This is a genomic window from Streptomyces sp. NRRL S-37, from assembly GCF_000721605.1.
Lineage (GTDB): Bacteria > Actinomycetota > Actinomycetes > Streptomycetales > Streptomycetaceae > Streptomyces.
Window position 1 is genome coordinate 55,183 of record NZ_JOIZ01000011.1, and the last position, 55,662, is coordinate 110,844.

53 protein-coding genes and 2 pseudogenes (2 of these 55 cut by a window edge) are annotated in these 55,662 nt (G+C 73.5%); 29 read left to right on the top strand and 26 right to left on the bottom strand.

All coding sequences use genetic code 11. From position 1 onward, the window contains the following. Positions 1–258: the final stretch of a ClpP family protease gene (locus IH50_RS0117750; RefSeq protein WP_030862622.1), read on the top strand. 345 nt of this gene lie to the left of the window's left edge; only the last 258 of its 603 coding nucleotides appear in the window; its start codon lies off the left edge, out of view; the stop codon is at positions 256–258. Between the two features lie 15 nt (positions 259–273). Here IH50_RS0117750 and IH50_RS0117755 read toward each other — a convergent pair whose 3' ends face one another. Next, the gene (locus IH50_RS0117755; RefSeq protein WP_030862625.1) at positions 274–666 is read right to left on the bottom strand and encodes a helix-turn-helix domain-containing protein; all 393 of its coding nucleotides are present in this window, start codon (positions 664–666) and stop codon (positions 274–276) included. 259 nt (positions 667–925) lie between these two features. On the opposite strand from IH50_RS0117755, the gene IH50_RS0117760 reads away from it, so the two are divergent. Next, positions 926–1,813, top strand: coding sequence for an RNA polymerase sigma factor SigF (locus IH50_RS0117760; RefSeq protein ID WP_030862628.1), 888 nt, complete (start codon positions 926–928; stop codon positions 1,811–1,813). A 24-nt stretch (positions 1,814–1,837) separates the two neighbouring features. Here the strand turns inward: IH50_RS0117760 and IH50_RS0117765 are convergent, their stop codons facing one another. After that, positions 1,838–2,293 carry an ATP-binding protein gene (locus IH50_RS0117765; protein ID WP_030862631.1) on the bottom strand — a complete coding sequence of 152 codons (456 nt, stop codon included), beginning with the start codon at positions 2,291–2,293 and terminating at the stop codon, positions 1,838–1,840. A gap of 147 nt (positions 2,294–2,440) precedes the next feature. On the opposite strand from IH50_RS0117765, the gene IH50_RS0117770 reads away from it, so the two are divergent. The 3 genes from IH50_RS0117770 to IH50_RS0117780 are packed head-to-tail and all read left to right on the top strand — an operon-like array spanning position 2,441 to position 4,768. Beyond that, positions 2,441–3,025, top strand: coding sequence for a PRC-barrel domain-containing protein (locus IH50_RS0117770; protein ID WP_030862633.1), 585 nt, complete (start codon positions 2,441–2,443; stop codon positions 3,023–3,025). Further along, a complete protein-coding gene (locus IH50_RS0117775) occupies positions 3,022–3,453 on the top strand; it encodes a PRC-barrel domain-containing protein (protein WP_030862636.1) in 432 nt (143 codons plus the stop codon). Before IH50_RS0117770 ends, IH50_RS0117775 begins: the two co-directional genes overlap by 4 nt. Before the next feature lie 46 nt (positions 3,454–3,499). Further along, on the top strand, positions 3,500–4,768 hold the full coding sequence (locus IH50_RS0117780; RefSeq protein WP_030862639.1) for a streptophobe family protein: 1,269 nt from the start codon (positions 3,500–3,502) through the stop codon (positions 4,766–4,768). A 412-nt stretch (positions 4,769–5,180) separates the two neighbouring features. Here IH50_RS0117780 and IH50_RS0117790 read toward each other — a convergent pair whose 3' ends face one another. From IH50_RS0117790 to mgrA, 3 genes are all read right to left on the bottom strand, one after another. Continuing rightward, complete coding sequence (locus IH50_RS0117790; protein WP_030862643.1) at positions 5,181–7,502, bottom strand: FHA domain-containing protein; 2,322 nt, start codon at positions 7,500–7,502, stop codon at positions 5,181–5,183. A gap of 66 nt (positions 7,503–7,568) precedes the next feature. Continuing rightward, the gene (locus IH50_RS0117795; protein WP_030862646.1) at positions 7,569–7,979 is read right to left on the bottom strand and encodes a hypothetical protein; all 411 of its coding nucleotides are present in this window, start codon (positions 7,977–7,979) and stop codon (positions 7,569–7,571) included. A gap of 457 nt (positions 7,980–8,436) precedes the next feature. Continuing rightward, positions 8,437–9,429: an L-glyceraldehyde 3-phosphate reductase gene (gene mgrA, locus IH50_RS0117800; protein ID WP_030862648.1), complete on the bottom strand. Its 993-nt coding sequence runs from the start codon at positions 9,427–9,429 to the stop codon at positions 8,437–8,439. Positions 9,430–9,556: 127 nt separating this feature from the next. Here mgrA and IH50_RS0117805 point away from each other — a divergent pair, with 127 nt between their 5' ends. Then, entirely contained in the window at positions 9,557–10,441 is an 885-nt protein-coding gene (locus IH50_RS0117805) for a LysR substrate-binding domain-containing protein (RefSeq protein ID WP_030862651.1), read from the top strand. A gap of 27 nt (positions 10,442–10,468) precedes the next feature. Then, the gene (locus IH50_RS0117810) at positions 10,469–10,984 is read left to right on the top strand and encodes a mycothiol transferase (protein WP_030862653.1); all 516 of its coding nucleotides are present in this window, start codon (positions 10,469–10,471) and stop codon (positions 10,982–10,984) included. Here the strand turns inward: IH50_RS0117810 and IH50_RS0117815 are convergent. From IH50_RS0117815 to IH50_RS0117830, 4 genes are all read right to left on the bottom strand, one after another. Then, positions 10,966–12,036: an adenosine deaminase gene (locus IH50_RS0117815; RefSeq protein ID WP_030862656.1), complete on the bottom strand. Its 1,071-nt coding sequence runs from the start codon at positions 12,034–12,036 to the stop codon at positions 10,966–10,968. The genes IH50_RS0117810 and IH50_RS0117815 overlap by 19 nt on opposite strands. A gap of 41 nt (positions 12,037–12,077) precedes the next feature. Continuing rightward, a complete protein-coding gene (locus IH50_RS0117820) occupies positions 12,078–12,473 on the bottom strand; it encodes a VOC family protein (protein ID WP_030862658.1) in 396 nt (131 codons plus the stop codon). Between the two features lie 105 nt (positions 12,474–12,578). Next, the gene (locus IH50_RS0117825; protein WP_030862660.1) at positions 12,579–13,943 is read right to left on the bottom strand and encodes a PI-PLC domain-containing protein; all 1,365 of its coding nucleotides are present in this window, start codon (positions 13,941–13,943) and stop codon (positions 12,579–12,581) included. Positions 13,944–14,048: 105 nt separating this feature from the next. Continuing rightward, positions 14,049–14,939: a glycoside hydrolase family 19 protein gene (locus tag IH50_RS0117830; protein WP_030862663.1), complete on the bottom strand. Its 891-nt coding sequence runs from the start codon at positions 14,937–14,939 to the stop codon at positions 14,049–14,051. A gap of 329 nt (positions 14,940–15,268) precedes the next feature. On the opposite strand from IH50_RS0117830, the gene IH50_RS0117835 reads away from it, so the two are divergent. Further along, positions 15,269–15,709, top strand: coding sequence for an SPW repeat protein (locus IH50_RS0117835; RefSeq protein WP_030862666.1), 441 nt, complete (start codon positions 15,269–15,271; stop codon positions 15,707–15,709). An 88-nt stretch (positions 15,710–15,797) separates the two neighbouring features. Here the strand turns inward: IH50_RS0117835 and IH50_RS42615 are convergent. After that, positions 15,798–15,935: pseudogene (locus IH50_RS42615) on the bottom strand (GNAT family N-acetyltransferase); the annotation flags it as partial. A gap of 82 nt (positions 15,936–16,017) precedes the next feature. On the opposite strand from IH50_RS42615, the gene IH50_RS0117840 reads away from it, so the two are divergent. From IH50_RS0117840 to IH50_RS0117855, 4 genes are all read left to right on the top strand, one after another. After that, on the top strand, positions 16,018–16,503 hold the full coding sequence (locus tag IH50_RS0117840) for a nucleoside deaminase (RefSeq protein ID WP_030862669.1): 486 nt from the start codon (positions 16,018–16,020) through the stop codon (positions 16,501–16,503). A gap of 244 nt (positions 16,504–16,747) precedes the next feature. After that, on the top strand, positions 16,748–18,349 hold the full coding sequence (locus tag IH50_RS0117845; protein WP_030862671.1) for an alpha/beta hydrolase: 1,602 nt from the start codon (positions 16,748–16,750) through the stop codon (positions 18,347–18,349). Positions 18,350–18,579: 230 nt separating this feature from the next. Then, positions 18,580–19,674, top strand: coding sequence for a chemotaxis protein (locus IH50_RS0117850; RefSeq protein WP_030862674.1), 1,095 nt, complete (start codon positions 18,580–18,582; stop codon positions 19,672–19,674). A 295-nt stretch (positions 19,675–19,969) separates the two neighbouring features. After that, complete coding sequence (locus tag IH50_RS0117855) at positions 19,970–21,370, top strand: PP2C family protein-serine/threonine phosphatase (RefSeq protein ID WP_030862676.1); 1,401 nt, start codon at positions 19,970–19,972, stop codon at positions 21,368–21,370. Positions 21,371–21,385: 15 nt separating this feature from the next. On the opposite strand, the gene IH50_RS0117860 is transcribed toward IH50_RS0117855, so the two are convergent. Next, positions 21,386–22,876, bottom strand: coding sequence for a hypothetical protein (locus IH50_RS0117860; RefSeq protein WP_030862679.1), 1,491 nt, complete (start codon positions 22,874–22,876; stop codon positions 21,386–21,388). A gap of 234 nt (positions 22,877–23,110) precedes the next feature. Here IH50_RS0117860 and IH50_RS0117865 point away from each other — a divergent pair, with 234 nt between their 5' ends. Then, positions 23,111–24,223, top strand: a complete 1,113-nt coding sequence (locus tag IH50_RS0117865; RefSeq protein ID WP_030862682.1) for an aminoglycoside phosphotransferase family protein — start codon at positions 23,111–23,113, stop codon at positions 24,221–24,223. Positions 24,224–24,483: 260 nt separating this feature from the next. Continuing rightward, the gene (locus tag IH50_RS0117870; RefSeq protein ID WP_030862684.1) at positions 24,484–26,394 is read left to right on the top strand and encodes an N-acetylmuramoyl-L-alanine amidase; all 1,911 of its coding nucleotides are present in this window, start codon (positions 24,484–24,486) and stop codon (positions 26,392–26,394) included. A 55-nt stretch (positions 26,395–26,449) separates the two neighbouring features. Here the strand turns inward: IH50_RS0117870 and IH50_RS0117875 are convergent, their stop codons facing one another. Together IH50_RS0117875 and IH50_RS0117880 are read right to left on the bottom strand one after the other, a co-directional pair. After that, positions 26,450–26,947: a hypothetical protein gene (locus IH50_RS0117875; RefSeq protein ID WP_030862686.1), complete on the bottom strand. Its 498-nt coding sequence runs from the start codon at positions 26,945–26,947 to the stop codon at positions 26,450–26,452. A gap of 184 nt (positions 26,948–27,131) precedes the next feature. Next, a complete protein-coding gene (locus IH50_RS0117880) occupies positions 27,132–27,374 on the bottom strand; it encodes a DUF397 domain-containing protein (RefSeq protein ID WP_030862688.1) in 243 nt (80 codons plus the stop codon). Between the two features lie 450 nt (positions 27,375–27,824). On the opposite strand from IH50_RS0117880, the gene IH50_RS0117885 reads away from it, so the two are divergent. Together IH50_RS0117885 and paaK are read left to right on the top strand one after the other, a co-directional pair. Continuing rightward, positions 27,825–29,387: a sulfatase gene (locus IH50_RS0117885; protein ID WP_037872522.1), complete on the top strand. Its 1,563-nt coding sequence runs from the start codon at positions 27,825–27,827 to the stop codon at positions 29,385–29,387. A gap of 136 nt (positions 29,388–29,523) precedes the next feature. Then, on the top strand, positions 29,524–30,825 hold the full coding sequence (gene paaK, locus IH50_RS0117890) for a phenylacetate--CoA ligase PaaK (protein ID WP_030862693.1): 1,302 nt from the start codon (positions 29,524–29,526) through the stop codon (positions 30,823–30,825). A 13-nt stretch (positions 30,826–30,838) separates the two neighbouring features. On the opposite strand, the gene IH50_RS0117895 is transcribed toward paaK, so the two are convergent. From IH50_RS0117895 to IH50_RS0117910, 4 genes are all read right to left on the bottom strand, one after another. Continuing rightward, positions 30,839–31,417, bottom strand: a complete 579-nt coding sequence (locus IH50_RS0117895) for a TetR/AcrR family transcriptional regulator (RefSeq protein WP_030862695.1) — start codon at positions 31,415–31,417, stop codon at positions 30,839–30,841. A 78-nt stretch (positions 31,418–31,495) separates the two neighbouring features. Next, the gene (locus IH50_RS0117900; protein WP_030862696.1) at positions 31,496–33,064 is read right to left on the bottom strand and encodes a phytoene desaturase family protein; all 1,569 of its coding nucleotides are present in this window, start codon (positions 33,062–33,064) and stop codon (positions 31,496–31,498) included. A 94-nt stretch (positions 33,065–33,158) separates the two neighbouring features. Further along, positions 33,159–35,414 (bottom strand): serine/threonine-protein kinase, encoded by a 2,256-nt coding sequence (locus IH50_RS0117905; protein WP_030862697.1) that lies wholly within the window; start codon positions 35,412–35,414, stop codon positions 33,159–33,161. Between the two features lie 119 nt (positions 35,415–35,533). Next, entirely contained in the window at positions 35,534–35,905 is a 372-nt protein-coding gene (locus IH50_RS0117910) for a hypothetical protein (RefSeq protein WP_030862700.1), read from the bottom strand. A 145-nt stretch (positions 35,906–36,050) separates the two neighbouring features. On the opposite strand from IH50_RS0117910, the gene IH50_RS0117915 reads away from it, so the two are divergent. The 6 genes from IH50_RS0117915 (at position 36,051) to IH50_RS0117940 (ending at position 40,821) form a co-directional block, all read left to right on the top strand. Then, on the top strand, positions 36,051–36,428 hold the full coding sequence (locus IH50_RS0117915) for a DUF6479 family protein (protein WP_030862703.1): 378 nt from the start codon (positions 36,051–36,053) through the stop codon (positions 36,426–36,428). A gap of 67 nt (positions 36,429–36,495) precedes the next feature. Further along, complete coding sequence (locus IH50_RS0117920) at positions 36,496–36,846, top strand: hypothetical protein (RefSeq protein ID WP_030862704.1); 351 nt, start codon at positions 36,496–36,498, stop codon at positions 36,844–36,846. 204 nt (positions 36,847–37,050) lie between these two features. After that, entirely contained in the window at positions 37,051–37,557 is a 507-nt protein-coding gene (locus tag IH50_RS0117925) for a SigE family RNA polymerase sigma factor (RefSeq protein ID WP_030862707.1), read from the top strand. A gap of 11 nt (positions 37,558–37,568) precedes the next feature. Beyond that, entirely contained in the window at positions 37,569–38,117 is a 549-nt protein-coding gene (locus IH50_RS42050) for a hypothetical protein (protein ID WP_063759496.1), read from the top strand. 125 nt (positions 38,118–38,242) lie between these two features. Further along, the gene (locus IH50_RS0117935; RefSeq protein WP_030862713.1) at positions 38,243–39,550 is read left to right on the top strand and encodes a bifunctional glycosyltransferase family 2/GtrA family protein; all 1,308 of its coding nucleotides are present in this window, start codon (positions 38,243–38,245) and stop codon (positions 39,548–39,550) included. Then, on the top strand, positions 39,547–40,821 hold the full coding sequence (locus IH50_RS0117940; protein WP_030862715.1) for a membrane protein: 1,275 nt from the start codon (positions 39,547–39,549) through the stop codon (positions 40,819–40,821). Before IH50_RS0117935 ends, IH50_RS0117940 begins: the two co-directional genes overlap by 4 nt. A 49-nt stretch (positions 40,822–40,870) precedes the next feature. Here the strand turns inward: IH50_RS0117940 and IH50_RS39850 are convergent. After that, positions 40,871–41,062 (bottom strand): annotated as a pseudogene (locus IH50_RS39850) (helix-turn-helix domain-containing protein); the annotation flags it as partial. Positions 41,063–41,158: 96 nt separating this feature from the next. On the opposite strand from IH50_RS39850, the gene IH50_RS0117945 reads away from it, so the two are divergent. Continuing rightward, positions 41,159–42,217 carry a CapA family protein gene (locus IH50_RS0117945; RefSeq protein ID WP_051767361.1) on the top strand — a complete coding sequence of 353 codons (1,059 nt, stop codon included), beginning with the start codon at positions 41,159–41,161 and terminating at the stop codon, positions 42,215–42,217. Between the two features lie 233 nt (positions 42,218–42,450). On the opposite strand, the gene IH50_RS0117950 is transcribed toward IH50_RS0117945, so the two are convergent. Next, positions 42,451–43,470, bottom strand: coding sequence for a CNNM domain-containing protein (locus IH50_RS0117950; protein ID WP_030862721.1), 1,020 nt, complete (start codon positions 43,468–43,470; stop codon positions 42,451–42,453). Further along, positions 43,467–44,804, bottom strand: coding sequence for a hemolysin family protein (locus tag IH50_RS0117955; protein WP_030862724.1), 1,338 nt, complete (start codon positions 44,802–44,804; stop codon positions 43,467–43,469). Before IH50_RS0117955 ends, IH50_RS0117950 begins: the two co-directional genes overlap by 4 nt. Positions 44,805–45,338: 534 nt before the next feature. Here IH50_RS0117955 and IH50_RS0117965 point away from each other — a divergent pair. Further along, complete coding sequence (locus IH50_RS0117965) at positions 45,339–45,794, top strand: tellurite resistance TerB family protein (protein WP_030862728.1); 456 nt, start codon at positions 45,339–45,341, stop codon at positions 45,792–45,794. A 37-nt stretch (positions 45,795–45,831) separates the two neighbouring features. Here the strand turns inward: IH50_RS0117965 and IH50_RS0117970 are convergent, their stop codons facing one another. Both IH50_RS0117970 and IH50_RS0117975 read right to left on the bottom strand, forming a co-directional pair. Further along, on the bottom strand, positions 45,832–46,764 hold the full coding sequence (locus IH50_RS0117970; RefSeq protein ID WP_030862731.1) for a M56 family metallopeptidase: 933 nt from the start codon (positions 46,762–46,764) through the stop codon (positions 45,832–45,834). Between the two features lie 7 nt (positions 46,765–46,771). Beyond that, positions 46,772–47,161: a BlaI/MecI/CopY family transcriptional regulator gene (locus IH50_RS0117975; protein ID WP_030862734.1), complete on the bottom strand. Its 390-nt coding sequence runs from the start codon at positions 47,159–47,161 to the stop codon at positions 46,772–46,774. Between the two features lie 145 nt (positions 47,162–47,306). Here IH50_RS0117975 and IH50_RS37775 point away from each other — a divergent pair, with 145 nt between their 5' ends. Then, entirely contained in the window at positions 47,307–47,567 is a 261-nt protein-coding gene (locus IH50_RS37775; RefSeq protein ID WP_037872516.1) for a twin-arginine translocase TatA/TatE family subunit, read from the top strand. A 127-nt stretch (positions 47,568–47,694) separates the two neighbouring features. Continuing rightward, on the top strand, positions 47,695–48,150 hold the full coding sequence (locus IH50_RS0117985) for a Crp/Fnr family transcriptional regulator (RefSeq protein WP_030862751.1): 456 nt from the start codon (positions 47,695–47,697) through the stop codon (positions 48,148–48,150). Positions 48,151–48,491: 341 nt separating this feature from the next. Here IH50_RS0117985 and IH50_RS0117990 read toward each other — a convergent pair whose 3' ends face one another. From IH50_RS0117990 to IH50_RS0118000, 3 genes are all read right to left on the bottom strand, one after another. Then, positions 48,492–49,190: a response regulator gene (locus tag IH50_RS0117990; protein ID WP_030862754.1), complete on the bottom strand. Its 699-nt coding sequence runs from the start codon at positions 49,188–49,190 to the stop codon at positions 48,492–48,494. Positions 49,191–49,358: 168 nt separating this feature from the next. Further along, entirely contained in the window at positions 49,359–50,219 is an 861-nt protein-coding gene (locus tag IH50_RS0117995) for an SGNH/GDSL hydrolase family protein (protein WP_030862757.1), read from the bottom strand. Between the two features lie 242 nt (positions 50,220–50,461). Further along, positions 50,462–50,959, bottom strand: coding sequence for a MarR family winged helix-turn-helix transcriptional regulator (locus tag IH50_RS0118000; RefSeq protein ID WP_051767356.1), 498 nt, complete (start codon positions 50,957–50,959; stop codon positions 50,462–50,464). A gap of 75 nt (positions 50,960–51,034) precedes the next feature. Here IH50_RS0118000 and IH50_RS0118005 point away from each other — a divergent pair, with 75 nt between their 5' ends. The 3 genes from IH50_RS0118005 (at position 51,035) to IH50_RS0118015 (ending at position 55,306) form a co-directional block, all read left to right on the top strand. Then, positions 51,035–53,161, top strand: a complete 2,127-nt coding sequence (locus IH50_RS0118005; protein ID WP_030862763.1) for an MMPL family transporter — start codon at positions 51,035–51,037, stop codon at positions 53,159–53,161. 152 nt (positions 53,162–53,313) lie between these two features. Beyond that, positions 53,314–54,891, top strand: coding sequence for an SDR family oxidoreductase (locus tag IH50_RS0118010; protein ID WP_234328189.1), 1,578 nt, complete (start codon positions 53,314–53,316; stop codon positions 54,889–54,891). A 100-nt stretch (positions 54,892–54,991) separates the two neighbouring features. Continuing rightward, positions 54,992–55,306 carry a hypothetical protein gene (locus tag IH50_RS0118015; RefSeq protein WP_420709069.1) on the top strand — a complete coding sequence of 105 codons (315 nt, stop codon included), beginning with the start codon at positions 54,992–54,994 and terminating at the stop codon, positions 55,304–55,306. Between the two features lie 60 nt (positions 55,307–55,366). Here the strand turns inward: IH50_RS0118015 and IH50_RS0118020 are convergent, their stop codons facing one another. After that, positions 55,367–55,662 carry the 3' portion of a hypothetical protein gene (locus IH50_RS0118020; protein WP_037872517.1) on the bottom strand. The gene runs 142 nt beyond the window's last position, so only the last 296 of its 438 coding nucleotides appear in the window; its start codon lies off the right edge, out of view — the gene reads right to left on this strand; the stop codon is at positions 55,367–55,369.

The following is a 55,662-nucleotide window of genomic DNA, read 5'->3' on the forward strand; positions in this document are numbered from 1 at the left end:
GTGCTGGAGCACGCGCGGGTGCTGCTGGGGCAGCCGGCCTCGGGCGGGACGCGCGGCACGGCGTCCGACCTGGCGCTGCGGGCCAAGGAGATGGTGCGGATCCGTTCCCAGGTGGAGGAGGTGCTGTCCCGGCACACGCACCACGACGTGGCGACCTTGCGGGCCGACATGGACCGCGACAAGGTGTTCACCGCTGAGGAGGCCGTGGCGTACGGCCTGGCCGACGAGGTGCTGGCCCGGCGCCTCGTGAGGGTGTGAGGCGCCGGGCGCGGGTCAGGCGGCCAGGCAGAGTCCGTTGTGCGCGGAGCCGGACGTCGCCCGCGTCGTCGTGGCGGCGGCCCGCCGGCCGGTGACGCGGACCAGTTCCCCGTGGGCCCGGGTCAGCAGGTCGCCGAGGCCGAGGCCGAGTGCCTGGGCGGCGGCCGCGAGGACCTCCGAGGAGGCCTCCTTGCGGCCCCGCTCCACCTCCGAGAGGTAGGGCATGGAGATCCGGGCCGCGTCGGCGACGTCCTTCAGCGTCCGTTCCTGGGCGAGCCGCTCGCTGCGGAGCACGTCCCCGACGAGGTCGCGCAGCAGCGGTTCCCTGGGCGCGAGGGCCGCCGGGTCCGGCGGCGGTCCGGGGCGCAGGGGAATGACGCGGGCACGGTCCGGCGCGGGGCCGGTCATCTCTTGACTGGTCACCTCCTCAGCCTAGGAATTCCGGCCCCGAGGGGAAGGGAGCGGCGTTCCGCCCTGAGTGAAGGCGCCCGGGGACGCGGCCCGGGGCGCCGTACGGGCCGCGCCCCCGTACCATCGGACGTACGAGTGGCGACCGGTGCGCACCGCGGTTCCGATTCTCCCGGAACTCGGTGGGCATGGGTCCGCGCGGCCTGGGTACCCGCAGGTCTCAGGCACATGTCAGCCGTGACGTCCGTGGGGAGAGGCAATGAGGACCGCCGTGATCCGGTCGCAGGCGCGGGTAGCCGAGCAGCACACCGAAGCCGTGACGGGTGACGGGGGTCCGCGGGACGTGGTGGATCCGCGTGCCGTCGCCCCGCGTGACGCCAGGGAGCTGTCCCGCCAGTTCTTCCGTCGTCTGGCGGAGCTGGAGGAGGGCACGCACGAGTACCAGTACGCGCGCAACACCCTCATCGAGATGAACATGTCCCTGGTCCGGTTCGCGGCCGGGCGGTTCCGCGGCCGCGGCGACGACATGGACGACATCGTGCAGACCGGCATGATCGGTCTGATCAAGGCCATCGACCGGTTCGAGCTGTCCCGCGAGGTCGAGTTCACGTCCTTCGCGCTGCCGTACATCGTCGGTGAGATCAAGCGGTTCTTCCGTGACACCACGTGGGCCGTGCACGTGCCGCGCCGGCTCCAGGAGCTGCGGGTCGAGCTGGCGAAGGCCCGCGAGGAGCTCGCCAGCCGGCTGGACCGGGAGCCCACGGTCGCCGAGCTGGCCACGCTGATGAACATCACCGAGCAGCAGGTCGTCGAGGGGCAGATCGCCGCGAACGGGTACAACTCGTCGTCGCTGGACGCCGCCCTCACCGGGGACGGCCCGGAGAACGGCGAGGCCGTGCTGGCCGACTTCATCGGCGTCGAGGAGGAAGGGCTGCGCCTCGTCGAGGACTTCCACTCGCTCGCTCCGCTGATGGCCGAGCTCAGCGAACGCGACCGGGAGATCCTCCACATGCGGTTCGTGGAGGAGGCCACCCAGGCGGAGATCGGTGAGCGTCTCGGCTGCTCGCAGATGCACGTGTCCCGCCTGATCAAGCGGATCATCGCCCGGCTGCGCGAGGGCATGCTGGGCGAGCTCGGCTGCGCCTGACCGGTCAGGCGGCGGCGTCGCCGGTCAGGCGGCGCCGAGATCCAGTACCGCGCGTACCCGTTTGCCGACCGGCACGCGTTCGACGGTGACGTCCCGCGCCAGCGCGCGGACGATCTCCAGACCGTGCCGGCCGACGCGCTCGGGGTTGCGCGGGAAGACCCGGGGCAGGCTGGCGCTGCTGTCGTAGACGGCCACCGTGAGCACGGTGTCGGTGCCCTCCAGCTCCAGGATGTACGGGCCGTTGCTGTGCCGGTCCGCGTTGGTGACCAGTTCGCTCACCACCAGCAGCACCGCGCCGTCGGCCCGTTCGCCGATCGTGGCGCACCATTCGGTCCGCAACTGCTGGAGGAAGTGCGCGGCGAACCTCCGCGCCTCGGCGATGCACCCCGGCTCGCCGGTGAAGTGCGCCGTCCGCCGCAGCGGTTCCACGGGCACGTCGAAACCAGTCGGTATCACTGCCCCGTCCAGGTGGTAGGTCATGCTCGTTTCTCTCCGCGAAGCCGGTCCGGCCGGACGAATCTGCACCAGTCCTGGTACCCCGGCTCGCGCGGTGCAGTCCACCTGATCGGTGTTCGCCTCCGCGGGGCGGGGAACCCGGGTTCCGCCGGGTGCGGCGGAAGGGGCGCCATGAACGGACTGACGGCGGTACGGAGCCTGACGACGCTGCCCGTGGTGACCCTGGGCGGCGATGCCGTGGCGCATGTCAAGGACACGGTCTTCGACCCGGCGGCCGGGCGGATCGCGAGTTTCACCCTCACCGGCCGGACCCTGATGTCGGGCCCGCTGTCGCGGGACCTGCCCTGGCCGGCGGTGCACTGCCTGGGCCGTCACGCGGTGATGGTCCGCGACGAGGGGGCGCTGTGCGATCTGCCCCTGTCGGTGGCGCGCCGTGACGCCCTGCGCGGGCGGCTGCTCGGGGCGCAGGTGCTGACCGACGACGGCGATCTGGTGGGCACGGTGCTCGACGTGCTGGTCGAGGGCGGTACCAGCGGCCGGCTCGTCGCGTTCCGGCTCGCCGCGCACCGGGAGCTGGTGCACGGCTCCCGGCACCGCCGGCACCAGGTGTACGTGCCGCGGGGCGAGGCCCTGAGCGTCTCCGGCCGGACGCTGGTGATCCCGGCGCACGCGACGGCGTACGTCACCGACGACCTGCCGGCCTTCGTCGCCCGGGCCGGCGCCCGGCACGGCCGCGGGAGGGGCGTGGTCCGATGATGCTGTTCTCGCGGGTGCGCGGGCTGCCCGTCCTGACGCCGGGCGACGCGGACCGGGTCGGGGTGGTCCGCGCGCTGACGGTCGACGCGGCGTCCGGGGAGGTCACCCATGTCCGGATACAGCGCGGGCGGCTGCGCAGGGAGGCCGTGGTGGCCTGGGCCGCCCTGGGCGCGGCCGGCCCGGACATGCTGATCGCGCGCCCGTCCGGCCGGCCGGACGAGGTCCCGCCCCACCGTGACCTGGTGGGGAGCAGGGTGCTCACCGAGTGCGGGGAGGAACGCGGCACCGTGCTCGACGCGGCGTTCGATCCGGCCACCGCCCGTATCGAGGCGGTCCTGACGACCCTCGGCGAGCTGCCGGCCGACCGTCTGCTGGGCCTCGGCGACCACGCCCTGGTGATCCGGACGGGCCACGGGCATCCCGGTTAGGGTCTCCCGGCGGGCGGGGCGGGCCGGGTCTGCTTAGCGTGCAGAGGTGAGCTCACGCATCCCTTCCGGCCGTCCGGCCGCCCGCCACGGCTGGGCGCAGGCCCTCGTCACGGTGCTCGGGGCGATGGCCGCCATGGGCGCGGTGGCCGCGCTGGGACTGTGGGCGGCCGGTGCCACGGACCTGCCGGGCGGCTCCTTCCCCCAGGTGGTCGCGGCGACCGTGGTCACAGCCGTCGGCGGGGCGGTGGAGCTCTCCGGGGACGCCGGCGAGCTGGCCGGCGCGGAGGGCGGTCTGACGGTCGTCCCGCTGTCCGTCACCCTCACCGGGGCGCTGGTCGTCGGCCGGTGCTTCCTGCGCCCGCTGCGGCACCGGGCGGTCGCCGGGGCGCCCGGGCTGGCCGGGTGGGCGGCGCGGATCGCCGTGCTGTGGCTGCTCGCGGTCCTCGGTCTCGCGCTCGCCGCGCGGCACACGTACGAACTCTCCCTCGGGGACGGTCCGCTCGGTGACCTGGGCGAGCTGTTCGGGATCAGACCGGTGGTGGGGTTCTCCACCGACGTGCCGCCGACCGTCCTCATCGGCCTGCTCTGGCTGGCGGGGGTGCTGCTGGTGGCGCTGATGGTGTCCCGCGGCGCCCCGCTGCCGGCCGGGCTGCTGCGCCTGCAGACGTCGGTGCGTCCGGCGGCGTACGCGATGGTGCTGCTGTTACTGGCCGCCGTCGGCATCGGCCTCGTCGTCGCGCTGGTCGTCGCCGCCACCCGGGGCCGTCCGGCCGAGACGTTCGCCGTGATCCTGCTGGGGCTGCCCAACGTGGTCTGGCCGGCGCTGACGATCGGGTTCGGTGCCACCTGGGACGGCAGGGTGGAGGGGCCCTTCGGGCTGCCCATGCCGCACGTGCTCGACGAGGTGCTGCGCACACCGGACGTCTCCACCCTGAACCTGGGCACGCTCACCGAACACGACGGCGGGAAGTGGTGGTGGCTGCTGGTGGTGACGGCGGTGCTGCTCCTGGCCGCCGCGTTCCTGACGGCGGCCCGCTCCCCGGCCGGGGTGCCGGCCTGGCGGCACGCCGTGCGCATGGCGGTGGCGCTGGCGCTGACCGTGCTGATGATCTGCCTCATGGCCCGGATCTCCGCGCGGTTCGGCCTGTCCGTACTCGGCATCGGCGGTCTGGGCGAGGGCTTCTCCGGTCAGGTGCTGCTGAGACCACGGCTGCGGAGCACCCTGGGCCTGGCCCTGCTGTGGGGCCTGGTCGCGGGTTTCGCGGGGGCGCTGGCGGCACGAGGGGCACGCCGGAGGAACAGGGCCGGCCGCTGACCGGGTACGCACCCGTCGCCCGCGGCCGGGGCGTGGAGCCGTACGGCCTCCCCGTCGACGATCCCGGCGCACGGGCCTCGGGTGCGCGCGGAGGGTCTCCCGCCGGGACCACCGGCCGGACCGGCCACGGCGGCCCGGTAGCGGACCGGGGCCTGCTCGGCCCGCGTCGGCGGCGGGCCGGCGGTGCGGGCCGTGGGAGCGCCGGCGACGGGGCCCCGGGACACGAGGACCGGGCGGCGGCCGCCGATCCACGCCGGCCGGCCGTCGGAGCACCGCACGTGCCCCCGGCCGCCGCGCCGCTCCGGCGGCCGAACCTGCGGCAGCGGGCCGAGGGACACGGCGGGCCGGCCGGGGCCGGTGGTCTCCCAAGCGGACAGGCCCGTGCGCGGGACGGAGCCGTCGTCGCGGGCGCCTACCCCCGCATCACGGCCGGTTCGTGACGCCGCAGCAGACGGGAGACCAGCAGGCCGAGGGCGAGCGACAGGGCGAGCAGCATGCCGACGGCGAGCAGCCACCCGTCCGCCGTGTGCGCGAAGAGCGGATCACTGCTCAGGTCGCCGGGCGAGAGCGAGGGCAGCCCGATGGTGGCGGCCATCGCGGCGAACCCCCAGCGGGCGGGGATCAGCCAGGCCAGCTGCTCCAGCACGAGCACGCCGTCGAGCGGCAGCAGGGCGCCGCAGAAGACGACCTGGACGATGGCGAGCAGCACCAGCAGCGGCATCGTCACCTCCTCCTTGCGGACCACCGCGGAGATCAGCAGGCCGAGCATCATCGCGGTGAAGGCGAGCAGCGCGACGGCGACCGTGATCTCGACAAGGGGCGGCATCAGCACGCCTTCACCGCCGGGTGCGTTCAGGTCCACGCCGAGCAGTGCGACGAGGGTCAGCACCACGGCCTGGAGCACGGTGACCGTGCCGAGCACGACCACCTTGGACATCAGGTACGCCGATCTGGAGAGGCCCACCGCCCGCTCCCGCTGGTAGATCACCCGCTCCTTGACGAGTTCGCGCACCGCGTTGGCCGCGCCGGTGAGGACCGCGCCGACGCACAGGATGAGCAGGGTGTTCATGGCGGACCTGCGCGTCAGCTCACTGCCCGCGAGGGCCCGCGCCATGGCGCCCATCACGAACGGCAGCGCGATCATGACGGCGAGGAAGGTGCGGTCCGCGGCGAGCGCGGCGGTGTAGCGGCGGACCAGGGTGCGGAGCTGGGCACCCCAGCCGCGCGGCCGGGGCGGGGGCCCCATGACGACCGGCTCCTCGCGGGGCCGCTCGGGCTGGGCGGCGGCCTCGACGACGTACCGCCGGTGGAAGGGCGAGTCGCGGTACTGTCCCGCCCAGTCCCGGTCCCGCTGCTGTTCGAACGCCTCGAAGGCCTCCGGCCAGTGCTCGAAGCCGAAGAAGGCGAGGGCGTCACCGGGGGGACCGTAGTAGGCGGTCCTGCCGCCGGGGGCGAGGACGAGGAGGCGGTCGCAGACGTCCAGGCTGAGCACGCTGTGGGTGACGACGACGACGGTCCGGCCGTCGTCGGCGAGGCCGCGCAGCATGCGCATCACCGAGCGGTCCATGCCGGGGTCGAGGCCGGAGGTCGGCTCGTCGAGGAAGAGCAGCGACGGCTTGGTCAGCAGTTCCAGTGCGACGCTGACCCGTTTGCGCTGTCCGCCGGAGAGGCTGTGCACATGCTGGCGGGCCCGCTCCCCGAGGCCGAGTTCGCGGATCACCTCGCCGACCCGGGCCCGTCGTTCGGCCTGGGCGGTGTCCTGCGGGAAGCGCAGTTCGGCGGCGTAGGACAGGGCGGCGTGGACGGTCAGCTGGGTGTGCAGGATGTCGTCCTGCGGGACGAGGCCGATGCGCTGGCGCAGCTCGGGGTAGTCGTGGTAGAGGTCGCGGCCGTCGTAGAGGACGGTGCCGTGGTCGGCGGGGCGCTGGCCGGTGAGCGCGTTCATCAGGGTGGACTTGCCGGCGCCGCTCGGGCCGACGACCGCGAGCAGGCACTTCTCCCCCACCGGGAAGGAGACGTGGTCGAGGAGGCGCTTGGCGCCCCGGTCGACGGCGACGGTGAGGTCCTGGACGTCGAGGGAGACCTCGCCGGTGTCGACGTACTCCTGGAGTTCGTCGCCGATCAGGCAGAAGTCGGAGTGGCCGATGCCGACGATGTCGCCGGGGCAGATGTCGGCCCGGTCGACCGGCACGCCGTTGAGGTAGGTGCCGGTGTGGCTGCCGAGGTCGACGATCTCGTACGAGCCGTCGGCGTGGACGTGCAGTTCGGCGTGGCGCCGGGAGACGATCAGGTCGTCGACGACCAGGTCGTTGCCGGGGTCCCGGCCGATGCGGACGGTGCGGGTGGGCAGCGGCCGTACGGCGGCCGGCTGCCGGAAGGTGTGGGTGAGGGCGGGATGGGAGACCGCCTGCGGCCGGTCGCGCGCGGGGGCGGCGAGGACGGCGCGGGGGCCGTCGTCGGGACTGCCGAAGTGGATGACGTAGCCGGGGCCGACCTCCCGGGTACGGATGCGCTGGCCGTTGGCATAGGTGCCGTTGGTGCTGTGCTCGTCCTCGACGGTCCAGTGGCCGCCCTCGGGGTGGAGCACCGCATGGTGCCAGGAGACCCGGGCGTCGTCGAGGACGATGTCACTCGACGGGTCGCGTCCCACGTGGTAGTCGCGGACCGGACTCATCACGGTGGAGCCCGTCTCGGTCTCCAGGACGAGCTCCGGGGCGACCAGTCGCTCCGCCATGTCTGGATTCTACCCATTGGTCCGTTCGAGTGCCTGGCGTCACCGGCCGGAATGCGGCCGCGCGCCTCAGGCGACGGGGACGCCGAGCACCCGGGCGGCGCGTTGCATGCGCAGGGCATCCACGGACTCGGCCAGCAGTTCGTACTCGGTGGTGTCGTCGCCGGTGGCGAGGCGCACCATCCGCCCGGCGGCGAGCGTCTCGGCCACCTCCTCCTGCCGGACGACGTCGCCGCACCAGGCGCGCAGCACGGCGGGGACGTCGGGCACACCGTCGGCGACGGGGACGAGCGCCCCCTGCGGTAAGTGCTCGGCGTCGGGCCGCGGGTCGAGGCGCTCGGCGATCCAGAGGGCACGGTCGCGCAGCCACCACAGGGCGAGGGCGAGGGTGGGCGCCCGGTAGGTGCCGAGCGGTACGCCGATGCGCCGGCCGTCGCAGACCCCGTACGCGGTGACATGGCACAGGAATTCGTCGTGCACGTTCCCTCCCCCGCTGCGTCGCTCGCCCGCCGGGCCGGGCCGGCTGCCCGCCTCGTGGCTCGCATGCTGTGCGTGAGGGCGCCGTCGCGCGGTGTGAAGCGCTCTCGCTAGTCGAGTATGTTCACCGCTGAAACACTGTCACCACATGTTTCCGGCCAGTCTCCTGGCATATTCACGGCCATTGTTGGCCGAAACGGTGCGGGTGTGGCCGGCGGGGTGCGTGTGACCTCGGGGATGACCGACCGGGATCCGCCGTCCGGCCGGCGGGCACGCCCTCCCCGGTAAATCCACCGCGACCGCGGCCGCCCACCGCCATGAGGCCGTCGCCCACGAGGCGGTCACCACGGCGGCCGCGGCGACGCACGGGCGGTCCCCCCGGCTTCGCCTTCCGGCCGGTGGGGGCGTCGACGGCCACGGGCCGGACGGCCGCACGGCGCCCGACCCGTACCCGGTGCCCCTACTGCTTCACGACCGCGTCGATGCGGGCCAGCTCCTCCTCGCCGAAGTCGAGGTTCCGGGTGGCCGCGACGCTGTCCTCGAGCTGTCGCGGGCTGCTCGCGCCGACCAGGGCCGAGGTGAGGCGGCCACCGCGCAGCACCCAGGACAGCGCCATCTGCGCCAGGGTCTGGCCGCGCGAGGCGGCGATCTCGTTGAGCGCGCGCAGCCGGTCCACCAGTTCCCCGGTGACGGCGTCGGTGTTCAGGAAGGGGCTGTCGCTCGCGGCCCGGGAGTCCTCGGGGATGCCGTCGAGGTAGCGGGCGGTCAGCAGGCCCTGCTCCAGCGGGGAGTAGGCGATGGAACCGACCTGGAGCTCGTCCAGCGTGTCCATCAGCCCCTCGTCCTCCGGACGGCGGTCGAGCATCGAGTAGCGGGGCTGGTTGATCAGCAGCGGCGTGCCCAGCTCACCGAGGATGCGGGCGGCCTCGCGGGTCTGCTCGGCCGAGTAGTTGGACACACCGACGTACAGCGCCTTGCCCTGCTGGACCGCCGAGTGCAGCGCGCCCATCGTCTCCTCGAGCGGAGTCTCGGGGTCGAAGCGGTGCGAGTAGAAGATGTCGACGTAGTCCAGGCCCATCCGGTTCAGGCTCTGGTCCAGCGAGGACAGCAGGTACTTGCGCGAGCCCCATTCGCCGTACGGGCCGGGCCACATCAGGTAGCCGGCCTTGGTGGAGATCACCAGTTCGTCGCGGTGGGCCGCGAAGTCCGACGTCAGCGCCTCGCCGAGGGCGGACTCGGCCGCGCCGGGCGGGGGCCCGTAGTTGTTGGCGAGGTCGAAGTGGGTGATGCCCAGGTCGAAGGCGCGGCGCAGGATGGCGCGCTGGGTCTCGGCCGGACGGTCGGGGCCGAAGTTGTGCCACAGGCCGAGCGAGAGCGCGGGGAGCTTCAGGCCGCTGCGTCCGGTGCGCCGGTAGGGCATGTCCGCGTAGCGGTCGGGGTGTGCGGTGTACAACGCGACTCCAGAGAGGTTGGCACGCATGAGGGCGGTTCCGTCGAACCGCCCGTCCACTCTGCCGTGACCTGCGGGCAGTGGTCCAACAGGAGAATCCGATGGGATTCAGCGGATACGCTTCTCAATCATGGAACTGCGTCACCTCCAGCACTTCGTCGCCGTGGCCGAGGACCAGCACTTCACCCGCGCGGCGGAGCGGCTGATGGTCTCCCAGTCGGGCCTGTCCGCGTCCATCCGCGCGCTGGAGCGCGAGCTGCAGACCCCGCTCTTCGTACGGACGACCCGCAGGGTGACGCTCACCGAGGCGGGCCGGGCCCTGCTGGCGGAGGCCGAGCGGATCCTGGCGCAGGTGCGGGCGGCGCACGAGGCGGTGGCCGCGGTACAGGGCGTCCTGCGCGGCACCCTCGCACTCGGCACCGAGCAGTGCATCGCCGGGGTGAACGTGGCGGAGCTGCTCGCCACGTTCCGGCGGCTCCACCCGGACGTGGAGATCCGGCTGCGGCAGTGGGGGTCGGCCGCGCTGGCGGAGGAGGTCGCGGCGGGGCGGCTGGACCTGGCCTTCGCCTACCGGACGGAGGCGGACCCGGAGCAGCTGCGGTCGGTGCCGCTGACCAGTGAGCCGATGACCGTGCTCTGCCACCCGGACCACCGGCTCGCACGGGCGGGGGCACCGCTGACCCCGCACGACCTGGCCGACGAGGTCTTCGTCGACTTCCACCCGGACTGGGGTCCGCGCCGCGCCACCGACACCGCCTTCGCCGCCGCGGGCGTACGGCGCACGGTGGCGCTGGAGGTGAACGACGTGCACAGCCTGCTCGACCTGGTCGACGAGAACCTGGGCGTCGCCGTCGTGCCGCGGCACTTCCGGCACAAGCGGGAGGCCCTCACCGCGCTCCCGCTGAAGGACACCGGGGAGGCGGTGTACGAGACGGTCGCCCTGGTGCCGTCACCGCGGGCGACGAGCCCGGCGGCGCGGGCACTGATGGCCCTGCTGGACGACGGGGGCGCGTGAGGGGCGCGGATGCGCGAGGGTGGAGGCATGCATGCCAAGGACATCCTCATCGACGGCTTCGGCCGTATCCGGGAAGAGGTCCACGCCGCCGTCGGGGGCCTCGGCCCCGACGCGCTCAACGCCCGGCCCGGCCCCGACGCGAACTCCGTCGCCTGGCTGGTCTGGCACCTCACCCGGGTCCAGGACGACCACGTCGCCGACGCCTTCGGACTCGACCAGGTGTGGCTCTCCCAGGGCTGGGAGAAACGCCTGGACCTCGGCCTGCCCCGCCGCGACACGGGGTACGGCCACGCCTCGGCTCAGGTGGCCGAGGTGCGGGTCGACGACGGTGGTCTGCTGACCGGCTACCACGACGCGGTGCACGAGCAGACCCTCGGCGCGCTGCGCGCGCTGGCCGCCAAGGACCTGGAGCGCGTCGTCGACGAGCGCTGGGATCCTCCGGTGACCCTGGGCGTACGGCTGGTCAGCGTCCTGTCCGACGATCTGCAGCACGTCGGACAGGCCGCGTACGTACGGGGGCTGGTTCAGAGCACCGCGTCGTAGCCGGGCAGGACGACGTCCCGGATGAGCGCGTTGCGTTCGTCGTACGGGAGGAACGCGCTCTTCACGGCGTTCACCGTGACCGTGCGCAGGTCCTCGGCCGTCCAGCCGGCCTGCTCGACCAGCAGGGACATCTCCCGCGTCATGGTGGTGCCCGAGACCAGACGGTTGTCGGTGTTGAGGGTGACGCGGAAGCCGAGGTCCTTCAGCGCGGTGACCGGGTGTTCGGCGATCGAGGTCGCGGCGCCGGTCTGGAGGTTGGAGGTGGGGCACATCTCCAGCGCGATCCGGCGGTCGCGGACCCAGCCGGCGAGGCGGCCGAGCTTGCCGTCCACGATGTCGTCCGTGATCCGCACACCGTGCCCGATGCGCTGGGCGCCGCACACCTGGAGCGCCTGGTGGATGCTGGGCAGGCCGTGGGCCTCACCGGCATGGATGGTGAAGGGGACGTTCTCGCGGCGCAGGTGCGCGAAGGCGTCGAGGTGGTCGGCGGGCGGGAACCCGTCCTCGGCGCCGGCGATGTCGAAGCCGACGACACCCGCGTCCCGGAAGGCGACGGCCAGGTCGGCGGCCTCGCGGACCCGGTCGAACATCCGCATGCCGCAGAGCAGGGTGCCGACCCGGACGGGCGTCCCGGCGGCGGCCGCCTTGGCCATACCGGCGGCGAGGCCCTCCTGGACGGTCTCCACGACCTCGCTCATCGTCAGCCCGCCCCGGGTGTTCAGCTCTGGGGCGTAGCGCACCTCACCGTAGACGACACCGTCGGCGGCCAGGTCGAGCACGTACTCCTCGGCGGTGCGCAGCAGGCCCTCGCGGGTCTGCATGACGGCGAGGGTGTGCTCGAAGGTGGCGATGTAGCGGACCAGGTCGCCGGAGTTCGCGGCCTCGACGTACCAGGCGGCGAGCTCGCCGGGGTCGGTGGTGGGCAGGGTGTGACCGACGGCCTCCGCCAGCTCCACGACGGTCGCGGGGCGCAGACCGCCGTCGAGGTGGTCGTGCAGCACCGCCTTGGGGAGGCGGCGGAGAGTCTCGGTATCTATGCGCGTAGATGACATGTGCGGTCGTTCCTCAGCGGGTCGTTCGGCAGAAAAGCGGATCAGGGGGCGGCGGGCTGGAGCAGGTCCCAGCGGTTGCCGTACAGGTCCTGGAAGACGGCGACCGAGCCGTACGGCTCGTGGCGCGGCTCCTCCAGGAAGGTCACGCCGGCGGCGGTCATACGGGCGTGGTCGCGGGCGAAGTCGTCGGCGTGCAGGAAGAAGCCCACCCGCCCGCCGGTCTGGTCACCGACCCTGGCCCGCTGAGCCTCCCCGTCGGCACGGGCGAGCAGCAGTCCGGCACCGGTGTGCCCGGCGTCCGGTTCGACGACGACCCAGCGGCCGCCGTTCGGCCGGGGCGCGTCCTCGGCGAGCCGGAAACCGAGCGCCCCGGTGTAGAAGCGGATCGCCTCGTCGTAGTCGTCGACGACGAGGGTGACCAGGGGAATGCGTCTCATCGTGACCTCTCGAAGGGGGATTGACCGGAGAGGTTATACGTAAAACCGCCGGGCGCGCTAGTCCCGCTCCGGGACCGGCGGCCCGGAGCGGGAGGGGCGGGGCGGCTACGGGTACGCGTAGGTGTTGAGGGCGGTGACGGCGGCCGCCGGGTCGCCGAGGTCGTAGCGGTCCACGGCGAGGTAGTTGGGCTTCTTGCGGGCGGCCGGCTGACAGAACCTGCGGGCGCGGTCGGCGAGCTTGGAGTTGTCCGTGCCGGCGGTGGAGGTGATCGTGGTGTCCCGGAAGTGGTTCATGACGAACAGGGGGCGGAAGCCGGGTTCGGTGCGGGTCAGCGGGAGGGTGGTGCCCGCGTCGTACCACCGGCTGGAGCAGGACCAGTCGGAGGCGCCGACGCCCGGGCCCATGGACCAGTGGTTCTCGACGGTCCACTCGCGCTGGTACATCACGCCGAAGGTGTCGCGGGTCAGTCCGGCGGCCCGGTCGGCGTCGCGGCTGTGGTCGGTGAGGATCAGCAGCCGGTGCCCGGCGGCGGCCAGCTCCCCCATGGCCGGCCAGCCGTTCTCCCGGACACCGGTGCGGTCGGGGCGGTAGAGCACGTCCGGCAGCCCCTGGACACGGGCGAGTTCGGCGCGCAGGACGTCCGGGGCGACGTAGTCCTCCAGGAAGACGGTGACGAACTGGTCGGGATGGGCGCGCAGGAAGTCGACGATCCGCTGGAGGTCCACCCACAGGGCGACGGGCCTGCTGACCAGGGTGCAGCTGTTGTGGCAGAGGATCGCGCCGTCCGGGGTCTGGTGGATGTCCAGCATGAATCCGCGGACACCGTCGGCGAGCTGGCGCTCGATGCCCCGGTTCTGGTTGGGGAAGAGGTCGACGAAGGGCGGGGCGAAGCCGCCGTCGACGCCGTTGGCGTAGGCGTTGTGGGCGGCGAGGAAGGTGACCTCGTCCAGGGTGCGCCGGTCCCACGGCGGCAGGGGACGGGTCGCCGGGTCGACCGGGGTCAGGTACCAGGTGGCGAGGTCACCCGTGCCGGGGCCGACGGCGAGCGGGGCGGGATGGACCGCGCCGGAGGGCTTCGGGGCGACGGTGAGGCGGCGGTCGGTGCCGGGGACGGTGAGCGTGAAGCGGTCCGTGCCCGCGGGGGTGATCTCCCAGCGTGCCTCCGGGCTCGCGCAGGCGACGGTCCGGGCCCGGTCGCCGGTGCGGCCGAGGCAGGTGCCGGGGCTGTCGGTGTTCTCCAGGGTGCCGTCGGCTCCCAGGTTCCACCGCTGGTGGTCCTCGTCCCCGCGCGGTCTGTGCTGTTCGACCGTGCCGGAGGTGTCGGCGGCGTTCAGTCCGGTCGTCGCGCTCTGGACGTAGTAGGTACCGGGCGGCACGGTCGCCGCGGCGGCGGGTACGGGTACCACGGCCGTCGCGGCCAGCGCGGCGGCCGTGACGGTCGTGGCGAGCAGGGCGTGGGGGGTGCGCATGCGGGCTGCCCTTCGTCCGGGGGACGGCCCGCGCACGTGGGGCGCGCGGGCCGCGATCCGAGCGTCTTAGGTCAGGTGCATGACACCATGCCGAGCCGTCGGACGTCAGCAGTACAGGTTGCCGCCGGGTGACGTTCCGAGGATCTGGGTGAACTGCTGGTACTTGGTCACCCGGCTCTGCACCTGCGCGGGGTTGCGGCCGTCGCACTCCAGGGAGCCGTTGATGCTGCGGATCGTCTGGCCGAAACCGGCCTGGTTGACCATGGCGTTGTGCGGGGTCATGGTGCCCGGCCCCGACTGGGTGTTCCAGTACCACAGGGCGGTCTTCCAGGCCACGGCCGCGTCGTTCTGCACCAGCCAGGGGTTGCCCAGGAGGTCGATGCCGAGCGCGTCGCCCGCCGCCTTGTAGTTGAAGTTCCAGCTCAGCTGGATCGGTCCGCGCCCGTAGTACGCGGCCTGCCCGGCCGGACAGCCGTACGGCTGTCCCCAGTCGCAGTAGTGCGGGTAGTTGGCGGTGTTCTGCTCCACCACGTGCACCAGACCGCCGGTCTCGTGGCTGACGTTGGCCAGGAAGGCGGCGGCCTCCTGCTTCTTCACCGTGTCGCTGCCGGTGTTGGCGAAACCGGGGTAGGCGCTCAGCGCGGCCTTGAGCCCGCTGTAGGTGTAGAAGGGGTTCCGGTTCGGGAACATCTGGTTGAACTGCGCCTCGGACACGACGAAGCTGCCGACGGGCGTCCCGGAGCCGTTGTCACAGGCGTACGGCTCCCAGTACCAGGTGCTGATGATCGGGTCGTACCCCGGATTGGCGTGCTCGGCGATGTACGCCCGGCCGTCGGTGTACCGCACGATGTCACCGGCGTTGTACGACCTCCCGGCCACCCAGTTCGGGTAACTGGAGCACGAGGCGGCGGAGGCGGAGGCGGCGGGGAGCAGCACCGGCGCGCTGCCCGCGAGGACGAGGGCGGCGGTCACGGCGGCGATGCGTCTTCTCGACAAGGGAACAACTCCTTCGCGGAACGCGGCCGCTCCCGGACGAGGACATGCCAAAGCAGAGCCTCGCCCGCACATGCCGGCGGGGCCGGTCACGGCAGTGGGGGCGGCCGTGGTGGGGGGTGTGAAAGCACACTCAACCGCTTTGGTCTGTACCAGTCAAGGGTTTAGACCAGTCACCGTGACGCGAACATGCCGGTCGGTCGGTACCGGGGCGGGACGGACCCGCGCGAGCCCTACACATAAAGGGGGAATAAGAGCAGAATGAACTTATGCGGCCTTTACCGCATACCGCACCAGACGCGGTCAGGTCCGTTAGTCGAAGGAGACGACTCATGGCCAACGTCTCGCACCCGCGCGGTGACATCACGAGCCACCCCGATGCCCCGGAGATGCGGGCACGGTACGACCGTATGCTCGGGGGTCGTGATGTGGCCCTCGTGGACGGACCGGTGTTCCTGCTCGGTCTCTACTGTGCGGTGTCCCCGTGGATACTTCACTACACGACGAGCCAGCCCGCGCTCGTGGCCCACAACCTGATCGTGGGCATCGCGATCGGCCTGCTCGCCCTGGGGTTCACCGCGGCCCCGGCGCGCATGTACGGCCTCAGCGGGGCCATGTGCGCCCTGGGCCTGTGGATGATCATCTCACCGTGGATCGTCGGCACCGACCCCGATGCCGGCGTCATCTGGAACAACATCGTCATCGGCGCCCTCACCCTGATGCTGGGCACGGCCTGCGCCGCCACGGCCCTCAAGAGCGGCCGCCGGCCGTAGGAGGACCGCGAAGGGAGCCGAGCGCCGGCCCGCGTCGACCGCGGACCGGCGTTCTCCCGCCCGGGCGGGACCGCCCCGGCGGCCGGGGGACGCCGTTCCAGCCGTGCGCGGGGCCCACGTGGCGCACCACGGCGTCGGCGCGCTCGACCTGCGAACCGGGGCCGTCGGGCCGGGCCCCTTCGCGCATATCACGGTCGAACAGGGCGAGTACGGCGGCTTCATCCATGCGGCAGACCTCACCACGGGGCGGTGCCCGGGGCAACGGGATTACCGTGGCTGTCGTCCGAGTACGGTGAGGAGGCCGGACCATGGTCATGCGGGACGAGGAACTGCCGTACCTGCGGCGCTGTGTGGAACTGGCGGCCGAGGCGCTGGAGTCCGGGGACGAGCCGTTCGGTTCGGTGCTGGTGTCGGGGGACGGCACCGTGCTCGCCGAGGACCACAACCGCGTGGCCTCCGGCGACCGCACCCGGCACCCCGAGTTCGAGCTGGCGCGCTGGTCGGCGGCGCACATGAGCCCCGCCGAACGGGCCGCGGCCACGGTGTACACCTCCGGTGAACACTGCCCGATGTGCGCCGCCGCCCACGCCTGGGTGGGCCTCGGGCGCATCGTGTACGTCGCCTCCTCCGAGCAGCTGGCGTCCTGGCTCGCCGAGCTGGGGGTGCCCGCCCCGCCGGTGCGGACCCTGCCCGTCGCCGAGATCGCCCCGGGCGTGACCGTGGCCGGGCCCGTCCCCGGACTGGCGGACGAGGTCAAGGAGTTGCACCGGCGGTTCCACCGCGGACACCGCTGACCCGCGAGGGTCGATCGTTTCTCCGGACGGTTCAGCCGTACGTCCGCCGGCGGGCACGGCGGTACAGGGCGACTCCGCCCAGGAAGAGCGCGGCGCCGGTGCCGAGGACCGGGAGCGTCCGGCCGGCGCCCGTGCCGGCGAGGGCGGCGGTGTGCGGCGGGCCGCCGCGGGACCGACGGGCGGGAGTCCCGGGGCCCGCTTATGGTGGGCGAGGGCGCCGGTCGGGGCGTCCCTGGAGGCATCGATGCTGGCCAAGCTGTCCAAGCGACCCTCGGTCCGGCGCTGTGCGGTGCGGCCCTCGGTCCGGCGCTGCGCGGCCGCCGGGGCGGTCGGACTGGCCCTGCTGGGTACGGGGCTGACGGCCACCGGCCGGGCGGATCCCGACCTCGACCGGTTCTACGACCAGAAGATCACGTGGGCGGCCTGCGAGGGCATGGACCTGCCGAAGGACCTGCAGTGCGGGGCGGTCACCGTGCCGCTCGACTACGCGAAGCCCGACGAGGGCACCCTCGAACTGGCCCTCGCCCGCTACCGCGCCTCCGGCGACCCGCGGGGCTCGGTGCTGCTGAACTTCGGCGGCCCGGGCGGTTCGGGGGTGATGGGGCTCGCCGGCGGCCGCGAGGACTTCCTGGGCCTGACCGAGGAGTACGACGTGGTCTCCTTCGACCCCCGAGGCGTCGGCCGTTCCGCACCGGTCAGCTGCGGCACCGACGCCACCGGCCAGGCGCTGGAGGCCACCGACGGCGAGGAGACGGCGGACCCACGCGACACGCTGCGCAAGCTGCGCGAGGTGGCCGCCGAGTGCGCCGAGCACTCGGGCCCGGTCCTCGACCACATCGGCACCGTGGACGTCGCACGCGACCTGGACGTGATGCGTCAGGCGCTCGGCGACGGGAAGCTCAACTACCTGGGGTTCTCGTACGGGACCCGGCTCGGCGCGGTGTACGCCGCCGAGTTCCCCGACAAGGTCGGCCGCATGGCGCTGGACGGCGTGGACACGCTGACCGAGCCGCTGGCCGAGCAGGGGCTGGCCGGTGCCAGGGGGCAGCAGACCGCGCTGGACAACTTCCTCACCTGGTGCACCGAGGAGCTCGCCTGTCCGTTCGGGCAGGACGCGCGCACGGCCCGCACGCAGGTCGTGGAGCTGGTCGACTCGCTCGACGAGAATCCGGTGCCGACCGACTTCGGCGGCGAGTTCACCGGTCAGGACCTGGTCGGCGCCATCGGGCAGGGCCTCTACACCAAGGAGATGTGGCCGCTGCTGCAGCGGGCGCTCGCCCAGCTCGTGGAGGACGGGGACACGCGCGGGGTGGAGGCCCTCGCGACCGGAGGGATGGCGCCGCCCGCGCCCCCGCGGGCCGACCACCCCCTCGTCGACGAGGAGGACGTGCCCCTGGACAACCTGCCGGCGGCGCTGATGGCGGTGAACTGCGCGGACGACCCCGACCGTCCGGACGCCGGACGGCTGACCCGGGACCTGGCCCGGCTGCGCGGCGCCTACGAGGAGGCCTCGCCGGTCTTCGGGCGGTACCGGCTCGCCCAGGTGGTGCTGTGTTACGGCCGTCCCAAGGGGACCGACTACATCCGTGAGCGGGTCAAGGACCTCGACACGCCGAAGATGCTGCTGGTCGGCACCCGGGGCGACCCGGCCACGCCGTACCGCTGGACGGTGGAGACGGCCGAGCGGCTCGGTCCCTCCGCCGTGGTGCTGGACAACCGGGCCGAGGGGCACACCGGCTACGGGTCGTCCGAGTGCGTCCACCGCAAGATCGACGACTTCCTGCTCTACGGCTCCCTGCCGCGCAGCGGCAGTTCCTGCGGATCCGAGGACGACGGCCGCGTCTGAGCTGCTGCCCGGCCCCTAGGACGCACAGGCCGCTTTGCTCCGAATGCCCCGTTCGTGAATTCGCCCTATGGTGCTGTCGTGACTCCGCTCCCCCATCCGAGGGGGGCTTCCGACCCGAGGGTTGCGGTCCAACCCGAAACGATCCCTCATCGGGACGAAAGGAAATCACCACAGCCCAGGGAAGCAACTCCCCACCGGCTGAAACCGGTGGGCCCCGCCCTAGGAGACTGATGGAGCACGATCTGAGTCCCGCGACCCTTGCCGGGCTTCGCCGCCCGCGCCCCTACCCCGCGGTGTCCGTGCTGACGCCGACGCACCGGCGCGATCCCCTCAACGCCCAGGACGCCGTCCGGCTGCGCAACGCGGTGGCCGAGGCCAAGAAGAAGCTGGAGGCCGATCCCGCGGTCACCCGGGACCGGCGCGCCGATGTGGCCCTGCAGCTCGACCGGGCCCTGAGCGAGGTCGATCTGTCGCACTCGGAGGACGGCCTGGCCATCTTCGCCGCCCCGGGCGAGCACCAGGTGTGGTCGCTCGCCCGCGCCGTGCCCGAGCGCATCGTCCTCTCGGACACCTTCCTGACCCGCAACCTCGTCTCCGCCCACACGGCGCAGCGGCCGTTCTGGGTGCTGTCCGTCTCCGCCGACCGGTGCACCCTGTGGAGCGGCGGCGTGGACCGGGTCGTCGAGGAACGCGCCGGCGGCTTCCCGCTGATCCGGGAGCAACGGAACTTCGACCCCGAACGGCAGGAGTGGATCGGCGACCAGCCGAGCGGCTTCCGGAGCGAGGACACCCGCCGGTTCCTGCGCGACGCGGACACCGCGCTGGGGAAGCTGCTGCGCCACCATCCGCGGCCGCTGTACGTCACCGGCGAGCCCGCCGCCCTGTCCCTGCTGGGCGAGGCCGGCAGTGCGGCCGGGGACGCCGTGCACGTTCCGCACGGCGGGCTGGCGCACGGCACGCCCGAGGCGGTGTGGCAGGCGGTGCGGCCGGTGCTGGAGGCCGAGGCCCGCAGGAGCGCCGAGGACGTGGCCCGGTCGCTGGAATCGGCCCGGGGGCGCAAGGAGTTCGCGGCCGGCGTCGACGAGCTGTGGCAGAACGCCCGGGAGGGCCGGGTCCGGCTGCTGGCCGTGGAGGAGAACTACCGGATCACGGTGCGCGACGCCGGCGAGCATCTGATCGTCGCCGAGGACGGTGACCTGGACGCCCGCGCGGACATCGTGGACGAGATCGTGGAGCAGTGCCTGGAGACCGGCGCCGAGGTCCGCTTCGTCCCGGACGGCGCGCTCGGGGGCGCGGACGGGATCGCGGCGGTGCTGCGCTACTGAGGACGGGGCGACCCACCGGTCACCCGCACACGAACACGTGTCCGTCGAACGTGCGGATGAGTGGTGACGGTTGGCCGACGGGTCGTCATATCACTTGCGTATCATGGGAGTTGATACGCCCACGGCACCTCTGACGTATTCCCGCGGGTAACCCGGCGAAGACGGTGGCATATGCCTTAGGCACCGCCTTATCGTGTGTTGCCGAATCCCTTACGGGCCGTCGCGGGCTGTGCCACAGTCGTAACGGCCCCTCCCTCCGCCCGAAGGCCGTACCGTTCCCGCATCGGAGTGCGTCATGCCGTCCCACCTCTCCGCGGACCGTCCAGCCGCCCCGCCGCCAGGACGCGGTCCGGTCGACGCGCTCATCTCGCAGACCCGGCGGCTCAAGGGCGAGGTGGACGCGGTGCGCCGTGACACCCCGGCCGACCCGGCGGACCCGCGGGAGCGCTGGCGGCGCGCGCTGTACGACCTGGCGCTGCACCAGCTCGACGACCTGGACGGGCACCTGGCGCAACTGCGGGACGACCCGCTCCCCGTGCCGGGTCCGGCACCTGCACCGGACGACGCCCTGCTCAGCCGGGTCGGCAGCGCGGAGTGGGACCTGCTCACGGACGAGGTGCGCTGGTCCGGTGAGCTGTACCGGATCCTGGGCCGTGACCCGGCCACCGGGCCGCTCACCCTCGACGAACTGCCCTCGCTGGTGTTCGAGGAGGACCGGCCCGCACTGACCGCGATGGTCACGGACTGTCTGGTCGACGCCCGGCCCATCGACGGGGAGTTCCGCGTCGTACGCCCGGACGACGGCGTACGGACCGTGCACATGATGGGCGAACCGGTACTCGGTGCCGACGGCAGCACCACCTCGATGTGGGCGGTGCTGCGCGACGTCAGCGAACTGCGCCGCTACCGAAGGGCGGTGAGCGAGACCCGTGACTCGCTGCGCCGCCGGCGGCACGCCGCCGCGCGGACCGAGCACCGGCTCGCGGTCGAGCTGCAGGAGGCCGTGCTGCCGACGTGGCACGGCCCCCTGCGGCTCCCGCAGGCCGGCCCGGGAACCCTCGACCTCGCCGCGGCCCACCTGCCGCCGTCGGCGCACGCGCGGATCGGCGGCGACTGGTACGACGCCCTGGAGCTGCCCGACGGCACGACGGTGCTCGGTGCCGGCGAGCTGACCGGGCACGGCGTCGGCGCCGCATCCGGCATGGCGATGCTGCTCGGCGCCGTGCGCGGCATGGCGATGACCGGCACCGCGCCGGGACCGCTGCTGACCTGTCTGAACCGGTTATTGGACACCACCGCGCAGCCGGCCCTGGGCAGCGCCGTCTGTCTGCGCTACCGGCCCGAGACCCGCTCGCTGCTGTGGGCGCAGGCCGGGCACCCCGCCCCGCTGCTGTTCCGCGGCGGGACGGGGTGGGCGCTGGACGCCCCGGACGGCGTGCTGCTCGGCGCCACCCCGGGCGCCTCCTACGGACAGGCCGAGGTGACCCTCGAAGCCGGCGACGTCCTGCTGCTGCACACCGACAAACCGGTGCCCGATCACACCGGAGCCACCGCCGTGCACCGTCTGCTCGCACTGGCCCCGCGCTTCGCCGCCGCCCGCACCGCACAGGACTGCGTCCGGGCGGTCGTGGAGGAGTGCGGCGCGCGGGAGCGCGACGACACCGCCTGTGTGCTCGTCGCCCGGGTCGCCCCGTAGACCGGTCCGCCCTCTTTACGCCTGGGCGCTGCCGCCCTTGCCCCTGGGCCGGGGCAGCACCTGTTCGATCTCCTCCCTGAGTTCCTGGATCCTCGGGTACGAGGCGTACTCGGCGGTGAGCCGGTACATCTGGCGCAGCCGGTCCCAGGTGCGGCGCGAGGAGTTCTGCCCCATCGACACCAGGGCGAGGCGCGCGAACCGGTCCGCCTGCTCGGGGTCGTCGGCGATGAAGCACGCGGAGGCCATGGACAGGAAGTCGAAGATCTTCGACCGCTGCTGCGCGTCGACCCGCAGCGCCAGCGCCTTGTCCGCGTAGTGCTGGGCGTGCACGGCGGCGTCCGGCTCGAACTCCGCGAGCGTCCGGTACGCCAGGGCCTGCATGCCGTACAGGTCCGCCTCGTTGAACAGCTGCATCCAGTTCGGCGGGGGCACGTCCCCCTTGTCGGAGACGAACAGGTCCTCCGCCTGTCCCAGGGTGCGGCGCATCGCCTGGCCCTTGCCCATGGACGCCTGCGCCCACGCCTCGATGGTGTGGAACATGGCGCGGGTGCGCGGCAGGACCTCCTGGCCCGAGCCGGACTGGGCGAGCTTCATCAGGTCCATCGCCTCGTCGGGCCGGCCCAGGTGCACCATCTGCCGGGCCGCCCGGGACAGGGCCTCGCCGGCGCGCGGCCGGTCACCGCCCTCCCGGGCCGCGTGGGCGGCGATCACGAAGTACTTCTGGGCCGTGGGTTCCATGCCGACGTCGTGCGACATCCAGCCCGCGAGAACGGCGAGGTTGGCGGCGACGCCCCACAGGCGCCGCTGGAGATGGGGTGGGTGGTGGTAGGCGAGCATCCCGCCCACCTCGTTGAGCTGGCCGACCACCGCCTTGCGCTGGAGACCGCCGCCCCGGGCGGCGTCCCAGGCGCGGAACACCTCCACGGAGCGCTCCAGTTCCTCGATCTCCTGCGAGCCGATCGGGGCGGCCTCGTACCGGTCGAACCCGGCGGGGTCGGCGCGCAGGGGATCGTCGAGTCGGGGTGCGTCGGCGGTCAGGGCCGGATCGGTGTGCAGCCAGTCGTGCATGGCGCTGCTGAGTGCGGAGCCCGCGGTGAGCGCGGCACCCGCGCCCACCAAGCCGCGTCGGTTGAGCATGAGGTCCATTCCCGTGAATTCGGTGAGGACCTCGGCTGTCCGCTCGGGCGCCCACGGCACTCCGTCGGGATGTTCCGCACTCCCGGGGCGTGGCCGTTTCCCCGTACGCCCGTGCCGGACCAGACCGAGATCCTCGATGGTCACGACACGGCCGAGACGCTCGGTGAACAGGGCCGCCAGCACCCGCGGTACGGGATCGCGCGGGATCTCTCCCATGTCGATCCACCGCCGCACCCGGGAGGTGTCGGTCGCCAGCTGGGGGTGGCCCATGGCCGCCGCCTGCCGGTTGACCAGCCTCGCGAGTTCGCCCTTGGACCAGCCGGCCAGGCCGAACAGGTCCGAGAGCCGGGTGTTGGGTTGTCCGCTCACGTCAAGCCCCCAGGTTCTCGGCTGAGTTGACAGTAGCCCGGTGCGGTTTGCCGGGCGACTATTCGCCAGGGTTCGCCAGGGTGCGCCAGATGGTGTGCCAGGGGACATCGGGTGTCGAGTAGGAACGCGCCACCACGACCCCGTCGCACAGGGGCATTCCCCCAGGGTGCGCCCGGGCGGCCGGGCCGGGTGGTGCACTGACGTCGCAGGCACACGAAGGGATCTGTATCACCCATGTACGCAGCATCGTCCTCCGTGTCCGCCCCGCCCCGGCCGCTGCGCCCCCGTCCGTCGGACAGCGGCCCCTATCTCGCCCCCGCGCGCCCGGCGACCCCCGTCCTCGGCGCCGGCAACGTACGGCGCACCGCGGGACCGGGCACCCAGCCGCTCAGCGGGAGGCTCGACCTGTCCGGCCCGCAGGGCGCCCAGCTGCGCACGGCGATCGCGTCGGTGCACCGCATCTGCCCGGAGTTCGCGCCGGTCCAGGTGCTGCGCCGCACCGGCCGGTCCGTCCTGCTGGTCGGCACCACCGGCCGGAGCACCGCGGTCGCCAAGTGCTTAGTGGACCACTCCCCCGCGTGGAGTGAGCGGATCCGCCACGAAATAGCGGCATACCGCTCGTTCGTCCGGCACCGTCCGCCTGTGCGGGCGCCCCGGCTGATCGCGGCGGATCCGGACAACGGCACGCTGGTGATCGAGCGGCTGCCCGGCAGGGTCGCGGCGCTTCAGCGGCACCCGGCGGAGGCACCCCCGCGGGCGGACATCAGGGCGGCACTCGGCGCGGTCTGCCGGCTGAACTCCTGGCGGCCGCCGGCCGGGACGTTCGACGCGCCGCTGGACTACGCGGCCCGTATCTCCCGGTACCACGAGCTGGGGCTGCTCACCGACCGGGACCTGGGCGACCTGCAGAAGCTGCTGCACGGCATCGCGCTGGCCACCGGGCGGCAGGGCATGGGCCAGTTCTGCCACGGCGACGCCCTGCTCTCCAACATCCTGATCTCACCGGCCGGCCCGGTGCTGGTGGACTGGGAGCACGCGGGCTGGTACCTGCCGGGGTACGACCTGGCGACGCTGTGGTCGGTCCTCGGGGACGCTCCGGCGGCCCGGCGCCAGATCAGCCAGATCGCCCAGTCGGCGGGGCCGGCCTCACGGGACGCCTTCCTGGTGAACCTGATGCTCGTCCTGACCCGGGAGATCCGTACGTACGAGACGGCCGTCCAGCGCTCGATGCAGGACACGTCGCCCACGGCCCCGTCCGGCGAGGAACACCGCCTCCTCCTCCGCCGCCTGCACGACGACTGCCAGATGGCCCGCCGAGCGGTACGAGCGGCCGTGGGCACCCGCTGATCCGTGCCTCCCCGGCCGCGGGCAGTCGTGCCGCGGCCGCGAAGGTGGTGGCGGGCCGGTCCCCGCCCCGCCACCACTGGCGTACACCACTGACGCCCCGCAGGCCCGGCACCCGCCGCCACGAAAACCCCGCACACCCCGATTGACAAGGTATTTCACGCCTCTCTGGGCATGATTGACGGATTATCAGCCGACCGGTACGACTGTCGCACCGCTCGGCTCACGTCGCACGCCCCACGCCCCATGCCCCAGGAGGCCGCATGAGACAACCCGTCCGCATCCTCGCCGCAGCCGCCCTCACCCTCCCCCTGCTCGGCGCCGCCCCCTCCACCGCCCCGCCGGGCACCGCCCGTCTCCAGCAGGCGTTCGCCACTGCGGCCGCCGAGTACGACGTACCGCAGAGCGTGCTGCTGGGCGTCTCCTACCTCCAGTCCCGCTGGGACGCCCACGCCGGCGCCCCGAGCGTGACCGGCGGCTACGGCCCCATGCACCTCACGGACGCCCGCACCGCGCTCGCCGCCTCCGACCACCACGCCTCGGGCGCGGAGGATCCGCGCGGCGACGAGGCCCGCCCGTCGAAGCGTCCCGAGGCACGAGCGGTACGCACCGGGGAGCTGCCCGCCCGGCTCATCACCCTGCCGAGAGCCGCCCGCCTGACCGGCCTCAGCCCCGAACGCCTGCGCGAGGACCCGGCCGCGAACGTGGCGGGCGGCGCCGCCCTGCTGGCCGAGGCCCAGCGCCGGCTGGGCGAGCCCGGGAGCGACGACCCCGCCGACTGGTATGCGGCGGTCGCCCTCTTCTCCGGCGCCGACGACACCGCGTCGGCGACGGCGTACGCGAACGACGTGTACGAGGTGATCCGCACCGGCGAGGAACGCGTCACCGACGCCGGGCAGCGGGTCGCCCTGACCGCCCGCCCGGACCTCGCGCCCGACACCGCGGCGCTGGAGCGCGCCGGACTGCGCACCGCCTCCACCGCCGGCACGGAGTGCCCGAGGACGGTGTCCTGCGAGTGGATCCCGGCACCGTACGAGGAGTTCGGCGACGGCGACTACGGCAATCACGACCTGGGGAACCGGCCCGCCTCGCAGCGCATCCGGTACATCGTCGTCCATGACACGGAGGGCGCCTGGGAGGGCGTCCTCGACATGGTGCAGGACCCCACCTATGTGTCCTGGCAATACAGTCTGCGCTCCACGGACGGTCACATCGCCCAGCATGTGAAGGCGAAGGACGTGGCCTGGCACGCGGGCAACTGGTACGTCAACGCGGGGTCGATCGGACTGGAGCACGAGGGTTTCCTGACGGATCCCGACGCCTGGTACACCGAGGCGATGTACCGGTCCTCGGCCCGGCTGGTGAAGTACCTCGCCGAGAAGTACGGCATCCCGCTGGACCGGCAGCACATCCTCGGCCACGACACGGTGCCGGGGACGACCACCGCCACCATCCCCGGCATGCACACCGACCCCGGACCCTACTGGGACTGGCGGCACTACTTCGAACTGCTGGGCAAGCCCCTGAAGGCCACGGCCGGCAAGCACGCGGGCATCGTCACGATCCGGCCCGACTACGCCGCCAACCGACCGGTCTTCACGGGCTGCGCGACCGCGGGCGAGCCGTGCGCCGGCCACGGGTCGAGCGCGGTGCGGCTGTACTCCGACCACGACGAGGACTCCCCGCTGGTCAGGGACATCGGCCTCGGCTCCGCCCCGACCACCGGGGTGAACGATCTGTCCTCGCGGGTCTCCACCGGCCAGAGTTACGCGGTCGCCGACCGCTGGGGCGACTGGACCGCCATCTGGTACCTCGGCCAGAAGGCCTGGTTCGAGAACCCGGCGAAGCAGCCGGCCGCCGTGCCCGCGAAGGGCAAGGTCGTCACCCCGAAGGAGGGCCTCGACTCGGTGCCGGTCTACGGCAGGGCGTACCCGGAGAAGGAGGCCTATCCCGAGGGCGTGCCGGCCCAGGCGGTGTCGCCGCTGCCGTACACGGTGCTCAAGGGCCAGAAGTACGTCACCGGGGGCAAGGTGCCGGGCGAGTACTACTACGCGGTGACCTTCGACGAGGCGTCCCACCAGGTGGTGCGGGGCAAGGACCTGTACTACGAGATCCAGTTCGGCCACCGGGTCGGGTTCGTCCGGGCGGCGGACGTGACGGTGGCGTCGTCGTAGCGGCGCGGACGCGGTGGTGCGAGGGCCGGGTTCCCAAGGAGCCCGGCCCTTTGTGTCAGCCCTGCTGGAACAGTCCCGCGGGGAGCGGCTTGAGGAGGGCGTACAGGTCGTCGGTGATGGGGCGGTCCCAGGCGGCGATGGTCACCAGGACGTTGTCGCTGCGGTCGAACTGCACGCAGGAGATCCGGCTCTCGGAGAGCTTGACCCGGCGCACGATCAGCAGGTTGTCGCCCTGCATCACCGGCACGTCCTCGGTACCGACGACGGTGATCTCCTCGTCGTTCTCCAGCGCCAGCAGCAGCTGCCCGACCTCGAAGGGGACCTCGCCCTCCGGGACGTCCCGGGCCGGGGAGCCCTCGGGCAGATTACCGATGATCATCGCGGGGCCGCGGCCGCCGAACAGGTCGTAACGCAGGAAGACGCCCTGGCAGCTTCCGTCGGGGGCGGGCAGCAGGCCGGCGCCCAGATTGCCGGGCCAGTCGCCCGGGTCCATGGCCAGAACGTCGAATTCGGGCCCGGCGGGTGTGGCGCTGCGGCGGCGGAGGAACGACATGCCGCCATGGTACGTGCCCGGACCCGCGTACGGGCGGTCGGGCGACGCCCTCCTCCGCCGCCCGGACCGCCGGTGCCGCCCGGACCGGCGGACCCGGCCGAGGACCGGGTCCGCGCCGGGGCCGGGGCTGTGCTCTGTGCCCGGGGGCGTGCCGGCGCGCGTGCACGATCCGCGGCGGCGCCGCTCACGTCAGGTCGAACTCCCCCTCCCGCGCTCCCGACACGAACGCGCCCCACTCGGCGGGGGTGAAGATCAGGGAGGGGCTCTCCGGGCTGCCGCTGTTGCGCATGGCGATGAAGCCCTCCACGAAGGCGATCTGGACATCGCCCAGGCCACGGCTGCTGGACTGCCACTGCGCGTTGCTGAGGTCCAGCTCCGGCTTGTCCCAGCCTGTGAGCGGGCGCTGCTGGGTGGTGCTCTCGGCCACGTCCGTGCTCCTCCCGATTACCGTCGTCCGCGGGCCAGCCTAGCGACCGGTTCCCGCCCCCGACAGGCCGCGAGGAGCACCTTTCCGCGAGGACGCCGGGCGGGCGGGGCGAACCGGTCCGGCGCGCTTTGAACCCACCGCGGCGTGCCGACGTACTGGTGGGGGCAGGCCCGTTCACCGGGTCCTGTCCGCCATGCCATCGCAGGACCGCACGGAAGGACCCTCCGGGTGTCGCTCTTCATTCGCCCCCGCCGGCTGCCGGACACCACCGAGGGCGAGGCGGACCGGGGAGGCGACCCGGCCGCGCCCGGGGAGGCGGCCGGGAGCACACCGCCGGTGGTCGCGCCGCCGGGCTGGTTCGGCTGGCGGCACCGGTGGCCGCGTACGGCGCGCGGCGTCACCGTGGGGACGACCGTTCTCGCCGGCGTGCTGGTGCTCTTCGCGTTCCTCATGCCGAACCAGGTGGAACGTCTCGACGTCCGGGCGTTCGTCCGGCTGCCCGCCGAGGGCATCCTGCTCGTCGCGCTGCTGCTCGCGCTGCCGTCGAGGTGGCGGCGGACCGCGGCGGTGGTCTCGGGCGTCCTGCTCGGTCTGCTGACCGTCCTGAAGTTCGTGGACATGGGCTTCCACCAGGTGCTGGCCCGGCCCTTCGACCTGGTGCTCGACTGGATCCTGCTGGACGACGCGGCGGATTTCGTCCGGGAGTCGTTCGGCCGGGGCGGGCAGGTGCTCGCCGTGGCCGGGGTGATCGTGCTGTTCGTGGCCCTGCCGGCGCTGATGACGCTGGCGACGGTGCGGCTGACCGGTCTGATGGCCCGCCACCGCCCCGTCGCCGTCCGCACGACGCTGGTCCTGGGCGTCGCGTGGGTCACCTGTGTCACGCTGGGCGTGCGGGTCGCCGGTGTGCCGGTCGCCACCAAGGGCACCGCGGAGATGCTGGGCAACCGAGTGGAGCAGGTGCGGGCGGGGCTGCGCGACGCGCGGGTCTTCGAGAAGGAGGCCGCGGTCGACGCCTTCGCGAAGACGCCGCCCGACCGGTTGCTCACCGGGCTGCGCGGCAAGGACGTCCTGTTCACCTTCATCGAGAGCTACGGCCGGGCCGCGATCGACGACCCGGCGATGGCGGGACCGGTCGACGCGGCGCTGAAGGACGGCACCCGCAGGCTCGAGGACGCGGGTTTCGCCTCCCGGAGCGGCTGGCTGAAGTCCCCGGTGACCGGCGCCGGCAGCTGGCTCGCGCACTCCACCTTCCTGTCCGGTCTGTGGATCAAGAACCAGCAGCGCTACCGCAGCCTGACCACCAGCGACCGCATGACCCTGACCAAGTACTTCCGCAAGGCCGGCGACTGGCGGACCGTCGGCATCGTGCCCGGGGTGCGGCGGGCCTGGCCGGAGGGCGAGTTCTTCGGCCTGGACCACATCTACGACTCCGAGCACCTCGGCTACCAGGGTCCGTACTTCAGCTGGACTCCCGTGCCCGACCAGTTCAGCCTGGAGGCCTTCGAGCGGCTGGAGCACGGCAGGAAGGACCGCGAGCCGATCATGGCGGAGATCATCCTCGCCTCCAGCCACAACCCCTGGTCCCCCATCGCGCACATGATCGACTGGGACGATCTCGGCGACGGCTCGGTGTTCCACCGGATCAAGAAGGAGGGCACGGACCCGGAGGAGGTCTGGCAGGACCCGGAGAAGGTGCGTACCGAGTACCGGCGGGCCATCGAGTACTCGCTGAGCAGCATCACCGAGTGGGTCGAGCGGTACGGCGACGAGAACACGGTCCTGGTCTTCCTCGGCGACCACCAGCCGGTGCCCACCGTCACCGCCGGGAGCACCAGCAGGGATGTGCCGGTCACGATCGTCGCCAAGGATCCGAAGGTGCTGGACCGGGTGGACGGCTGGGGGTGGACCGACGGTCTGAAGCCCGCGCCGGACGCGCCGCGCTGGGGCATGGACGAGTTCCGCGACCGCTTCATGACGGCGTACGGACCGCGGGGCGAGGCGGTGCGCCCGTAGGGGGTTCCGGTGGCGGGGCGGGAAAAGCGCAGGCGGGCTCTTGCCCCCGGGCCGGTGGCCTGACTTACTGATCCCGGAAGGATCGACCGAATGATCGGTCGTCTGCACGAGTACGACAGGTGGGAGGACGGCCCCGATGACGGAGGCGGCGGACCTGCTGGACCCGGCGGAACGGCTCGACCTTGAAGGGCTGCGCGCGCTCCAGCTGGAACGGCTGCGGCGTTCCCTGCGGCACGCGTACGACAACGTGCCGTTCTACCGGGAGTCCTTCGACACGGCGGGCGTCCACCCGGACGACTGCCGCTCGCTGTCGGACCTGTCCCGTTTCCCGTTCACCACCAAGGCGGACCTGCGGGAGAACTACCCGTACGGCATGTTCGCGGTCCCCCGCGACCGTATCCGCCGTCTGCACGCCTCCAGCGGCACCACCGGACGCCCCACGGTCGTCGGCTACACCGAAGGTGACCTTTCCCTGTGGGCCGACATGGTGGCCCGGTCCATCCGCGCGGCGGGCGGCCGGCCCGGGGACACCGCACATGTGGCCTACGGCTATGGCCTGTTCACCGGTGGCCTGGGCGCCCACTACGGCGCCGAACGGCTCGGCTGCACGGTGATCCCCGCGTCCGGCGGGATGACGTCCCGCCAGGTGACGCTGATCCAGGATCTGAAGCCCGGGATCATCATGGTGACCCCGTCCTACATGCTCACCCTGCTCGACGAGTTCGAGCGGCAGGGCGTCGACCCGCGCTCCACCTCGCTGCGGGTGGGGATCTTCGGCGCGGAGCCGTGGACGGAGCGGATGCGGCAGGAGATCGAGGAGCGGTTCGCGATCGACGCGGTGGACATATACGGGCTGTCGGAGGTGATCGGTCCGGGTGTCGCGCAGGAGTGCGTGGAGACCAAGGACGGGCTGCACATCTGGGAGGACCATTTCTATCCGGAGGTCGTCGACCCGATCACCGGCGAGGTCCTTCCGGAGGGCGAGCGGGGTGAGCTGGTCTTCACCTCGCTCACCAAGGAGGCGATGCCGGTCGTCCGGTACCGGACGCGGGACCTGACCCGTCTGCTGCCGGGGACCGCCCGGGTGTTCCGGCGGATGGAGAAGGTGACCGGCCGCAGTGACGACATGGTGATCCTGCGCGGGGTGAACCTCTTCCCCACGCAGATCGAGGAGATCGTGCTGCGCACTCCGGGCGTGGCGCCTCACTTCCAGCTCCGTCTCACCACCGAGGGCCGGATGGACTCCCTCACCGTCCGCGCGGAGGCCCGTCCCGGCGCGGACACCACGGCGCGGGAGGCGGCCGCCCGGTCGATCGCGGCGGCCGTGAAGGACGGCGTCGGCGTTTCGGTGGGCGTGGAGATCGTCGACCCGGAGACGCTGGAGCGCTCGGTGGGCAAGATCCGGCGGATCGTGGACCTGCGCGAGAAGCGGGACTGACCGCCCGTCCCGGCTACCCGGCGGCCACGATCCGCTCGACCGCGGCCGTCACCAGCCGTTCGCGCTCGTCCGGGGTGAAGACGTCCGGCAGGGTGAGCTGTTCGACGATCAGCCAGTTCAGCGCCAGGTACAGCAGTCTGACGGCCATGGCGTCGCCGGGCAGGCCCGACTCCTCGTGGTAGCGGACATTGGCCTCGACGTCGGCACGGACCCGCTCGGTGAGCACCTCGCGGAGGTCCGGGCGGCGGGTGGCCTCCAGCCGGAGTTCGAGCAGGGCGAGGTAGCCGGTGCGGAAGGCGGCGATACGGCCGACCAGTTCCCGCATCAGCCCCGCGTAGGTCTCCCGGTCGCGCCCGGCGGCCCGCTGCCGGGCGATGAGCTCCTCGTCGGGCTGGAGCCGCTCGTAGACCCGGGCGCCGGCCTGGGTGAGCAGGTCGTCGCGCGAGGAGAAGTAGTTCGACGCGGTGCCGACGGGTACGGCGGCCTCGGTGTCCACCGCCCTGAACGTCAGCCCCCGGGCGCCCTCACGGGCCAGCACCTCGATCGCCGCGTCCACCAGGGCGGCCCGCCGCTGCTCGTTCCTTCTGACCACTGCCCTCACTCCGCCCGCGGCACCTGCCATCACACCACTTCAGGCAGAGTACTACGCCTGAAGTCGTCAGTCGGCGCGTCACCCCTCCCCGGCCTCCAGCACCGCCATGGCCGCGTTGTGTCCCGGTACACCGCTCACCCCGCCGCCGCGCACGGCGCCCGCGCCGCACAGGAGGACATTGGCGTGCCGGGTCTCCACACCCCAGCGGCCGGTGCCCTCCTGCGTGTGGGGCCAGGACAGCTCGCGGTGGAAGATGTTGCCGCCGGGCAGTCCGAGGTCGCGTTCCAGGTCCAGCGGGGACCGGGCCTCCAGGCACGGGCGGCCGTCGGCGTCCGTGGCCAGGCAGTCCGCGAGGGGCTCGGCGAGATGGGCGTCGAGCTGGGCGAGCGTCGACTTCAGCAGTTCCTCGCGCACGGCGTCGTTGTCCCGCTCGAACAGCCGGGCGGGGGTGTGCAGTCCGAACAGGGTGAGGGTCTGGTAGCCCCGGGCGGCCAGGTCCGGGCCGAGGATCGTGGGGTCGGTGAGCGAGTGGCAGTAGATCTCGGACGGCGGGACGGCGGGCAGTTCGCCGGCGGCGGCCTGGGCGTGGGCGGCGGCCAGTTGCCCGTATCCCTCGGCGATGTGGAAGGTGCCGGCGAACGCCTCGCGCGGGTCGACGGAGGGGTCGCGCAGCCGGGGCAGCCGCTCGAGGAGCATGTTCACCTTGAGCTGGGCGCCCTCGGCGGGCGGCGGGGGTGTGTCGCCGGTGAGCCTGGCGAGTTCCCGCGGGGAGGCGTTCACCAGGACGTGCCGCGCGGCGGTGACGCCCTCGCCGTCGGCGGTGCGGTGGGTGACCTCGGCCGTGCGGCCGTCGGTGTCGACGCGTACCGCCTCATGGCCGGTGGCGATGACCGCGCCGGCGGCGCGGGCGGCGTCGGCCAGGGCGTCGGTGAGGGCGCCCATGCCGCCGACGGGGACGTCCCAGGCGCCGGTGCCGCCGCCGATGACGTGGTAGAGGAAGCAGCGGTTCTGCTTCAGCGAGGGGTCGTGGGCGTCGGCGAAGGTGCCGATGAGGGCGTCGGTGAGGACGACGCCGCGCACCAGGTCGTCGGCGAAGCGCTCCTCGACGGCGACGCCGAGGGGTTCCTCGAAGAGGGTCTGCCAGGCCTCCTCGTCGCCGACGGCGCGGCGCAGTCCGTCGCGGGTGGGCAGCGGCTCGGTGAGGGTCGGGAAGACACCGCGGGCGACGCGGCCGGTCATCTCGTAGAAGCGCCGCCAGGCCCGGTACTCGCTCCCGGAGCCGGTGAGCCGGGCGAACGCCTCGCGGGTGCGCTGCTCACCGCCGCCGACGAGCAGCCCGGTGGGCCGTCCGTCGCGTTCGACGGGGGTGTACGAGGAGATGCTGCGGGTGATCGGCCGGAAGTCGAGCCCCAGGTCCCGGACGATCTTCCGGGGCAGCAGGCTGACCAGGTACGAGTACCGGGACAGCCGTGCGTCGACACCGGCGAACGGGCGGGTGGACACCGCCGCCCCGCCGGTGTGGTCCAGCCGCTCCAGCACCAGCACGGAGCGCCCGGCCCGGGCGAGGTAGGCGGCGGCGACGAGGCCGTTGTGGCCTCCGCCGACGATGACGGCGTCGTAGGTCCGGGTTGCCTCGGGTGCGGTCATGGTCCTTCGTAACACGCGCCGGTCCGCACCGGCCAGACACTCGCCGCTCCGCACCGGCCGGACACACGCCGGCGTCTCACGCCCCGCCGGCCGCTCACCGCTGCCGCAGCGCCGTCATCCGGCGGTACAGGCCGGCCGCCTCCGCGCCGCGGCCCAGCCGCTCCAGGCAGTGGGCCTCGTCGTCGCGGGCGGCGAGGGTGTCGGCGTGGTCCGCGCCGAGGACGCGCTCACGGGCCTCGGCGACCCGCCGGTACTCGGTCAGCGCGTCCGCCCAGTGACCCAGCCAGCCCAGCCCGACGGCCACCTCACGGCGGCTGACCAGGGTGTCCGGGTGATCGGCGCCGAGGACCCGCTCGCGCAGCGCGCACACCTCGCGGGACTCGGCGAGGGCGTCCGCCCAGCGGCCGAGCCGGCCGAGGTTGACGCCGATGCCGTGCCGGGCGCGCAGGGTCTCGGGGTGGGTGGGTCCCTGGACGCGGGTGCGGTCCACGACCAGGGCGCGGTAGAGGTCGAGGGCCTGGGCGGTGCGGCCCAGCCGGCCCAGGCTGATGCCGGTCTCGTAGCGGGCGGCGAGGGTGTCGGCGTGGTCCGGGCCGAGGGCCCTGGCGCGGGCCTCGGCGACCTCGCGGTAGATCTCCAGGGCCTCCGCCCAGCGGCCCAGCCGGCCGAGGGTGTAGGCGACGTCGTAGCGGGTGACGAGGGTGTCGGGGTGCTCGGGTCCGAGCACCCGGGCGCGGTCGGCGGCCACCTCGTACGCCATGGCGTACGAGTCCTCCGGGCGGCCGAGCCGGCCGAGGTTGAAGGCGAGGTTGTGGCGGCAGCGCAGGGTGTCGGGATGGTCGGGGCCCATGGTCCGCTCGCGGGCGGCGAGCACCGACAGATAGACCTGGTGGGCGTCGAAGGGGCGGCCCAGCTGGGCGAGGACGTACGCCATCTCCTGACGGGCGGCGAGGGTGTCGGGGTGGTCGGCGCCGAACGCGCGGATGCGGGCCTCGGCGACCCGCTTGTAGACGCGCAGCGCGTCGGCGGCGCGGCCGGTGCGGCTGAGGGTGAACGCGACCTCGTAGTGGCTGGCGAGGGTGTCGGAGTGGTCGGGGCCCAGGAGGTGCTCGCGCTCGGCGGCGACCGCGCGGTGCACCTCCCCCGCCTCCGTCCAGCGGCCGAGGCGTCCCAGGCTCAGGCCCGCGTTGTGCCGTCCGGCGAGGGCGGTCAGCGTCTGTGGTGAGGGCGCGGGCGGTTCGTCCGCCGCGGGCCGCGCGCGGGAGCCGGTGGCGGGGCGGGCGGTCCACTCGCCGGACAGGCCGGCCGCCGGGTCGGGGGGTGTGGTGCGCAGCCCGGCGCCCGCCGCCTTGTGTCCGGTGGTCATGCCGCGGGTCCAGGACGGCAGCCGGGCCGCGCGCCCCACCGGCTCGGGCTCCTCGAGGAGATACGGGCGGACCGCGCCCGCGGGTGCGCCGGGCGGGCCCGCCGGGCCCGGCACCGCCGCCGGCACGGCCGGCGCGGCCCGCAGCGCGCCGACCCGGCGGGCCAGTTCACGGGCGCTGTCCGGCCGCCCGCCGGGCTCCTTGGCCAGCAGGTCCAGGATGATGCGCTCCAGCCGCTCGGGCAGGTCGGCGCGGTGGCCGCGCGGCGGACGGGGCGGGGTGTCGCGGTGGCCGACGAGGACCGCCCAGGCGTCGTCGAGGTCGAACGGCGGCACGCCGGTGGCGATCTCGTACAGCACGCAGCCGAAGGAGTACAGGTCGCTGCGCCGGTCCACCTCCGAGCCGCTGATCTGCTCCGGCGACATGTAGTGCGGGGTGCCCATGGCGACGCCGGTGCCGGTCAGCCGGGACGTGAAGCCGATGTCGTGGCCGAGGCGGGCGATGCCGAAGTCGCAGATCTTCACCGTGCCGTCGTCCAGCCGCACGATGTTGGCGGGCTTGAGGTCCCGGTGCACGACGCCCTGGTCGTGGGTGTAGGCGAGGGCCTCGGCGACCTGCCCGGCGATCTCCACCACCTCGTCGACCGGGAGCGGGTGCTGCTTGTTGTCCTCCAGGAGCTGGCTGAGGTTGCGGCCCCGGAGCAGCTCCATCACCAGGTAGAGCACGCCCTCGGACTCCCCGAAGTCGTGGACGACGGTGATCCCCCGGTGCTGCAGTGCCGCGGCCACCCGGGCCTCCCGGCGGAACCGCTCGCGCAGCACCCGGCCGAACGACCGGTCCTGCTGCGGGCCGACGGGTTTGAGGCACTTCACGGCGACCTGCCGTCCCAGTGACTCGTCCCGTGCCCGCCACACCTCCCCCATGCCGCCGCGTCCGATCCGGTCGATCAGCCGGTACCGGCCGTGGATCAGCCTGCTGTCCCCCATCGCGCCTGCCCGCCCCCGTCGCAGTCCGCCCCGCCCTCCCCTGGCTCGTCCAGTATGGCGACAACTCGCCCGAGTTTGTACGGTGCCGCGACTCCTGGTCCGCTTCGCCCGCCGGCGGGTCAGTTCAGGGTGGCGAGGAACTCCGTGCAGGCCCGTGCGCAGGCGCGGCACGCCTGTGCCGTCTGCTCCGCCCCGGAGTGATCGTCGAACACCTGCGCGCTCTCCAGGCACACCTGGCGGCACCACTCCACCTGGATGCGGATGGTCGCCTCGTCCACCTGGTTCTGCTCGGACAGCACCCGGCAGGTCGCGTCGCAGACCTCCGCGCACAGGATGCCCTTGCGTCGTACGAGTTCCTGGTTCTCGGTCCCGTCCGGGTCCACGAGGCTCGCCCGCGTCGCGCAGGACCGCGCGCACTCGGTACATGTCTGGGCGCACGCGAAACGGTCCTCCAGGAACCGGAACAGCTCTTCCTGGGATGTCGTCGTCACATCACGCGGGTAGCCGCCGTACCGGCGGTCAAACCCGGTGGCCGCAAGGGTTCCGCGCGGTTCCCGGGGCTCCGTGCCACACACCCGTGCGGCGCCGTGAGGTGGGCGGGTTGGCGGACGGGACCGGGGGTACCCGCGGGTCATGATGAACACCGCGTGGATGGAGACGGCCGACCTCGCCGCGGGCCGCGGCGCCCTCGGTGCGGGGCTCGTGGTGGCGGGGGTGGTGGTCGTGGCGCTGCTGATCGGCATGTTCGTCCTCGGCAGCCGCCGGGTCAGGAAGGGCGAGGGGAGCCGGCCCGGCCCGGAGGAGCAGCCCCGGATGCCCGAAGGGGGCCCGGTCCGGGAGACACGGGAGCGGCGGGAGCCGGACGAGGTGCCCAGGAGTGACGAGCGGCTGCTGCCGCACGAGTTGAAGGGTCACGGCAACGCCGGCAGCCGTACGAGCGCGTCGCAGGAGCGGCCCCGTTGGGACGAGGGCGGCAGCGGGGCGTTCGGCAGCGGCGGGCCGGGGGGCCGCTGACCGTCCCGCTCCCCGTCGGCCCGTCGCCGACGGCCACGCGACGTCGTACCCCAGGGAAGTGAGAACCATGGCAGATTCCGCCCGCAACGCCCTGCCGCTGCCCGATTACGACCATCTGCCCATCGGGGGCCTGGAGAGCCGGATCCGCTCGCTGTCCGCGGGCGAGGTCGAGGAGCTGCTGGCGTACGAGCGTGCGCACGCCGACCGGGCCACGGCGACCGGACTGCTGAAGGCCCGGCTGGAGCAGCTCGACGCGGGTGCCGAGCCGACGTCCGGCGACCCCGGCGCTCTCCGTCCCGAGCAGGGCGCCGGGCGGGCCGGGTCCCCCGTCTCGCCCGCCACCTCGCCGCAGCCGTCCAGCCCGCCGCCGCACGGCACCCCGGACCAGCGGGGCAAGCCGAAGGGCGACCGTACGTAGGCAGGGCCGGCCACCGCCCCCGGGGCGGGCCGTATGTCCGTCGACCGCTGTGATGCGGTCGACGGACATACGGCCCGCCCTTTCGCGTGCCCGAGGCGGGCGTGCCCGAGGTGAGGCGGATCACAGCATTCAGGTGCATCGTTTCGCCGGGTCATGAGTCTTTGTCTCAGGTGTAAGGGGTTGTTCGGACACGGGGCGGTGGGGATGGAGCGGTTTCGGGTGGACGGCTTCGACGAGTTCGTGGCTGCCCGCTGGTCGGCGCTGCTCCATGTCGCGCGGCTGCTCACCGGCGGTGACCGGCAGCGCGCCGAGGACCTCGTCCAGGAGGCCCTGGTGAAGCTGTGGTTCGTCTGGCCGAGGGTCGCCGAGCAGGCCCCGGAGGCGTATGTGCGCCAGGTGCTGGTGCGGATGGCGGCCCGTTCGGCCCGGCGCCGCTGGTGGGGGGAGCGCCCGGTGGACGAATTGCCCGACCGGGCCGGGCCGGGCGACGTGTCGTCGGCCGTCGCGGAGCGCTCGCGGCTGGAGGCCGCGCTGGCGCTGCTGCCGCCCCGGCAGCGGGCCGCCGTGGTGCTGCGCTACTGCGAGGACCTGCCCGAGGGCCAGGTGGCGCAGGCCCTCGGCTGTCCGGTGGGCACCGCGCGCTCCCACGCGTCGCGCGGTGTGGCGCGGCTGCGGCAGATCCTGTCCGACACCGTCAGGCCCGTGGGGTGAGGGGAGAAGCGATGGACGACTTCGAGCGTGAGCTGACGCGCATGATGCGTGACGGCGGGCAGCCGGCTCCCTTCCGGTCCGAGCACCAGGAGCGCCTGTACGAGGGCATCCGGGCCCGCCGCAGGGCCCGGCTGCTGTGGCGGGCCGGCGGCTCGGCCCTCGCGGTGGCCGGGCTGAGCGTCGGGCTGGCCCTGCTGCCCGGCGCCGGCTCCCGGTCCCTGCCGGCCGACCGCGGCCCCCTGCCGGCGACCGGTCCGACGCCGCCGCCGGTGTCCCCGGGGCCGACGACGTCCGCCCCGGCCACGGACCCGAGCGTGTCGTGGCCGCCGACGCACACGCCCGGGACCACGGACACCGGGAGCACGGACACCGGCACCACGTCACCCGGGTACCGCGGCACGCAGACCTCTCTCCCGTCGTCCACCGCGCCGGGCACGACCGCACCGCCACCGGTCTCCACCGCACCGCCGACCGCCCCGACGCCCACGTCACCCGCGCGAAGGCCCTCCGTATCGGCGGGAGAGGAGTCGGCCGGGGAGGAGTCGGCCGGCGGCGGCTAGCCCTTTTCGTCCCCGCCCGTGGGCGCCCCCGCCCACGGACCAGTTCCCCCGACCACCACTCGGGCGCGGCACGCCCCTGCCGGGGCCCCTCACGCCGTACGCCGGAAAGAGACCGTGAACCCGTCATGAGAACCGCGAGGCGGTCGGCACCGACCGACCGCCGATCCTCCGCCACGTCCGCCACGTCCGCGGCGCAGGTGGCGCTGCCGCGCCGGGCGCCGCTGCCGGCGCACCATCCGGAGCCCGTCCTGGACGTGGTCGTGCCCGTGCACAATGAGGAGAACGACCTGGAGCCCTGTGTCCGGCGGCTCCACGCGCACCTCGCGGAAACCTTCCCCTACGCCTTCCGGATCACCGTCGCCGACAACGCCAGTACGGACCGCACCCCGGCGATCGCCGCGCGGCTGGCCCGGGAACTGCCCGGAACGGAGTGGATACGGCTGGCCGAGAAGGGCCGCGGCCGGGCCCTGCACACCGCCTGGTCCCGCTCGTCCGCGCCGGTGCTCGCCTATCTGGACGTGGACCTGTCCACCGATCTCGCGGCCCTGCTGCCGCTGGTGGCCCCGCTGATCTCCGGACACTCGGACATCGCGATCGGCACCCGTCTGGCCCGCGGGTCGCGGGTGGTGCGCGGCCCGAAGCGGGAGATCATCTCCCGCTGCTACAACGGACTGCTGCGCGGCACGCTCGCCGTGAGGTTCAGTGACGCGCAGTGCGGTTTCAAGGCGGTGCGGCGGGATGTCGCCGAGCGGCTGCTGCCGCTGGTGGAGGACCGGGAGTGGTTCTTCGACACCGAGCTGCTGGTGATCGCCGAACGCGCCGGGCTGCGCATCCACGAGGTGCCGGTGGACTGGGTGGACGACCCCGACAGCCGGGTCGACATCCTGTCCACGGCGCTGGCGGACCTGCGCGGCATGGCCCGCCTCGGCCGGGCGTTGGCCGGCGGCCGGCTGCCGCTGGCGGCGCTGCGCCGCCCCGGGGAACTCGACGAGTCCGCCGGGCTGCCGCCCGCGCTGGTCCCCCAGATGCTGCGCTTCGCCGCCGTCGGGGTGGCCAGCACCCTGTTCTACCTGCTGCTCTACAGCATGCTCCGGCCCGCCGCGGGTGCCCAGGCGGCCAACGCGCTCGCCCTGCTGGCCAGCGCCGTCGCCAACACCGCCGCGAACCGGCGGCTCACCTTCGGGGTGCGCGGCCGGACCGGGGTGCTGCGCCATCAGCTCAAGGGGCTGGCGGCGTTCCTGGTCGGCCTCGCCCTCACCAGCGGTTCGCTGGCCGTGCTGCACCGCGCGGCGCCCGGGGCGGGACCCCGGGTGGAGCTGCTGACGCTGGTCGCCGCCAACCTCGCCGCGACCCTGCTGCGCTTCCTCCTTCTGCGGGCCTGGGTGTTCCCCGGCCGACGCTCCCGCCGTACGACAGGATCCCCGACCTCATGACCACCGCCCCGACGAGCCAGGCCGGCCCGGCCCCGTCCCCCGTGCCCCCGCCCGGCACCGCCCCGCCGGCCGCCCCGGACCCGCGCGAGCGGCTGCGCCGCGCCGCCGTGCGCTACGGGCCCGTCCTCGCGACGTACGGCGTGCTGAAGCTGGTGGGCTTCGCCGTCTTCATGTACCTGCTGGACTCGGCCGGCGACTTCCGCGAGAAGCATCCGCGCTTCGGCGGCGGCGCCCACACCTGGGACGTGCTGGGAAGCTGGGACGGCTGGTGGTACCAGCAGATCGCCCTGCACGGCTACGACCCGGCGCTGGAGCCGATACCCGGCGCCACCGGGCTGATCACCCTGGAGGGCAACTCGGCGGCGTTCTTCCCGCTGTACCCGGCGCTGATGCGGATGGTCTCGGAGGTCACCGGGCTCGGCCCGTACGGCGCCGGGATGACCGTGTCGGTCGTGTTCTCCTTCGTCGCGGCGCTCGGCATCCACGCCGTCACGGCCCGGCTGGGCGGGTACCGGGCCGGTCTGGTCGCCGTGGGGCTGTGGGCGGTGTGGCCCGGCTCCGGCGCGGAGTGGGCGGTGTACTCCGAGTCCGTGTACACGGCGCTGGCCGCCTGGGCCTGCTACGCCGTGATGACCCGTCACTGGCTCACCGCCGGGGTGCTGACCTTCACCGCCGGGCTCGCCCGGCCCACCGCCGTCACCCTGGTCGCCGCCCTCGCCGTCGCCGGGCTGTTCGCGGTGTGGCGCCGCGAGGAGGGCATCCGCCGCCCGCTGACCGCGGTGGCGATCGCCCCGCTGGGCGTGGCCGGCTATCTGGGCTGGGTGGGCTACCGGATGGGCGACTGGGGCGGCTACAACAAGCTCCAGGACGGCGCCTGGGCCCACAAGTTCGACTGGGGCCGGCACACCCTCGACGTGCTCACCTCCGTACCGGTGGGCCACTCCGACTATCTCTTCGCGATGCCGTTCGAGGACATCATCGGGGTCGGGGTGGTGCTGCTGGTGCCGGTGCTGACGGTGCTGCTGATACGGCTGCGCCCGCCCGCCGTCCTCGTCGTGTACACGGTGCTGTCGTACCTGATGGTGATGGCCACGCAGCAGTACTTCGGCAACGTCTCCCGCTATCTGCTCCCGCTGTTCCCGCTGTTCGTCCCGCTCGCCCTGGCCATGCGCCGGCTGAAGTGGCCCTCGCTGGCCGCGGTGCTGGGCACGGCGGCCCTGGCCTCCGGCTCGTACGCGGGATACGTCCTGTTCGAACTGGGCGTGCCGTAGGGGGGCGTGGCCGGCCGGGCGGGACGCCCGTGCGGTGCGGCGCGCGGCGTCAGATCCTTCCGATGCCGAGCGTGGTCTCGCGAGGCAGCATGCCTGAGCCCAGGACCTCCAGCCAGAGGGGGCCGAGGAGTTCGGCGAGCCTCGCGGTGGCCTGGTCGCCGAGGGTCCGCCAGGGGGCGGCGGCCAGTGCGTCGGTGCGGCGCTCGACCTCGGCCCGCAGGGTGCGGCCCGCGTCGGCCGCGCACGGACCGGTGAGGCCGAGTCGTGCGGTGCGGGACGGGCCTACCGTGGAGAGGTGGACGCCGGGACGGTGACGCTGTTCCTGTGCGGGGACGTGATGCTCGGGCGGGGGGTCGACCAGATCCTCCCGCACCCGGGCGACCCCGCACTGCGGGAGGACTTCGTCCGGGACGCGCGCGGCTATGTGGAGCTGGCGGAGGCGGTGAGCGGCCCGGTTCCCCGGCCGGTCCCGTTCTCGTGGCCGTGGGGCCGGGCGCTGGAGGTGCTCGGTGAGGCCGCCCCGGACGTGCGGATCGTCAATCTGGAGACCTCGGTCACGCGGAGCGACGCGTTCGCGCCCGGGAAGGCCGTCCACTACCGGATGAGCCCGGCCAATGTGCCCGCCGTGGAGGTGGCGCGGCCCGACGTGTGCGTCCTGGCCAACAACCATGTGCTCGACTTCGGCCGCCCCGGGCTCCGGGAGACGCTGGAGGTGCTGCACGGCGCGGGGCTGAGGACGGCGGGCGCGGGACGGGACGCCGACGAGGCGTACGCGCCGGCGGTGGTCCCCGCCGGGGGCGGCCGGGTGCTGGTGTTCGCCCTGGGGATGATGTCCAGCGGCATCCCGCCGAGCTGGACGGCGACGGAGGAGCGGTCGGGGGTGGCGTTCCTCGCGGAGCCGTCGGCCGCCGCGGCGGAGGCGGTCGTCCGGCGGGTGCGGCAGGTGAAGCGTCCGGGGGACGTCGCGGTGGTGTCCGTGCACTGGGGTTCGAACTGGGGCCACCATGTGCCGCGGAGCCATGTCGGCTTCGCCCACGTACTGGTCGACGGAGGTGTGGACGTCGTCCACGGCCACTCCTCGCACCACCCCCGCCGGGTCGAGAGGTACCGCGGCCGGGTGATCCTCCACGGCTGCGGCGACTTCGTCGACGACTACGAGGGCATCACCGGCTACGAGGAGTACCGCGACGACCTGCGGCTGGCCTGGCTGCTGTCGGTGTCCCCGGACGGCGGGCGCCCGTCCGGGCTGCGCATGGTGCCGCTGAGAACGCGGCGGATGCGGCTGGAGCCCGCCGCGGCGGACGAGCGGGCCTGGCTGCGGGAGACGCTCGACCGGGTCAGCGGCGTGGACATCGTCCTCGGCCCGGACGGCGCGCTCGCCCTCGCCCCGCGGTGACCGTTCCGGCCGTGCCCGGCGGGGGCGCCCGGGCCCGGCCGAGGCGGGAGGTCCCGTAGGACGGACGACGTCGCGCACACGGCCGGGCACACCGGTCCGCCGCCGCGCACGGGCGCCTTCACGGACACCACGGTGCGCGGCGGCCGCAGGGCGTGCGCGACGGCCGCGCGGGCCGCCGCGACCGGGCGCTCGCCGCCCTCACCGGCACGGCCCCGCGGCTCGGCGTGCGGGCCTTACGCCGTCTGCGGCTGCAGGAAGCGGGCCAGCAGGTCGTCCAGACTGACCATGCCGGTGAGCTGCCCGGAGCCGTCGCGGACCACGGCCAGCGAGGCCCGGTGACGGCGCAGCAGGTCGATCGCGTCGGCGACCGTGGCGTCGTCCGTCAGCTCGGGCACCGGGCGGGCCAGGGCGCGGGCGCCGGCCGCCCGTCCCCGGGCGCGGGCCACCACGGCGTCCCGGGCGTGCACCGCGCCGAGGACCGTGCCGTGCTCGCGGACCAGGAGCCGGGTGCGGTCGTGTTCCGCGGCGACGCGCAGGATCTCGTCGACGCCGGCGCCGCCGTCCACCGAGACGATCCCGGACGCCGGCACCTGCAGTTCCCGTACCGGGGTCTGGGGTTCGGTCAGCGAGCGCGTCAGCAGCTCCGAGTCCGTCTCGCTGATCAGGCCGAGCCGCTCGGACTCCGCCACCAGACGGGTGAGCTGCTCCCGGTCGTGGACGGGGGCGAGCTCGTCGCGCGGGGTGACCCGGCACAGCCGTACAAGGGCGTTGCTCATCCTGTTCAGCACCGAGATCAGCGGGCGTACGGCCTTCACCACGGCCCGGAAGGGCGGCGACAGCAGCATCGCGGACCGCTCGGGGTGGGCGATGGCCCACGACTTGGGGGCCATCTCGCCGACCACCATGTGCAGGAACACGACCACGGCCATGGCGACGGCGAAGGCGACGCCGTAGCTGACCGCGCTCGGCAGGCCCAGTTCGTGCAGCAGCGGGTCGAGCTCGTGGGAGATCGCGGGTTTGGACACCGAGCCCAGGCCCAGGGTGCACACGGTGATGCCCAGCTGGGCCCCGGCCAGCATCAGGGACAGCTCGCGCATGCCGGCGAGGGCGGCACCGGCGCCTGCCCGGCCCTCGGCCGCGGCCTTCTCCATGCGGTGCCGCTTGGCGGCGACCAGCGCGAACTCGGCGGCCACGAAGAATCCGCTGCCGATCAGCAGCAGCACGGTGACGAAGAGCGCCATCGGGAAACTCATGCCTGCTCCTCCGTCTCAGGGGCCTGCCGCCGGATCCGTACCCGGTCGGGTACGTGCCGGTCGAGGGTGCGTACGTCGATCACGGCGGCGGTGCCGTCGGGCAGTCCGACCGTGAGCCGGTCCCCGATGGCGGGGAAGCGGCCGAGCCGGTCGACGATCAGGCCGGCCACGGTGTCGTAGTCCTCCTCCTCGGGCAGTTCGACGCCGGTGGCCTCGGCCACCTCGTCCAGCCGGCGGCCCGCGTCCACCAGCCAGCCGTCGCCGTCCGCGACGGCGACCCGGGTGACGGTGTCGGTCTCGTCCGCGATGTCGCCGACGAGTTCCTCGGCGATGTCCTCGTAGGTGACGATGCCGGCCACGCCGCCGTGCTCGTCCAGGACGACCGCGAACTCGTCGTCCCGTTCCCTCATCTGGGTCACGGCGTCGGGCAGCGGGAGGGTGTCCGGCAGCAGCAGCGGGCGCCGGGCGAGGGCGCCGGCCGTGGTGGCGGCGAGGCGGTCCGCGGGCAGGCGCATCAGCTCGGCCACGCCGAGGACGCCGCCGACGTCGTCGGGGTGGTCGCCGAGGACGGGGTAATTGGAGTGGCCGTACTTGGCGATGAGGTCGACCGCCTCGGCGGCGGTGGCGTCCTCGCGGACGAAGACGGCGTCCACGCGGGGCACCATCACCTCGTCCAGTGTCCGGTCGGAGAACTCCAGGGCGTGGTCGAGCAGGGCGGCGGTGTCCTTCGGCAGGGCGCCCTGTTCGTGGGACTCGCCGATCAGGTGGCCCAGCTCCTCCAGGGTGGCGCCGTGGTGCAGTTCCTCCACCGGTTCGATGCCGACCCGGTGCAGCAGCCTGTTCGCCGCGCCGTCGAAGACGCGCACGAGGGGGCCGACGACCTTCAGGTAGGCCAGCGTGGAACCGGCCAGGGCCTTCGCCAGCCGCTCGGGAACGGCGATGGCCAGGTTCTTCGGGGCCAGCTCGCCCAGCACCATCTGGACGACCGTGGCCAGCACGAAGGCCAGGACGACCGCGATGCCGCTCACGGCCGCGCCGGGGAGGCCCAGGCCTGACAGGGCGGGCCTCAGCAGGGCGGACACCGAGGGCTCGGCGATGAAGCCGACGACCAGTCCGGTCACGGTGATGCCGAGCTGTGCGCCCGACAGCATGAAGGACAGCCGCTCCAGCACCTTCAGGGCGCGGGCGGCCTTGCGGTCCCCGGCCTCGGCCTCGCGCGCCAGGGCGAGGCGGTCGGCGGAGACGTAGGCGAATTCCTGGGCGACGAAGTATCCGGTGCCGGCGGTCAGGACGAAGACGGCCAGCAGGCCCAGGAGGGCGTTCGCGGCACTCATCGAACACCATCCCGCCGTGTGCCGTGCTCAGGGAATGCCTGGCGGGATGGTCCGGGACTGTGTCCCGGGGGGTCCGTCGGTCTGGCGGACACGTACGTGCTCCTTCTATGGGTGTGCGAGTACACAACGGCTCTGGCCGTAACGGTGTTCCCGGACGTGGGACGACACGACTGGAAGGGGAAGCAGGTCGTCCTGCCCCCACGCCCACTGTAAAGGAAACGCAAAGTTCCCTCGGGTCGGCCCCCTATGCCTCTACTCGCTTGTAGAAGTTATATCGCGCGCCGCCCCGCGCGCGACACCCCCTTCACGAAACACGCGCACACCCAAGGAGTCGACGCCACCACGGCGCCCAAACGTTTGCCCGGCTCGGTCGGCGGGGCCGGGGGTGCGGTCGCGGCGGAGGGCGTGGACGAGATCGGGAACTCCTTCGAGGGCGAGGGTGAGGGCGAGGAGGAGTAACTTCTACATTACTGTAGAAGTTACGGCGCCCGGCACACTTCGGCCCGGGCGCCTCCCGACCCGTACGGAGTGCTCATGGCCCTGTGGGACCGCCTCAAGGAGTCCGCGTCGACGATGCAGACCCAGTTGACGGCCAGGAAGAACGATCTGAAGAGCGGCGCCTTCCGCGACGCGAGCATGGCGATGTGCGCCCTGGTGGCGGCGGCCGACGGCACCGTCGATCCGTCCGAGCGGCAGCGCGTGGCCCAGCTCATCGCCGCCAACGAGGTGCTGCGGAACTTCCCCGCCGACGACCTGCGCCGCCGTTTCGAGGACAACATCGACAGGCTGACCGCCGACTTCGCCTTCGGCAAGGTGAGCGTCCTGCAGGAGATCGCCAAGGCGAGGAAGAAGCCCGCCGAGGCGCGGGCGGTCGTCCAGATCGGCATCGTCATCGGCGGCGCCGACGGCGACTTCGACAAGAACGAGCGGGCCGTGGTCCGCGAGGCGTGCTACGCCCTCGACCTGCCGCCGCACGAGTTCGACCTCTGAGCGGCCCCGGCCCCGCGGCGGCCGGCCCGCCGCGGGGTCAGAGGGGTGTGGCCGCGTGCAGGATGAGAACCATCGTCACGGCGGAGTTCGCGGACGACATCGCGGAGACGGCGGTCCCCGCGGCGGCGCCCCATGTCGCCAGGCCGACCAGGGTGAACAGCGACGGCCAGTGGCGCACCGCCGGGGCGGGTCCGAGCAGGGCCGCCACCCGGCGCGGCACCGGGCCCGCCGCGGCCAGGCCGGCCAGGGTGGTGACCGGGGTGCCGCGCGAGACCAGGGCCGCCTTGCCGATCGCCCGGGCCACCGTGCGGCGGCTGCCGACCGTCCGGGCCGCGTCCTCGTCCGCCCACCGCTCCGCCGTGTACGCCACCGCCGTGCGCAGCGGCCGCAGGAAGGGGTTGGCGCGTGCGGCCAGCTGGACGGTGAGCAGGAAGCGGTGGTGGCGGGCGGTCAGGTGGGCGCGTTCGTGGGCGAACAGTGCCCGGCGCTCGGCCGGCTCCAGGCAGTCCAGCAGCGCCGTGGTCACCACCACGCGGTCCCGCCGGCCGCCGGGCAGCGCGTAGGCGTAGGGCACGTCGTCCGGCAGGATTGCGGCCTGCGTCTCCGGCAGCCCGGCCAGCGCCCGGTGGGCACGGCGGCGTACCCGCCCGTGCCGCCACAGCGTCCGCCCGCACGCGGCCAGCACCGCGCCCAGGGCGGGGATCGCCACCTTGCCGGCCACCTCGTCGAACGGCACCGCCGCGCGCACCTCGGGGTCGGACCAGCCGTCGGGCAGCGGGTTGCCGGGCAGCTGGGCGGTGCCGACCACCATCACCAGGCCCAGGCACAGCGTGCTGCACACCGCCATCACCGCGGCCACCCCGGTCAGCAGCCGGGTCGCCGTGCGCGGGTGCAGATGCTGCTCGGCCAGGCGCGCGATCGGCCACGCCGTCAGGGGCAGCACCAGCGGCAGAAAGACGAACACCCCCATCGCGGCCTCAGTCTTCCCCTTCGTCCCCCGACCGGCCCAGCAGCTCCCGCAACAGCCGCTCGTCGTCCGGCCCGAGACCGGTCACGAAACTGGCCAGCACCGCCTCCCGGTCGCCCTCGGCGTCCAGCACCCGGCGCATCCTGTGGGCGGCCAGGCCCGCCTGGTCGGAGGCGGGCGTCCAGACGAAGGACCGGCCCGCACGCTCCCGCGTGACCGCCCCCTTGGCCAGCAGCCTGGTCAGGATGGTGATGACGGTCGTATAGGCGAGACCGCCACCCAGACGCTCCCGCACCCAGCCGGCCGTCGCCGGGCCGTCCGCCTCCCGCAGCGCCGCCAGGACCAGCCCTTCCAGCTCACCCTGCCCCCGCCGCCGGGAACCCTCCCGCTGCTCCGCCACGCCCCGCCTCCCTTCCACCGCCGTCCGTTTCCCGCGCGGACATCGTATAGACGCCCCCGGAACCCGTACGCCACCCCCACACCCCTCTACAGTGATGTAGATTCTGCCCGGGCCGCCCGTGCCTCGGAGAAGGAGCAGTGCACCCATGTTCGGACTGAGCGAGCTGGCCGTCATCCTCATCGTCGTCATAGCCGTCCTCGCCGCCAAGAAGCTCCCGGAACTCGCCCGCTCGGCGGGCAAGTCGGCCCGCATCCTCAAGGCCGAGGCGCGCGCGATGAAGGAGCAGGACAAGGCTCAGGAGGCGCCCGCGGCCCCACGGATCATCCAGGGCGGGACGCTGCCGCCGCCCGCCCCCCGTTCCGGGCGGACCGGCGACACGCCTCCGGGGGACCGTCCGGCCGGGTGACGGGCCGAAGGTCCCTCGGACGAGGCCGGGCGGCCCATGGCGTCTCCCCCCGGCCGGGCCCACGCTGGCATCAGGGGCACCGAAGCCGCCATCCGGCTGTGGCGGCGGGCACGGAAGGAGACGGGCGATGACTTCCACCACCACGCTGAGCGCGGGTCTCCCGGCCGCGTACCGCGAAGAACTGATGCGGTACGCCCGCGAGGTCTCCTTCCCGGCCGGGGTGCGCCTGTTCGAGGAAGGACGGCGCGCCGACCGGTTCTGGATCGTCCGGACCGGAACCGTCGCCCTCGACCTCCAGGTCCCCGGTCACCGCGCGGCCGTGATCGAGTCGCTGGGCCACGGCGAGCTGATCGGCTGGTCCTGGCACCACCCGCCGCACACATGGCACCTGGGCGCCGGGACCACGACCCCGGTGCGGGCCTGGGAGTTCGACGCGGAGGCCGTACGGGCGCTGTGCGAAAAGGACCCCGGGTTCGGCCGCGTGATCGCCGTATGGGTCGGCCGGGTGGTCGCCCAGCGGCTGCACGCCACCCGGGTCCGGCTGCTCGACCTGTACGCCCCGTACGGCAGCGGAAGCAGTTGACGGCCGTGAACGGCGGTCCGGCCGGCCCGTGCGTTCCCGGCCCCGGTGGGGTGCGCGGGCGGCGGGCCGGGCGACCGCCTCGTGTTCGTCACCGGCGAGCGCGGGCAGCGTCGCGGAGACGGGGTCCGGCAGGCCGGCCCGCGGGGAACGGTGCTTGTACGGGGCGAGGCGGAGCGGTGCCGGGCCGGCCCGGTGCCCGGTGAGCGGCCTCGGTCCGGTCGCCGGGCACGAACGGCTCGTACAGACCGGTCCGGCCTCGTGGGCGCCGCCGCGGGAGACGGTGTCCGTGCGTACCGAGGCCTGGACGGTCACCGGACGCGGGCTCAGGGAAGCGGCGGCCGTCAGCGGCCCTCCTGCCGCAGCCGGTCCTGGACCTGGGTGGCGATGACGGCGGCCTGGATGCGGCGCTCCACACCGAGCTTCGCCAGCAGCCGGGAGATGTGGTTCTTGACCGTCTTCTCGGCCAGGTACAGCCGCTGGCCGATCTGGCGGTTGGTCAGTCCCTCACCGATCAGGGCCAGGATCTCGCGCTCCCGGTCGGTCAGGCCGGGCAGCGCGTCCGGCTGTTCCTCCTCTTCCTTCCGCCGACCGCCGCGCAGCCGGGCCATCAGCCGGGTGGTGGCGCTCGGGTCGAGCAGCGACTGGCCGCGGGCCACCGTGCGGACGGCGGTCACCAGGTCGGAGCCGCGGATCTGCTTGAGCACGTATCCGGAGGCACCGGCCATGATCGAGTCGAGCAGGGCCTCCTCGTCGTCGAACGAGGTCAGCATCAGACAGGCCAGGTCGGGCATGGCCGAGCGCAGCTCGCGGCACACGCTCACCCCGTCCCCGTCCGGCAGCCGTACGTCCAGGACCGCGACCCGGGGGCGCAGGGCGGGAACGCGGACCAGGGCCTGCTCCGCGGTGGCGGCCTCGCCGACCACGGTGATGTCCGGTTCGTCGTTGAGCAGGTCGTGCACCCCTCGCCGGACCACCTCGTGGTCGTCCAGCAGGAAGACCCGGATCGGGCTGTCGGGTCCGGGCTGCTCGCCGTCCGCCATCGGTTGCTCCTCGTTCCACGCTGTGTGATCGTCCACGCCGTCCGGAATCCCCGGCCCTCACATCCTGCGCAATGCCGGGCCGGAAGGCCAGGGCCGATCGGCCCCACTCGCGCGGGCGGGAGCGAGGGGGCGTCTTCGCCGGTGAGGTGCCGTCCTGCAGGGCGGGGACTACGCCGCGCGGACGGCCGTGGCCAGGGCCTCTCCGACGGCCCGGGCCCCCGCGGCGTTGGGGTGCAGGGGTGCGGCCGGGCGGGCGGGGAGCAGGCCCTCGATGTAGCGGTCGGCGGGGGCGGCGCAGATGTCGTGTCCGATCCCCAGGGTGTAGGTGTCGACGAAGGTCGCGCCGTGCTCCTCGGCCGTTCGCCTCAGTACGGTGCCGAGGTGGTCGACCACGCCCTGGATGTAGTTGGCGTCCTGCTTCCAGAAGGGCTGGACGGGGTGGCAGCCGTCGGTGCGGAGGTAGTTGCCGTAACCGACGACGAAGACCTCGGCGTTCGGTGCCCGCCGGGTGATCTCGTCCAGGGCGGTACCGAAGACCGGTGCCCAGGCGTCGATGCGGGCCCTGATCCTGTCGGTGCCGCCCGCGGTGTTCTCCTGCGCGCAGCTGGTGCCGTGGGGCGGGGGCAGGAAGTTGACGCAGTCCAGCGCTTCGCCGAAGACGTCGGCGTCGTTGCCGCCGATGGTGATGCTGACGATGTCGGCGGCGGGGGTGAGCGCGTCGTACTGGGGGGCGGTGCCCGGGTACTGGGACGTGCTCAGGTGGCCGGTGGTGGCGGCGGAGCAGGTGACGTCGGTGAGGTGCGCGCCGAGGGCCTCGGCCGCGATGTGCGGGTAGCCGGCCAGGGAACGCAGGCACATCGGGTCGTCCGGATCGGGCGGCGGCACCAGCGGCGCGGCCGCGTAGGAGTCGCCGAGCGCGACGTACCGCGGGGGTTCGGCCGCGGCCGGCGCGGCCGTGACCGGTACCACGGCCGACAGGGCACCGGCGAGCAGCGCGGCGACCAGGACTGCGCGCAGGGTCGTCTTCAAGGACGCCTCCGTCCGCGGGGCGGAATGTATGTGGGTATACCTCGCGATGAGCATGCCCGAGCGGGCGTGCCGCCGCACGGCGGACCGCGGCTGGGTACTCCTGCCGGATGACGGCGTGCGGCACGGGTCCCGCTGCTCGCCGCGGCCGGTGCGGCCACCGGCGCCGTCCGGCGCGGCGGGCCGGGACCCTCCCGCCGGCCGGCACGGTGTGTGCGGGGGCCGGCTCCGCCCGGCGGGGGCGTTCAGTCGCGGCGCAGCAGGACGAGCTCGCGGTTCATCTCACCGAGGAACCGGACGATCACCGTGAGCTCGTCGGGCGTGAAACGGCCCCGCGCGGTGTCGGTGCTCCGCGCGAGCGGCCGGAAGTACTCCCTGACCAGCCCTCTGGCCGCCTCCGCGAAGTGCAGGTGGACCACGCGGCGGTCGTCGGCGGCCCTGACCCGGTGGATGTGCCCCGCCCGCTCCAGCCGGTCGACGCACGCGGTGACCGCGCCGGAGGTGAGGTTGAGCTGCCTGCGCAGCCGGCCGGGCGTCATGGGCTCGCCCGCGCCGTCCGCGCCGGCGTCCAGGATCGCGATCAGGGCCTGCACATCGGTGAGGTGCAGGCCGTGCGCGTGGGCGAACTCCTGAGCGACACGGTTGAACTCGCTGTTCATCCGACGCAACAGCACGGCGAACGACTGCAGACCCGTCGGGTCGTCCACGTGAAGAGGCGTCGAAGGGGTATCCGGGTCACTCATGACCCCAGTATAGGATCACTCGATCATTGAGATACTTATTCATCGACACACTTCTTCCCCCTGTTGAGGATGTTCATGAGAACCGCACCGCGCCGGGCCCGGTGGGCCGTACCCCTCGTCCTCCTGCTGGTCTGGCTGGGCGTGGGAGGAACGCTCGGGCCGTACGCGGGCAGGCTGGGCGAGGTGGCCACCAACGACCAGGCCTCCTTCCTGCCGCGGAGCGCCGAGTCCACCAAGGTCCTGGAGGAGCGTGAGGCGTTCGGCCAGTCCGAGACCCTGCCGGCCATCGTGGTCTGGACGACGGACGGGGACCAGGTCACCGAGGCGCAGCGGGCGGCCGCCACCGGCTCCGTCGGCGCGCTCGCCGGGAGCGCCGGGATCGCCGGCCGGCCGTCACCGGCCCTGCCCTCCGACGACGGCCGGGCGCTCCAGGCCGTCGTCCCGCTCGAGCCCGAGCTGGGTGAGGAGCTGCCCGCGGTCCTCGACGAGGTGCGTGCGGCGGCGCGGAAGGTGCCGGGCACCGAGGCGCGGATCGCCGGCCCGGCCGCGAGCCAGGCCGACCTGTCGGACGCGTTCGCGGGCATCGACGGACTGCTGCTGGGCGTGGCGCTCGCCGCCGTACTGGTGATCCTCCTGCTCGTCTACCGCAGTGTCCTGCTGCCCTTCCTGATCATCCTCGGCTCCGTCCTCGCCCTGGGGCTGGCCTGCGCCGTGGTCTACGCGCTGGCGGAACGGGACGTGGTCCGCGTCGACGGACAGGTGCAGGGCATCCTGTCCATCCTGGTGATCGGTGCCGCCACCGACTACGCCCTGCTGCTGGCCGCGCGCTTCCGCGAGGAACTCGCCGTGCGCGAGGACCGGGCCGCGGCCGCCCTGGCGGCGGTGCGGCGCTCGTTCGGCGCGATCACCGCGAGTGCCGCCACCGTGGCGCTCGGGCTGCTGGCCCTGCTCGCCAGCGACCTCACGAACAACCGCGCCCTCGGACCGGTCGGCGCCATCGGCATCGTGTGCGCCGTGCTCACCACCCTCACCTTCCTGCCGGCCGTGCTGGCCCTGCTCGGCCGTACCGCCTACTGGCCGTCCCGCCCGAAGGCGTCGGACGCGTCCGCGGAGGGCCACGCGGTATGGCGCCGGGTCGCCGCGCGGGTGGACGCGCGGCCACGCCTCACCTGGGTCGTGACCGGGCTCGTCCTCGCCGCCCTGGCGGCCTTCTCCCCCACGCTGTCCGCGAAGGGCGTGCCGCTCGACGAGATCTTCGTGAACGACGCCCCCTCCGTCGCCGCCCAGGAGACGGTCGGCGAGCACTTCCCCGGCGGCTCGGGCAACCCGGCCGTGATCATCGCCGACGCCGGCCACGCCGACGCGGTGACGGCCGCCGCGAGGGACACCGCGGGCGTGGCGTCGGCGGGCGCGGTCTCCGCCTCGGGGCAGCCCGGTGCCGGTGAGCCGCAGGTCGTGGACGGACGGGTCCGTATCGACGCCACGCTGGAGGCGGCGGCGGACAGCGACGCGGCCAAGGAGACCGTCGCGCGGCTGCGCGACAACGTGCACGCCGTCCCCGGGGCCGACGCCCTGGTCGGCGGGTACACGGCCCAGCAGTACGACACCCAGCGGACCGCCGCGCACGACCGCACGGTGATCGTCCCCGTCGTGCTCGGCGTCATCCTGCTGATCCTCGTCCTGCTGCTGCGCTCGCTGCTCGTACCGGTGCTGCTGGTGGCGACCGTCGCGCTCAACTTCCTGGCGACGCTGGGGGTCTCCTCCCTCGTCTTCGAGCACCTCCTCGGCTTCGGCGGCACGGACGCGTCCGTCCCGCTCTACGGGTTCGTGTTCCTGGTGGCCCTCGGCGTCGACTACAACATCTTCCTGATGTCCCGGGTGCGCGAGGAGGCGCTCGCCCTCGGCTCGCGGCAGGGTGTGCTGCGCGGACTGACCACGACCGGCGGCGTGATCACCTCGGCGGGTGTGGTGCTGGCCGCCACGTTCGCGGCCCTGACGGTCATCCCGCTGGCGTTCCTCGTGCAGATCGCCTTCATCGTGGCCTTCGGCGTCCTGCTCGACACGCTCGTGGTCCGCTCGCTGCTGGTGCCCGCGCTCGTGATCGACATCGGCCCCCGCGCATGGTGGCCCGGCGCCCTGGCACGCGGGAAGACCGCGCCCGCCGGGGAGCCGGAGCCGTCGGCGTACGGACCACGGCGGTGACCTGAGCGGCGCGCAACCCGGCAGCGGCGCCGACACGGGCCGGAACCCGCTGCCGGGCGTGTTCGGCAGCGGACGCCCGTGCGCACCATGGCCGCCGCACTCATGATCGGACACAAGGGGGAAGTCGTACCGCATCCCTGAGAGGAGCACTCGTGGCGGACACATACGGACAGCACAACGGCGAGCGGCTGCGCTGCCTGGTCACCGGGGCCTCCGGATACGTCGGCGGACGTCTGGTGCCCGAACTGCTGCGAGCCGGTCACCGGGTCCGGTGCCTGGCCCGCTCCCCCGGCAAGCTCCGCGACCATCCCTGGGCCCAGGAGGTCGAGACCGTCCGCGGCGACGTCACGGACGACGGCTCGGTCGCCGAGGCCATGCGCGGTGTCGACGTCGCCTACTACCTGGTGCACGCCCTGGGAACCGGCTCCGGTTTCGAGGACACCGACCGCCGCGCCGCCCGGATCTTCGCCGAGCGGGCGCACGCCGCCGGGGTACGGCGGATCGTCTACCTCGGCGGACTCACCCCGGCGGGCGTACCCGAGCGTTCCCTCTCCCCGCACCTGCGCTCCAGGGCCGAGGTCGGACGTGTCTTCCTGGACGCCCCGGTGCCCGCCACGGTGCTCCGGGCGGCGGTCGTCATCGGCTCGGGGTCGGCCTCGTTCGAGATGCTGCGCTACCTGACCGAGCGCCTGCCCGTGATGGTGACCCCGAGCTGGGTGCACACCCGCGTTCAGCCGATCGGCATCCGCGACGTGCTGCGCTACCTCACCGGCTCGGCCACCATGCCCGCCGACGTCGACCGGGCCTTCGACATCGGCGGGCCGGACGTGCTGACCTACCGGGAGATGATGGGCCGTTACGCCGCGGTCGCCGGGCTGCGTCGGCGGATCGTCGTGCCGGTACCGGTCCTCACCCCCGGGCTCTCGAGCCACTGGGTGGGTCTGGTCACCCCGGTGCCCGCCGCCATCGCCCGGCCGCTGACCGAGTCGCTGCGCCACGAGGTCGTCTGCCGGGAGCACGACATCGCCCGGTACGTGCCCGACCCTCCGGGCCTGCCGCTGCCCTTCGACGAGGCGCTGGCCCTGGCGCTGCGCAAGGTCCGGGACGCCCAGGTGGCCACCCGCTGGTCGTCCGCGGCCGTGCCCGGCGCCCCCAGCGACCCGCTGCCCACCGACCCCGACTGGGCCGGCGGCAGCCTCTACCGGGACGAACGGGAACTGCCGGTCGACGCGTCCCGCGCGTCGCTGTGGAAGGTCGTCGAGGGCATCGGCGGCGACAACGGCTGGTACTCCTTCCCGCTCGCCTGGGCGGTCCGGGGCTGGCTGGACCGGTTCGCCGGCGGGGTCGGCCTGCGCCGCGGACGGCGGGACGCCGAGCGTCTGCGGGTCGGTGACTCGCTGGACTTCTGGCGCGTCGAGGAGATCGAGCCGGGCCGTCTGCTGCGGCTGCGTGCCGAGATGCGGCTGCCCGGACTCGCCTGGCTGGAGATGTACGCCGAAACGGACGCCGACGGCCGCACCCGGTACCGCCAGCGTGCCCTGTTCCATCCCCGCGGGCTGCTGGGCCACGCCTACTGGTGGGGTGTCTCGCCGTTCCACGCCGTCGTCTTCGGCGGCATGGCCCGCAACATCGCGCGGGCCGCCGCCAAGGACATGCGCGCGTACGGCGGACGGGCGGCGCGGGCCGACCCCGCCGGACGCGCCGGTTCCGCCGAGGGCTTCCGCAAGTAGGCGGTGCCGTACGGGGGTTGTACGGGCGGCGCGTCCTGGTCCGGCCCACCGGCTGCCGCACGCGCGCTTACCGCTCTCCGGCCGCCTGTTCGCCCACGTCATCGCCGGCCCCGACCCCGCCCCGTCACGACCGGGCATACGCGCGCGGCTGGTCCGCCTCGGTGTCGCCATCACGGCGCACGCGGTGATCTCGCAGCTGACGTACGGCGGCTTCCGGGTGCGCGTCCACGCCCCCGGGGACCAGGTCCGGGCGGGCGCCGAGATCGTGTACTACGGCGGCGACATCGCCGAACTGCTCCTGGCCGCCGCCCTGGTCACCGCCTGGCGTCCGCAGGGCCGTACCCGCCGGGTGGCCGCTCCCGGTCCCGCGCCGGCACCGCCGTCGGCGCCGTGCCGGGCGACGGCACCCGGGTGAGCGGGCGGGGAGCCCGGGGCCGCCCGGGCGCCGGCCTCCCGCCGAAGGGGGTGCCGAGGGTCACCCCTCGTCCGGGACCCTGGCGAGCTCCAGCGTCACCGGTCCGTCCACGTCCGGGTGCAGGAACACCTTCTCGGGGCTTGCGGTCCAGAGCTGGATGTCGCCCAGGACCTGGAAGCCTCCGGTCTCGTCGGGCTGCAGGTACACGAAGTTCGAGGGGGTGGGATTCCAGGTGCCGTCGAAGTCGACGCGGGTGGCACTTCCGTGCCAGTAGGCGTCGTTCTTCGCGATGCCCACGGCGGAGAACCGTCCGCCGGGGTGCAGGCGGATCTCCGCGCCGGTCTCCTCGTCGCGGT

Excerpts from the sequence above, each read along its gene's own strand:
- IH50_RS0117755 (WP_030862625.1), bottom strand. The coding sequence starts at position 666 with ATGACCGGCCCCGCGCCGGACCGTGCCCGCGTCATTCCCCTGCGCCCC.
- IH50_RS0117760 (WP_030862628.1), top strand. The coding sequence starts at position 926 with ATGAGGACCGCCGTGATCCGGTCGCAGGCGCGGGTAGCCGAGCAGCAC.
- IH50_RS0117765 (WP_030862631.1), bottom strand. The coding sequence starts at position 2,293 with ATGACCTACCACCTGGACGGGGCAGTGATACCGACTGGTTTCGACGTG.
- IH50_RS0117770 (WP_030862633.1), top strand. The coding sequence starts at position 2,441 with ATGAACGGACTGACGGCGGTACGGAGCCTGACGACGCTGCCCGTGGTG.
- IH50_RS0117775 (WP_030862636.1), top strand. The coding sequence starts at position 3,022 with ATGATGCTGTTCTCGCGGGTGCGCGGGCTGCCCGTCCTGACGCCGGGC.
- IH50_RS0117790 (WP_030862643.1), bottom strand. The coding sequence starts at position 7,502 with ATGGCGGAGCGACTGGTCGCCCCGGAGCTCGTCCTGGAGACCGAGACG.
- IH50_RS0117805 (WP_030862651.1), top strand. The coding sequence starts at position 9,557 with ATGGAACTGCGTCACCTCCAGCACTTCGTCGCCGTGGCCGAGGACCAG.
- IH50_RS0117810 (WP_030862653.1), top strand. The coding sequence starts at position 10,469 with ATGCATGCCAAGGACATCCTCATCGACGGCTTCGGCCGTATCCGGGAA.
- IH50_RS0117815 (WP_030862656.1), bottom strand. The coding sequence starts at position 12,036 with ATGTCATCTACGCGCATAGATACCGAGACTCTCCGCCGCCTCCCCAAG.
- IH50_RS0117820 (WP_030862658.1), bottom strand. The coding sequence starts at position 12,473 with ATGAGACGCATTCCCCTGGTCACCCTCGTCGTCGACGACTACGACGAG.
- IH50_RS0117825 (WP_030862660.1), bottom strand. The coding sequence starts at position 13,943 with ATGCGCACCCCCCACGCCCTGCTCGCCACGACCGTCACGGCCGCCGCG.
- IH50_RS0117835 (WP_030862666.1), top strand. The coding sequence starts at position 15,269 with ATGGCCAACGTCTCGCACCCGCGCGGTGACATCACGAGCCACCCCGAT.
- IH50_RS0117840 (WP_030862669.1), top strand. The coding sequence starts at position 16,018 with ATGGTCATGCGGGACGAGGAACTGCCGTACCTGCGGCGCTGTGTGGAA.
- IH50_RS0117845 (WP_030862671.1), top strand. The coding sequence starts at position 16,748 with ATGCTGGCCAAGCTGTCCAAGCGACCCTCGGTCCGGCGCTGTGCGGTG.
- IH50_RS0117850 (WP_030862674.1), top strand. The coding sequence starts at position 18,580 with ATGGAGCACGATCTGAGTCCCGCGACCCTTGCCGGGCTTCGCCGCCCG.
- IH50_RS0117855 (WP_030862676.1), top strand. The coding sequence starts at position 19,970 with ATGCCGTCCCACCTCTCCGCGGACCGTCCAGCCGCCCCGCCGCCAGGA.
- IH50_RS0117865 (WP_030862682.1), top strand. The coding sequence starts at position 23,111 with ATGTACGCAGCATCGTCCTCCGTGTCCGCCCCGCCCCGGCCGCTGCGC.
- IH50_RS0117870 (WP_030862684.1), top strand. The coding sequence starts at position 24,484 with ATGAGACAACCCGTCCGCATCCTCGCCGCAGCCGCCCTCACCCTCCCC.
- IH50_RS0117875 (WP_030862686.1), bottom strand. The coding sequence starts at position 26,947 with ATGTCGTTCCTCCGCCGCCGCAGCGCCACACCCGCCGGGCCCGAATTC.
- IH50_RS0117885 (WP_037872522.1), top strand. The coding sequence starts at position 27,825 with ATGCCGAACCAGGTGGAACGTCTCGACGTCCGGGCGTTCGTCCGGCTG.
- paaK (WP_030862693.1), top strand. The coding sequence starts at position 29,524 with ATGACGGAGGCGGCGGACCTGCTGGACCCGGCGGAACGGCTCGACCTT.
- IH50_RS0117900 (WP_030862696.1), bottom strand. The coding sequence starts at position 33,064 with ATGACCGCACCCGAGGCAACCCGGACCTACGACGCCGTCATCGTCGGC.
- IH50_RS0117905 (WP_030862697.1), bottom strand. The coding sequence starts at position 35,414 with ATGGGGGACAGCAGGCTGATCCACGGCCGGTACCGGCTGATCGACCGG.
- IH50_RS0117915 (WP_030862703.1), top strand. The coding sequence starts at position 36,051 with ATGAACACCGCGTGGATGGAGACGGCCGACCTCGCCGCGGGCCGCGGC.
- IH50_RS0117920 (WP_030862704.1), top strand. The coding sequence starts at position 36,496 with ATGGCAGATTCCGCCCGCAACGCCCTGCCGCTGCCCGATTACGACCAT.
- IH50_RS0117925 (WP_030862707.1), top strand. The coding sequence starts at position 37,051 with ATGGAGCGGTTTCGGGTGGACGGCTTCGACGAGTTCGTGGCTGCCCGC.
- IH50_RS42050 (WP_063759496.1), top strand. The coding sequence starts at position 37,569 with ATGGACGACTTCGAGCGTGAGCTGACGCGCATGATGCGTGACGGCGGG.
- IH50_RS0117935 (WP_030862713.1), top strand. The coding sequence starts at position 38,243 with ATGAGAACCGCGAGGCGGTCGGCACCGACCGACCGCCGATCCTCCGCC.
- IH50_RS0117940 (WP_030862715.1), top strand. The coding sequence starts at position 39,547 with ATGACCACCGCCCCGACGAGCCAGGCCGGCCCGGCCCCGTCCCCCGTG.
- IH50_RS0117945 (WP_051767361.1), top strand. The coding sequence starts at position 41,159 with ATGCTCGGGCGGGGGGTCGACCAGATCCTCCCGCACCCGGGCGACCCC.
- IH50_RS0117950 (WP_030862721.1), bottom strand. The coding sequence starts at position 43,470 with ATGAGTTTCCCGATGGCGCTCTTCGTCACCGTGCTGCTGCTGATCGGC.
- IH50_RS0117955 (WP_030862724.1), bottom strand. The coding sequence starts at position 44,804 with ATGAGTGCCGCGAACGCCCTCCTGGGCCTGCTGGCCGTCTTCGTCCTG.
- IH50_RS0117965 (WP_030862728.1), top strand. The coding sequence starts at position 45,339 with ATGGCCCTGTGGGACCGCCTCAAGGAGTCCGCGTCGACGATGCAGACC.
- IH50_RS0117970 (WP_030862731.1), bottom strand. The coding sequence starts at position 46,764 with ATGGGGGTGTTCGTCTTTCTGCCGCTGGTGCTGCCCCTGACGGCGTGG.
- IH50_RS37775 (WP_037872516.1), top strand. The coding sequence starts at position 47,307 with ATGTTCGGACTGAGCGAGCTGGCCGTCATCCTCATCGTCGTCATAGCC.
- IH50_RS0117985 (WP_030862751.1), top strand. The coding sequence starts at position 47,695 with ATGACTTCCACCACCACGCTGAGCGCGGGTCTCCCGGCCGCGTACCGC.
- IH50_RS0117990 (WP_030862754.1), bottom strand. The coding sequence starts at position 49,190 with ATGGCGGACGGCGAGCAGCCCGGACCCGACAGCCCGATCCGGGTCTTC.
- IH50_RS0118000 (WP_051767356.1), bottom strand. The coding sequence starts at position 50,959 with ATGAGTGACCCGGATACCCCTTCGACGCCTCTTCACGTGGACGACCCG.
- IH50_RS0118005 (WP_030862763.1), top strand. The coding sequence starts at position 51,035 with ATGAGAACCGCACCGCGCCGGGCCCGGTGGGCCGTACCCCTCGTCCTC.